We start from the raw sequence: 55,947 nt of genomic DNA, 5'->3' as shown, positions 1-55,947 counted from the left end.
CCCACACCGAACAGGCCCAGCGCGACCGGCGTCCAGCGCTCGCCCAGCTTCGAACCGTCGGTGACGAAGGGTCCGATGAAGGTATAGACAGCGAAGATGCTGGCCACCCCAAGAGCCGCCACCGCCACCATGGCCCACACAGCGGGCTGGTTCAACGCGCGAAGCTCCTGCAGCACGGGGCCGCCATCCAGCGCTCTGCTGCGTGGCACCCAGGTCCACAAAGCCAGCAGCGACAGAAGGCCGAGTGCAGCGACTGCCAAGTAGGCATTGCGCCAGCCCAGGGTCTGCCCCATCAGCGTGGCCAGCGGCGACCCGAAGATGGTGGCGACGGTCAGGCCCGCCATCACTGTCGCAAATGCCCGGCCGCCCTGGCCGGGGCCGACGATGTAGGACGCCACCACGGCACCGGCGCCGAAGTACGCTCCTTGCGGAATGCCGCTGATGAAGCGTGCCAGCATGAAGCTGCCCAGCCCGGCAGCCACGGCAGACAGCACGTTGCCCAACACGAACACCGCCATCAGGGCCAGCAGCAACTGCCTGCGGTTCAGCCTGGCGGCCAGGATCGTGACGGCGGGGCCGCCCAGCACCACACCCAGGGCGTAGGCCTCGATGGCGTGGGTGGCTTCCGCCAGGTCCAGCGACAGCCCGGCGGAAAACTGTTGCAGCAGACCCATGCTGGCGAATTCCGACGTGCCGATGGAAAAGGTGCCGAGGGCCAGCGCCAGCAACGTCAGATTCTTGCGGCGCGTCTGGTCGGCGGCCTTGAAATCCGCTTTCGTCGGGGTGCCCAGAGGTTCGTTGGCTTGCATGAGCATCACGGTTCTCCAAGTGTTCGTTGATGAGTAGCTTCAAACGCCGTTCGGCAGCGGCGCGTCCGCATGGACCAGGCCGGCTTGACGCAGTTCGCGCCAGACGTCCACCGGCACTGGCGCTTGCAGGGCGGCGCGGTCCTCGGCGATTCGCTCGGGGCGGCTGGCCCCCGGGATCACGGCAGCAACCGCCGGATGGGCCAGCGAGAACTGCAGACCCAGGGCCTTCATCGTCACGCCGTAGCGGTCGGCGATGGCCTTGATCGCCTGCACGCGGCTCAGGATCGCGGGCGTGACGGGCGCGTATTCGAAGTTCGGGCCACCGACCAGTGCGCCTGAGCTGTACGGCCCGCCGACCACGATGCCCAGGCCATCGGCGGCCACCCGCGGCATCACCCGCTGCAGAGCCCGCGTGTGATCCAGCAGCGTGTAGCGGCCGGCGAGCAAGAAGCCATCAGGCCGCGGGCCCTTCAGATCGAGCAGCAGTTCGATGGGTTCGACCCGGTTCACACCCAGGCCCCAGGCGCCGATCACGCCCTCGTCGCGCAGCCGGTCCAGCGCCTTGAACGCGCCCTTGCGTGCCGTCTCGAACACGCCCAGCCACTCGTCGCCGTAGAAGTCCTGCGCCACGTCGTGCACCCAGATGATGTCCAGCCGATCGGTCTTCAGGCGCTGCAGGCTGTCCTCGATGGAGCGCAGCGTGGCGTCTTCGGAGTAGTCGTTGACGATGCGATTGGCCCGGCCATGGCGGAACACGTCGCCCTTCTCGCCCAGGTCGCGGGCGTCGACGTCCTCGACCTCGTCCAGGATCAGTCGGCCGACCTTCGTGCCCAGCACATAACTGTCGCGGTTGCGGCCCTGCAGCGCTTCGCCCAGGCGGGCTTCGGCAAGGCCGGCGCCGTAGAAAGGCGCCGTGTCGAAGAAGCGGATGCCATCCTGCCAGGCGGCGTCCACGGTGGCTCGTGCTTCGGCTTCGGGAATGGCGCGGAACATGTTGCCCAGCGGGGCGGTGCCGAAGCCCAGGCGGCCGGGGATGAGGGTCTTGAGGGTCATATCGCTCTCCTGAGGTTGGGGGATGAGCGAATGGTGGTCGACGCGAATCAATTCATCCAGTTTATTTCCTGAACATCAGATTTAGCGTTGACAATAGATCTGCATGCGATACGACCTCAACCTGCTGCCGATCTTCGTGGCGCTCATGGAAGAGCGCAGCGTGACCCGCGCTGCGAGCCGCCTGGGGGTCACGCAGGCGGCGCTCTCGAATGCCCTGGCGCGGCTGCGCACCTTGCTGCAGGACCCTCTCTTCATCCGCGAGCGCTACGGCATGCGGCCGACCCCGAAGGCGGAGCTCTTGGCGCCAGCGCTGGCGCAGGCACTGGCCGCGGTGGATACGGTGGTTCTCGGTCAGCGTGCCTTCGACCCGTCGAAGGCCGACCAGGTCTTCACGATCGCGCCAAACAGCTACGTCGAACTCGTGCTGGTGCCCGCGCTGGTTGCCCGCCTGAGCACGGTGGCGCCTGGCATCCGGCTGCGCACGCTGCCTTTCGGGACCGACCTGACCGAGACGGGCGTCACATCGGGTACCACCGCGCTGGTCCTCGGCCGAATCGAGGATGCGCCCGACAACCTGGTGGTGCAGCACATCGCGGACGATGGGCTAGCCTGCGTGGTGCGCGCGGACCATCCGATGGTCGGGCAACGAATCAGCAAGGCGCAGTTCGAGCGCCTGAAGCACGTCAACGTGCTTCCGCCCGGCCGCCTGCGCTCGGGGCTTTTCCAGGCGATGGACAGGCAAGGCGTCAAGCGCGAGGTGGTGGCTTCGGTGACGCACTTCTCCGCCATTCCCGAGATCATTGCGACGACCGATTACTGCGCCACGCTGCCGCAGCTCATCTGCCAACGCCTGACCCGGGACGTGCGCCTCAAGGTGCTGCCCGCGCCGGTCGACCTCGGGCGCTTTCCGCTGCACATGGCATGGCATGTGCGCTATCGACAGGATCCGGCGCACGTCTGGCTGCGAGCCCTAGTCGCCGACGTGGCGAGTGCGCTGGGATCTTGAACGGCTGCGCTTGCACGCTCCGGCACAAGGACCCTATCAAGATTCGGGCGGGGACGGCAATGGGGCCGCCATATCGTCGAGGTCGAGCAGGCCTGCCAGGTGCGCGCCTAGTACGGCAAGGCCCTCATCGACACCCTGGCGGCCGATCTGGGCCTGCGCCACGGCTAGAGTTTCAGCCGCAGTGACCTCCTTCGCTTCCCCAGTTCCACTTGGCCTACCCTGGCCTGGGCGAGAAAGGTGCGACGCTGTCGCACCCATTGACCTGGTCGCACAGGTACCGCAGTGCCGATCCACGGGCTAAGTGGGACAACTGCCAGCGCGGCCACCCGAGCTGCAACCTAGATCAGTGCCACCACATCTCGCAGGTGCGCGGCAGTCTGAGGCAGGCCGCGCTTTTCAAAGAGGGCGATCAAGGCCGCGGCGTCGTACTGTGGCCTTGCCCAGCGCTCGCGCATGCGCTTGAGTGCGGCAAGCGCGGTCATTTTCTCGAGCATCAGTTGATTGAGCACGAATTCGTCTGGCGTCTGGACCTCAATGCCGAATGGGTCCAGGATTTCGTTGGGGAAGTCCTTCCCGTTCCACGTCACGATGGCGTCCGCGTGACCTGCAATCGCAGCCGCCAGCACATGGCGGTCGTCAGGGTCTGGAAGTTCGAGCCCCGCGATCAGGTGTTCGTAGCCCGAAACCAGGCAATCTGGAATGGCCTCCTCCATGGCGTGCGCCGCCGCCGCGACCTTGTGGTCCATGCCGGGCCGGTCCCGCAGCAAACTGCGCGTCCATTCGTCTCGGATGTGGGCAGACCACTTGGCACTGTAGAGATCGGCGTTGGCCAAGCTCAGGAGCACATCGCGCAGCAACGCCGGGTACAGCACGTTGGCGTCGAGTACCGCCGTGTACCGCGCGCTCCCTGCCACTCACAGCTCCTCGCCCATCTCTTGAGAGAGGTCGTTGAGTTGTTTGAGGGCGCCCGCGGACCGTTGCTTTTGCTCCTCCTTGTATCGCATCAACTCCTCGAACTCGATGCGGCGATGGCGGTTGATCAGCCGACACTTCAACCGGCCCGCTTCGATCTCCCGGATGACAAAGGGGCGGGACACATTGAGGAGCGCCGCGGCCTGCTGCGTCGTGAGCTCCAGCTTCTGTGGGACCAGCATCATCGGCTCACGCTTGGCCATCTGACGCAACACGTCGGCAAAGAAGCGCAGGGCGCGCGGAGGCACAAGCAAAACGGGCGCTTCGCCGCCTGTTTCCTCATCGATTTCGATCGTCACTTTGACGGCCTTCGACTTGGAATGATCCAAGGCCGCCACGAGACATGCTGTCGCAGCACCCGCCATTTCCGCCTCCATTTCAGTAGCGGGGTCGAGTATCTGAGTCATGGTGCATCCTTTCTACGAGCGACGTCGTCGAGTTTAAATCGAAATATACGCACCATTCGCACTATTCGAAACGGCTTGGGTGCTAGCGAGAGACCCAGGCGACAACCATCGAACGGCTGCTGCGATGGCTGGAGACAGCAGCGAGAAAGATCTGCTGGACCTCCCCGTTCCCGCGCGCCGATTCTTCGGTCACGCGCTGGAAGTCGCGAAGCGCGGTGAGCAGCACAACCCGGCCACGGTGCTCAAGGGCGTCTCGGCGGGGCCGGCGTGCTGGAGTTCGGGGATTACGGTGCGGACGGGACCTACCTTGCTACCCGTCGGCGGCAGAAAGTTCCGACCTATCGCTCGCACCCGAGGCGGCCTCTGCAAGGTGTGTGATCGGATGGCTTGCCAAGCCTGCGCGTGCAGGCAGTTCCTGCCGTCCGGCTTTGCGGGCTTCGCCCCGGGCCGACCAACGATGGCGCCCCGGCCTCCCGGCTTCGATCCTTCACGCCTCCCGCCACCGTGGTGCGATGGCCTGCGCGCTCCGCTTGCCCTTGGGCAAGAGGCGGTCGGGGGCTGGCTTGCTGGTTCCCCTCCTCCTTGCATACCGTTCTCTCGGTCAGAAGCCGAGCTTCGCGTTGGCCAACCTGTTTGCGCCGCAGAAGCTGGGTTTTGCCGAAAGCAATGCCCCATTCATCCTTGGCCGCACCTGTGGCCGGAGCGCTCATGCTATCGAGCAGCACGGCCTTGGCGAGATCCAGCGGGTTCCGGCAAGCTGTCGCGGAGCGCTTCCGGAAGAGCGCTCGCTTCCGCGAGCGCTGCGACGTGAACCGTGGGCACATGCCATGGCCGCTGTTAAGCTGCCCCACCATGACCACCCCGCGCATCCCCTCCATCATTCGCCCCATCCCAGGGTGGGTGGGTTAGCGCGCGGCCCAGGTCGCCATCCGCAACCCGCCCGGTGAGGCGGGTTTTTTTCTGTCTCCCGGGCCCCCGTCACAGGAGATCGAAATGAACCCGCCGCCAGTGCCTTCCCCTTCGGATGCACCTTCTTTCATCGCCACGCTGCACCTGGTCTGCGGCAAGATCGGCTCGGGCAAGTCGACGCTGACGCAGCGCCTGGCCGCGGCGCCCCACACCGTGCGCATCAGCGAGGACGACTGGCTGTCGCAGCTCTATCCCAACGAGATCCACGCGCTCGCCGACTATGTGCGCTGCGCGGGCCGCCTGCGCGATGCCATGAGCGGTCACATCGAAGCCCTGCTGCGCACCGGCGTGTCGGTGGTGCTCGACTTTCCCGCCAATACGGTCGCCACCCGGGCCTGGATGCGCGGCGTGTACGAGCGGGCGGGCGCCGCCCATGCCCTGCACCTTCTGGACGTGCCCGACGAGGTCTGCAAGGCACGTCTTCGCGCCCGCAATGCGGCCGGCGATCATCCCTTCGAAACGAGCGATGCCGAGTTCGAGCAGATCTCCCGCCATTTCGTGGCACCGACGGCGGACGAAGGCTTCGACGTCATCCGCCACAACTGAGCACGCCACGCATCCGGGCGTGCGGCCCTGCAGAGTGGGGCGCCTGGGCTCGATCCGGCGCGTTCAGTCCGGCCGCGCCCCCAGCACTTCCGGATTGACGATGTTGCGCGGCTGCCCCTGCGCAAAGGCCACGATGTTGTCGAAGGCCGTGCCGAAGTAGTGCTCGAAGTTGTCGCGCTCCACATAGCCGATGTGCGGGGTGCACAGGGCATTGGGCAGCGCCAGCAGCGGATGCCCACCCTGCAGTGGCTCCAGGTCCTGGTCGAAGACGTCCACGGCGGCAAAGCCCGGGCGGCCGGCGCGCAGGGCGTCGACCAGGGCGCCGTCCTCGATCAGCTCGGAGCGGCTGGTGTTGACCAGCACGGCACTGGGCTTCATGCGGGCCAGGTCGGCGCGCGTGACCAGGCCCTGCGTCTGCGGCACCAGCCGCACATGCAGGCAGATCGCATCGCTCTCGGCAAAGAAGGCCTCGCGCGATGGCGCCACGTCGAAGCCGTCGGCGCGTGCCGCCGCGGTGGAGGCCTCGCGGCCCCACACCCACACCTGCATGCCGAAGGCACGGCCGTAGCGGGCGACTTGGCTGCCGATGCGGCCATAGCTCCAGATGCCCAGCCGCTGGCCGAAGAGCTGCTGGCCCAGGTGGCCCTGCCACTGGCCGGCGCGCAGCCGGTTGGCCTCGTCCACCAGGTGCCGCCGGCTGGCCAGCAGCAGTGCCCAGGTCAGCTCGGCCGTCGCCGCGCCGGAGCCGCGGCCGTCGGCCACGGCCACGCCGTGCGCGGTGCAGGCCGCCAGGTCCACATGGGCGGCCACCTTGCCGGTCTGGCTGATCAGGCGCAGCCGCGGCAGCCGCGCGAGCACCTCCGCGCCGATGCGCGTGCGTTCGCGCGTGAGCACCACCGCGTCGAAGTCCTGCAGCCGTTCGGCCAGCGCCACGGGGTCGTGCAGGGTGTCGTGGAAGACGGTGACCTCGTGCCCCGCGAGCTTGCCAAAGCAGGCCAGCCCGCGCACGCAGTCCTGGTAGTCGTCGGGAATCGCAATCCGCATGGCGTCCTTCAGTCGAGCTTGATGCCGAGTTCGGCAATGGTCTTGCGCCATTGCACCAGGTCCTTGCGGATGACCTCGCCGTATTCGGCAGGCGGCATGCCGCCGGGCTCGATGCCCTGCGCGCGGAACATGGCCCGCAGCTCGGGGTCCGAGAGGGCGGCCTTCACCTCCCGGTACAGCGCATCGATCACCGGCGCCGGCGTGCCGGCCTTGAGCAGCAGCCCGTACCAGCCATGCACGTCGAAGCCGGGGTAGCCCTGCTCAGCCACCGTGGGCACCTGCGGCAGACCTTCGAAGCGCTTGGCCGGCGCCACGGCCAGCGCGCGCAGCTTGCCGGCCTGGATCTGCCCGAGGGCGGTGCTCATGTCCAGGAACATGAACTGCACGCGGCCGCCCAGCAGGTCCTGCACGGCTGGGCCGGCGCCGCGGTAGGGCACGTGCGTGGCCTGGATGCCTGCGCGCTGCGCGAACAGGGCGCCCGCCAGGTGGGCCGAGGTGCCGATGCCCGACGACGCGTACGAGAGGCTGTTGGGGTTCTGCTTGCCCATCTTCACCAGCGCCTGCAGGTCGGCGGCCGGAAAGTCGGGCTTGACGACCAGGGCATGGGGAATGAAGCCGACGATGGTGACGGGGCTGAAGTCCTTCAGGGTGTCGAAGGGGTAGTTCGGCATCAGCGCCGGGTTGGTCACCGCCAGGATCGAGGGCATCACCAGCGTGTAGCCGTCCGCGGGGTTACGCCCGATCTCGCTCATGCCGATCACGCCGCCGCCGCCGGGCTTGTTGTCGACGATGAAGGGCTGGCCCGTGGACTGGCCCATGGCCTTGGCGATGGCCCGGGCCATCAGGTCCGTGGGCCCGCCGGCCGCGAAGGGCACGACGATGCGCGCAGGCTTGTTCGGGAAGGCGCCCTGGGCCCAGGCGTTGGGCAACACGGCGCCGAGGGCGGCGGCCTGAAGAAGCGCGCGGCGGCGAAGCCGAAGGGAGGTGGCAGTGGGGGTCATCGAATGTCTCCGGGCCGAGCCGGTTGCATGACCGGCTCGTGAATGGGAGGCAGCTTAGGCCAGCCCACGCCCCCCGCAAAGACCGATGTTCCACCTGCTGGAACGGCGCCGGGGCAGGCCGCCACCGGCGCCCGGCGCTCAGAGCCCCAGCACCTGCTTGGCCACGATGTTGCGCTGGATCTCGTTGCTGCCGCCGTAGATCGACATGGCGCGTCGCCAGAAGTAGTTGGCCGGGGCGCCGCGCAGGCTGGCATCCAGGCCGGCCAGGTCGCCCCTGCCGTGGGCCAGGGCCGGGTCCAGCCGCTGCCCGAGCGGGCCGGCCGCCTCGAAGAGCAGTTCGGTCAGGCTCTGGCCGATCTCGGTGCCGCGGATCTTGAGGGCAGACGCCAGCCCGGCACCGGGCGAGCTGCCGCTGCCCATGCTCGACAGCGCCCGCAGCGTGGTCATCTCCAGCGCCTTGAGCTGGGCTTCGGTGCGCGCGAGCTTGGCGCGGAACAGCGGCTGCTCCACCAGCGGCCGCCCCCGGTCCTGCACCGCCGCGGCCATGCGCCGCAGGCGGCGCAGCGCAAAGGTCGAAAAGCCGATGTTCGAGTTCTCGACCCGCTCATGCTCGAGCAGGAACTTGGCATAGCGCCAGCCCTGGCCTTCCTCGCCCACCAGGTTGGCCTTGGGCACCCGCACGTCGGTGAAGAACACCGCATTGAAGGAATGGGTGCCTTCCAGCATCGGAATGGGCTGCACCTCGATGCCCGGCGTGCGCATGTCGATCAGCAGGAAGGAGATGCCCTCCTGCTTGCGGCTTTCGCGCCGCGTGCGCACCAGGCAGAACATCCAGTCGGCATGGTGCGCGTACGAGGTCCAGATCTTCTGGCCGTTGACCACGTAGTGGTCGCCGGCATCGTCGGCGCGCGTCGCCAGCGAGGCGAGGTCCGAGCCCGACGCAGGCTCGGAATAGCCCTGGCACCACCACACGGTCGAATCGCGGATGCCCGGCAGATGCTGCGCCTGTTGCTGCGCATTGCCGAAGTTGTAGATGACCGGTCCGACCATGCGCGGGCCGAAGGGCTGGATGGTGGGGCAGTTCATCTGCCCGCTGATGGTCTCGAACAGGTAGCGCTGGATCACGCTCCAGCCCGGCCCGCCCTGCGACTCGGGCCAGGTATAGGCATGCCAGCCGCGCCGGCCCAGGATCTGCTGCCAGCGCATGTAGTCGTCGCGCTCCAGGTGCAGGTCGTGCTCCACGCGCTGGGCGATGTCGGGCGGCAGGTGGCCGGCGATGAAGTCGCGCACTTCGTCGGCGAAGGCCCGCTCTTCGGGCGTGAATTCGAGTTCCATGGCATGTCTCCTTGTTGATCGGGGCGGCGGGCGGGCGTGCGGGCGTGCGGGCGTGTGGATCAGGCCGCCTGCAGATGGAACTGCACGCCGCCGACCGTGACCTGGCCTTCGCGGCAGGGCAGGCCGCGCGCGCGGGCGGCGGCCTCGATGGCCGCGGCATCGCGCGTGTGCAGCAGCAGGGCGGCCAGGCCTTCGCCACGGTCGTCGTCCTCCTGAACGAAGCGCAGCGTGGCGTTGTCCAGTGCCAGATGGTCCTGCGCCAGCGGCCGCTGGAGGATCTGCGACCAGCGGCGGGCCAGCGTCTGCGGCTCGGCCGACTGGAGCACGGCGCCGGCGATGCCGGTCACCCGCTGTGTGCGCACATGCGTCTGCCAGTGCGGCCCCGCCGGCCAATAGGGGCCGTCGAGCGCAGCGCCGCCCAGGGTGGTGTTGAGCTCCAGCAAGGCGCCGCCGGTGTCTCGCGGATGCAGCTGCATGCCTTCGTAGTCGCCCAGGGCCAGCGGCGCGGCCACGCGCACGCCGATGGCCGCCACATGGGTGCGCCAGCGCGGGAGGGCGTCGGTGTCCAGGATCACCATGTAGCCGCCATCGCCGCCCCGCCGATCCAGGTAGCGGCCGGCCGCCGTGTCGGCCCGGGTCGGCGCGACCACCTCGATGAACTGCTGGCCGAAGGGCATGAGCGCGTTGTGCAGCCCGAACTGGCCGACCTCGGGGTCGCGGTGGCAGACCTCCACGCCGAACACGGCGCACAGGTCTTCCACCACGGGATCGAGCGCATGGGCCACCAGGCAGATCTGGCGCAGCCGCAGGAAGGAGGTGGCCTGCGCCGAGGCGGGCAGGGCAGAGGGGGTGAAAGGATGGACGGTCATTCTTTGTCTCCGATAAATCTGTTATAACAGATAAAAAGCACGTCGCGGAACCGGGTGAAAGCCGGCGGCGCGCATCCACACGGAGACTTCCCCATGACCTCGCTGGCCGGCCTGCGCGTCCTCGATCTCTCGCGTTTCATCGCGGGGCCCTATTGCGCCATGATGCTGGGCGACATGGGGGCCGAGGTGGTCAAGATCGAGCCGCCGGGCGAAGGCGAGTACGCGCGGCAGGCCTTGCCCGCCGTGGAGGGCCAGAGCCTCTACACCTTCATCGTCAACCGCAACAAGAAGAGCCTGGCGCTGGACCTGCGCCACCCAGAGGGCCTGGCCACGCTGCGGGCGCTGATCGCCGAGGCCGACGTGCTGGTCGAGAACTTCCGCCCGGGCACCATGGAGAAGATGGGCCTCGGCTGGGAGGCGGTGCACGCCCTCAACCCGCGCCTGGTCATGGCGCGCATCTCCGGCTTCGGGCAGGACGGGCCGCTCGCGAACAAGCAGTGCTTCGACGGCGTGGCCCAGGCCATGAGCGGCCTGATGGACATGACCGGCCAGTCCGAGGGGCCGCCCACCATGATCGGCTCCTTCATCTGCGACTACACCACCGGCATGTATGCGGCCCTGGGCATCCTGGCGGCGCTCAATGCGCGCCATGCCACAGGCCGTGGGCAGCTGGTCGACGTGTCGCTGCTCGAAAGCGCGCTGTCGATGCTGATGACGGCCATCCCGCAGCAGCTGCTCTTCGGCACGACGATGACGCGCGTCGGCAGCCGCGACCGCTTCGTCGCGCCCTCCAACACCTTCGCCACCGGCGACGGGCGCCATGTGCTGCTGGTGGGCGGGGACGACAACATGTTCCCCCGTGTGCTGCGCGCCATGGAGCGCCCCGGCCTCATCGACGACCCGCGCTTCGCCACCATGGCCAGCCGCCTGGCCCACCGCGATGCGGTGGAGGGCCTGGTGGCCGACTGGATGGCCGGTCTGGAGGCCGACGAAATCGTGCGGCGCCTGGAGGCGCAGGGCGTGCCCTGCGCCAAGATCGCCCGCATCGACGAAGTGGTGCACAACCCGCAGCTCGCCCATCGCGACGCGATCGTGCGCCTGCCCTTTGGCGGCACCGAGGTGCCGATGCAGGGCGTGACCATCCACCTGTCCGACACCCCCCTGAGCGTGCGCAGCGCATTGCCGCAGGTGGGCGCGCACAACGACGAGGTCCTGCGCCAGTGGCTGGGCTGGACCCCCGCGCAGGTCGACGCCCTGCGCCAGGCCGAAGCCCTTTGACGACGAAGGAGACATGATGACCACCGAATTGATCGAGCAGCTGCACGGCGGCGTGCTCACCCTGACGCTGAACCGGCCCGAGCGGCTGAATGCGCTGACCCCCCGCATGACCGACGCGCTGCTGGCCGCCTTGCGCCGTGCGGCCATCGACCCGCTGGTGCGCGCGGTGCTGCTGAAGGGCGCCGGCCGCGGCTTCTGTGCCGGTGGCGACGTGCAGGCCATGGCCGCGTCGGAAGGCGCCGAGGCCACGCTCGAAGCCCGCACCCACCAGCTGCGCGAGCACATGGAATGCGCACGCCTGCTGCACGAGATGCCCAAGCCCACGCTGGCCGTGGTGCGCGGCGCCTGCGCCGGGGCCGGCCTGTCGCTCGCCCTGGCCTGCGACCTGCTGGTGGCCGGCTCCACGCTCAAGATGACCTCGGCCTTTGCCAAGGTCGGCCTGTCGGGCGACTTCGGCAGCACCTACTTCCTCACGCAGCTGCTCGGCCCGCGGGCGCGGGCCTTCGCGCTGCTCTCGCCCGTCGTGCAGGCCGACGAGGCCCTGCGCCTGGGCCTGGTCACCCAGGTGGTGCCCGACGACGCGCTCGATGACGAGGGCCAGCGGCTGGCCCGCCAGCTGGCGGCGGGGCCGACCCTCACGCTCGGCCACATCAAGGCCAACCTGAACGTGGCGGAGCAGGGCGCCACCCTTGCGCAGGCGCTGGACCACGAGGCCATCCGCCACATCCGCTGCGCCATGACCGAGGACCACCTGGAGGCCGCCCGGGCCTTCATGGACAAACGCACCCCCGTCTTCCACAACCGCTGATGCGCCCGCTGGCGCCGGAGAAACCCATGGACAGCTTCTCGCTCAAGGACAAGACCGCCATCGTCACCGGCTCGTCGCGCGGCATCGGCCGTGCCATCGCGCTGGCCTTCGCCCGGGCCGGTGCACGGGTCGTCATCACCAGCCGCAAGGCCGATGCCTGTGCCGCCGTGGTCGACCAGATCCGCACCGAAGGCGGCGAGGCCACGGCCATCGCCTGCAACATCTCGCGCAAGGACGAGGTGCTCGCGCTGGTGGACCAGACCGAAGCGCACTACGGCAGCGTCGACGTGCTGGTGTGCAACGCGGCGGTCAACCCGTACTACGGGCCGATGTCCGGCATCACGGACGAGGCCTTCTCCAAGGTCATGGACGTGAACATCCGCTCCAACCTGTGGCTGGTCAACCGCGTGGCACCGGGCATGGCGGCCAAGGGCGGTGGCAGCGTGGTGATCATCAGCTCCATCGCCGGCTTGACCGGCTCGCGGGTGCTGGGCGCCTATGCCATCTCGAAGGCGGCGGACATGCAGCTGGCGCGCAACCTGGCGCTGGAGTGGGGCAAGCAGGGCATCCGCACCAACTGCATCGCGCCCGGGCTCATCAAGACCGACTTCGCCAAGGCGCTCTGGGACAACCCCGACACGCTGGCGGCCGCGCTCGCCTCCAGCCCGCTGCACCGCATCGGCGAGCCCGAGGACATCGCCGGTGCCGCCCTGCTGCTGGCTTCGGAGGCCGGCCGCTTCATCACCGGCACCACGCTGGTCATCGACGGTGGTGCCACCGTCGGCGGCGAGGCCTGAACGCGGCTTGCCCGACCCTCCCCCCACGGAAACCCCATGCCTTCTTACGACGACTTCCAGCAGATCACCACCGCGGTGGACGACGGCGTCATGACCCTGACGCTCAACCGGCCCGAGCGGCTCAACGCCTGGACCGAGGCCATGGAGGCCGAGTTCCGCCGCGCCATCAAGGCCGCCGAGGCCGACCCGGCGGTGCGGGCCATCGTGGTGACGGGGGCCGGCCGCGGCTTCTGCGCCGGCGCCGACATGGACATCCTCGAAGCCGGCACCCGCGGCACCGCGGCGGGCGATGCCACGGCCGCCGCACCCGCGGGCGGTGCGCAGGTGGCCGCGCCCGAGGGACTCGACCGCAACTACGCCTGGCGCTTCAGCTACCTGCTGAAGGTGCCCAAGCCCATCTTCGCGGCCATCAACGGGCCGGTGGCGGGCATCGGGCTGTGCATGGCGCTGTTCTGCGACTTCCGCTACATGGCCGAGGGGCAGAAGCTCACCACCGCCTTTGCCAAGCGCGGGCTGATCGCGGAGCACGGCGCCTCTTGGATGCTGCCGCGCATCGTCGGCCTGACGAATGCGCTCGATCTGCTGATGTCGGCCCGCACCCTGATGACGGAAGAGGCCGAGCGGCTGGGCCTGGTGCGTGCGCGACCCGCCGACGGCTTCCTTGCCGCGGTGCAGGGCCTGGCGCGGGAGTGGACCCATGCGGCATCGCCGCGCTCCATCGGCGTGATCAAGCGGCAGGTGTACGACGGGCTGTTCCAGGACCTGGACGCTGCCTGGCGGCGTGCCGACGCCGACATGGTGGCCTCGTTCGACAGCGAGGACTTCCAGGAGGGCGTCGCGCATTTCCTGGAGAAGCGCGCCCCACGCTTCACCGGCCGCTGAGGCAGCGGACTTGTACGATATAACTTATTGCAAATGACTTTCGGCCCAGCCGCTGCAGCCATGGACGACGCGCCCCTGACCCGTGAGAGCCTCAACGGCCTGGCCTATGGCCGCCTGTGCCGCGACCTGAAGGCGGGGCGCTTCGCCCCGGGCGAGAAGCTCAAACTGCGCGACCTCGCGGCCGAGATGGGCATCAGCCCGACGCCGGTGCGCGAGGCCTTTGCCCGGTTGATCTCCGAACAGGCGCTGGAGCAGGTCGGCCACCATTCGGTGCGCGTGCCGGTCATGTCGGCCATGCGCTTCGCCGAGGTGTGCGAGCTGCGGCTGATGCTCGAAGGGCGTGCGGCCGCGCATGCGGCGGCCCTGGCCGGCCCGGAGGACATCGCCCGCCTGGAGCAGCTGCACCGCGACATGGCCGCCCGCCATGAGGCGGCGGACTTTGCCGGCGAGCTGCTCGCCTCCGAGCGCTTCCACCTGGCGGTGTATGCGCTGGCGGGCAAGCCCGTGCTGCTGCGCATGATCGAAGGCCTGTGGCTGCAATGCGGGCCGCTGATGCGGGCACTGCAGACGCGGCCCATGGCCGAGCCGCGGCGCCAGCACCCGCACCAGCGCGTACTGCGCGGCCTGCGCAAGGCGGATGCGGACACCGCGCGTGCCGGCATCGAGGAAGAGATCGAACGCACCATGGCGCCCATCCTGGCCTACCTGCACGAGCAGCAGTCCGCCACGGCGGGCGCCACGGCCACGGCCGGCGCCTGATCGGCCGACGCGCCGCTGCGCGGCGCAGCGGGGGGCTGCAGGCAACGGGCCGTGGTTTGCTGCGCCGCGCCATGCAGCCCCGGCATGCTTGCCCATGCCCAACATTCATCCGGCGCGCCTTGCGGTGGCGCTCTGCGCGGGTCATCATCCGGGAAGAAGCCGGAACCGCCCCGCGGTATCCGGTCGCATCGAATGATCCGGAGACACGCCAGGATGATCGACTTTCGCCACGGCGAGCGGCCGCTGCATGACTATCTGCGCCTGCATGCGCACGCCACGCCCGACAAGACAGCCATCGTCTGGTATGGGCGGCGCATCAGCTACGCCGAACTCGATGACCTGAGCGACCGTTTCGCCCAGAGCCTGCGCCAGCGCGGGCTGTCGCAAGGCGACGTGCTGGTGCTGGTGCTGCACAACTGCCCGCAGTTCGTGATCGCGCACCTGGGTGCGCAGAAGCTGGGGGTGGTCGTCAGCGCCTGCAGTCCCCATGCCCGGCGCTACGAGCTTGCGCACCAGTTCGCTGAACTCGACGTGCGGGCCGTGGTCGCCGGCGAGGAGGACCTGCCCACGGTGCACGAGGCCCGGCCGAGCGGGCGCGACTGCCCCGTGTACGGTGTGCGCGCGGGCGACATGCTGCCGGGCGTGCTGGCCATGGACGTGCCCGCCTGCATCCGCCTGCCGGGCGAGCCCGCCAAGCCCTGGCCCGACGGCGTGGTCGATCTCATGGACGAGCTCGACGCCATGCCGCCCTTCGAGCCCCTGGCCGACCTGGCCATGGACGAGGTGGCGCTCATGGCCTGCACCTCGGGCACGACGGGCCTGCCCAAGGCGGCCATGCTGGGCCATGACGTCGCGCTCTACAAGTCGGCCGCCACGTCGAGCTGCTGGGGGCTGACGGCCGACGACGTGCTGCTGGCCGACGTGCCGCTGCACCACATCTCGGGCCTGGTGGCGGGCCTGGACGTGGTGCTCTACGTGGGCGCCACGGTGGTGCTGCTGGCCCGCTTCGATGCCACGGCCGTGCTGCAGGCCATCGAGGCCTGCCGCGTGACGTGGTGGTACACCATGGCGCCTTCGCTGGAGCTGGTCATGGGCGCGGAAGACGCGCACACCTATGACGTGTCGTCCTTGCGCGGCACGGCCAGCACCAGCTTCGGCACCATCCTGACCCGTGCACTGGCCGACCGCTGGCACCGCTTCACCGGGGGTGCCCAGGTGTTCGAGGCAGGCTACGGCCTGAGCGAGACCCACAGCTCCGACGTGATGATGCCTGCCGACGCCGTGCGCTGGGGCACCAATGGGCGGCCGGTGCCCGGCACCGAGGTGCGCATCGTCGACCCCGACACCGGCCAGCCCCGGCCCTGCGGCGTCGTGGGCGAGATTCTGCTGCGCGGCCCCCAGCCCTTCAGGGGCTACTGGATGCGGCCCGAGGCCACGGCGGCCATGGTGCGCGACGGCTGGGTGCGCACCGGCGACATCGGCCGCCTCGACGAGGAGGGCTACCTCACCTTCGTGGGACGGCGCAAGGAGATGATCAAGGTCTGGAGCTACAGCGTCTTCCCCGAAGAGGTGGAGGCCATCCTGGCGACGCATCCCGACGTGCGGCAGGCCGCGGTGGTCGGCCTGCCCGACCCGGACCGCGGCGAGGCGCTGCAGGCCTACGTGGTGCTCAAGGACCCGGCGGCGCGGCAGATCCGGGTGGACGGCTTCGGGCGTCGGCGCGACCGCACGGACCAGGTGCTCATCGAGTGGTGCCAGGCCCACATGTCGCACTACAAGGTGCCGCGCACCATCGTCTTTCGCGACGGCCTGCCCGCGGCCGACAACGGCAAGCTGCTGCGGCGCATGCTGCGCGAGCCCGGCTTCACCGCGCCGCGCGCCAGCGGCGCCTGAATCGCCGCCGCGGGCCGGCGTCGCAGGGCGCCGGCCCGCGGCGTCCGGGTTCAGGCCACCTTGGCGCGGTAGACGCCCAGCTCCTGCTTGGCGACGGCGTTGATGTGCACCTCGTCCGGGCCGTCGGCCACGCGCAGGTGGCGCGCATAGGCCCAGAAGTTCACCAGCAGCGTGTCCTGGCTCAGGCCCATCGCGCCGAAGGCCTGCATGGCGTCGTCGATGACCTGGATGCAGTTGTTGGGCGCGATCACCTTGATCATGGCGATCTCCTTAGCCGCCACCTTGTTGCCCACCGTGTCCATGCGCCAGGCGGCGTGCAGCACCATCCAGCGCGTCTGGTCGATCAGCATGCGGCCCCGGGCGATGCGCTCGCGCCAGACGCCCTGGTCCGACAGCGGCTTGCCGAAGGCCACGCGCGAGACGGCGCGCTCGCACATCATCTCCAGCGCCGACTCGGCCATGCCGATCATGCGCATGCAGTGGTGGATGCGGCCCGGCCCGAGCCGGCCCTGGGCGATCTCGAAGCCGCGGCCCTCGCCCAGCAGCAGGTTGGAGGCCGGCACCCGCACGTTGTCGAAGATCACCTCCGGATGGCCGAAGGGCGCGTCGTAGTGGTTCACCAGCGCCATGTCGCGCACCACCGTGATGCCGGGTGTGTCGCGCGGCACGATGATCATCGACTGCTGGCGATGCCGGTCCGGGTTGTCGGGGTCGGTCTTGCCCATCAGGATGAACAGCTTGCAGCGCTCGTTCATCGCGCCGGTGATGTACCACTTGCGGCCGTCGATGACGTAGTCGTCGCCGTCGCGGCGGATGCGCGTCTCGATGTTGGTGGCGTCCGACGAGGCCACGGCCGGCTCGGTCATGGCGAAGGAGGAGCGGATCTCGCCGTCGAGCAGCGGCTGCAGCCAGCGGGCCTTCTGCGCCTCGTTTCCATAGCGCGCGATCACCTCGGTGTTGCCGGTGTCGGGCGCGCTGCAGTTGAAGGCCTCGGCGCTCCAGTAGCGGCGGCCCATGATCTCGCACAGGGGTGCGTATTCCAGGTTGGTGAGGCCCGCGCCATGCTCGTCCTCGGGCAGGAACAGGTTCCACAGGCCCGCGGCGCGCGCCTTGCGCTTGAGTTCCTCCATCAACGGCAGGCCGGTGTAGGGGCCGCCCGTGCGCTCGGCATTCATGAAGGAGGCATGCGCCTCCTGCGCATGGCGCTTCTCGTTCGGATAGATGTGCTCGTCCATGAAGGCGAGCAGGCGGCGGCGCAGGTCCTGCACCTTGGGGCTGTGTTCGAAGTCCATGTGTGTCTCTCGGTTGGATCGGATGGAAGCGTGGGGGACGCGGGCGCGTTCAGTCCCAGGAGAACAGGCCCAGGCTCACCGCCACCAGCGCTGGCTTGTCCTGGCCTTCGATCTCCATGGTGTTCTCGCAGCGCAGCAGCGTCCAGCCGTCGTCGCGCGCCTCGGCGGCCAGCAGGCGCATGTGGTTGCGCACCCGGGCGCCGGCCTTGACGGGCGACATGAAGCGCAGCTTGTCGAGCCCGTAGTTGACCGACTTCGTGGGCGCCAGTCCTTCCAGCAGCTCGTAGCTGGTGATGGGCAGCAGCGACAGCGTGAGGAAGCCGTGGGCGATGGGCGCGCCGAACGGGCTTTCGCGCGTGGCGCGCGCCACGTCGATGTGGATCCATTGCCGGTCGCCGGTGCAGTCGGCAAAGGCGTCGATGCGCGACTGGAGCACGTCGACCCATGAGGAGGTGCCGATGGACTGGCCGACGAAGTCGTGGAGGTTGGCGCGGGTGAGGACGGTCATGCGGTTGCGGAGGAAGCCGGAGGGAGTGCGCCGATGGTGCCGTGCCGGCGCGCGCCGCGCGGCCCAGGGGCATGCAGTGTTTTCATCGGGACGATTCAAAGTGCTGATGCGCGCCGTCGCACGGGCGACTGAACATCGGCCCGCCGGCCCCGATGGGCACGGCGCCTGCCCGACCCCGACACCCGACCAGGAGACAGCCCATGAGCGGCAGCTACGAGATTCAGGACGGCATCGCCGTCATCACCATGGACACGCCACCGGTCAACAGCCTGGGCCTGCAGAACCGGCGCTTCATCGCGGAATCGGTCGCCCGCGCCGGCAGCGATCCGCAGGTGCAGGCCATGGTGCTCACCGGTCGTGGCCGGGCCTTCTGCGGCGGCGCGGACATCCGCGAGTTCAACCGGCCCGAGGCGACCATGGCGCCCGACCTGATCGACGTCATCGACCTCATCGAGCGCAGCGACAAGCCCATCGTCGCGGCCGTGCACCGCGTGGCCATGGGCGGCGGGCTGGAGCTGGCCATGGGCTGCCACTACCGCCTCGTGCAGCGGGGCACGCAGGTCTCGCTGCCCGAGGTGCGCATCGGCATCCTGCCCGGCGCGAGCGGCACGCAGCGGCTGCCGCGCCTCATCGGGCTGGAGCCGGCCCTGAACATGATCGTGACCGGTGAGACGGTGATGAGCGAGGACCTGGCCCGCCTGCCCGGCCAGCGCCTGATCGACGAGCTGGTGGACGACGACGTGGTGGCCGCCGCGGTGGCCTTCGCGCGCCGGCATGCGGCCGTGCGGCCGCTGCCGCGCGTGCGCGAGCTGCAGGTGGTGCATCCTGCGCCCGAGGCCTATCTGCAGTTCGCGCGGACCCAGGTGGCCGCGGCGTCGCGCCACTTTCCGGCGCCGCTGCTGTGCCTGGATTGCGTGGCCCAGTCGGTGCGCCTGCCCTTCGACCAGGCGCTGGCCTTCGAGCGCCGCGGCGTGACCGAGCTGGTGTGGACGGCCGAGTCGGCGGCGCTGCGCAACATCTTTTTCGGCGAGCGGGCGGCCGCCAAGATCGCCGACGTGCCGGACGACACCCCCCAGCGCGCCATCAAGACGGTGGGCGTGATCGGCGCCGGCACCATGGGCGGCGGCATCAGCATGAACTTCCTGAACGCCGGCATCCCGGTGACCCTCCTCGAGATGAAGCAGGAGGCGCTGGACCGCGGCGTCGCCACCATCCGCAAGAACTACGAGGCGCAGGTCAAGAAGGGCAAGCTCAAGGCCGAGAAGTACGAGGAGCGCATGGCGCTGCTCAAGACCACGCTGAGCTACGACGACCTGAAGGACTGCGACCTCATCATCGAGGCCGTGTTCGAGGAACTGGGCGTCAAGGAAAAGGTGTTCACCCAGCTGGACGCCGTGGCCAAGCAGGGCGCCATCCTGGCCTCCAACACCTCCACGCTCGACGTCGACAAGATCGCGGCCTTCACCAAGCGCCCGCAGGACGTGATCGGCATGCACTTCTTCAGTCCGGCCAACGTGATGAAGCTGCTGGAAGTGGTGCGCGGCGCCAGGACGGGCAAGGACGTGCTGGCCACGGTGATGAGCCTGGCCAAGAAGATCAGGAAGACGGCCGTGGTCTCGGGCGTGTGCGACGGCTTCATCGGCAACCGGATGATCGAGCAGTACAGCCGCCAGGCCGGCTTCCTGCTGGACGAAGGCGCCACGCCGGCGCAGGTGGACAAGGCCATCGAGAAGTTCGGCTTTGCCATGGGCCCCTTCCGCATGGGCGACCTGGCGGGCAACGACATCGGCTGGGCGATCCGCAAGCGCCGCTCGGTCGAGCAGCCCGACATGAAGTACAGCCGCACGGCCGACAAGCTGTGCGAGCTGGGCCGCTTCGGCCAGAAGACGGGTGCGGGCTGGTACGACTACCAGGCCGGCAAGCGCGACGCGATCCCGTCCAAGCTGGTGGAGGACCTGATCGTCGCGCACCGCAAGGAACTGGGCATCACGCCGCGCAAGATCAGCGACGAGGAGATCGTGCAGCGCCTGGTGTATTCGCTGGTGAACGAGGGTGCGCACATCCTGGAAGACGGCATTGCCAGCAAGGCCAGCGACATCGACATGGTCTACATCACCGGCTATGGCTTCCCGATCTTCCGCGGTGGCCCGATGCACTACGCCAGCCAGCAGGGGCTGTTCAACGTGGTGCAGGCGATGCAGCGCTTCGGTCGCAATCCCAACGACGACGCCAAGTTCTGGGAGCCGGCGGGGCTGATCCGCCAGCTCGTCGCCGAAGGTCGGGGATTCGCCTGAATGTGACGGCCGGCCGCGCCGCGGCGCCGGCTCAGTCGCAGCGCAGCCTCAGGCCGCCGGCCATCCAGTGGCCGGCCGGCAGGCGTCCCAGCGCGCGCTGACGGCTCCAGCGTGACAACAGGCCCGCCTCGGCGGGCCGCATGCGCAGGCCGTCGATGCCGGCGTCGGCCTGCTCCTGCGCCGGCAGGAAGCACAGCGCGCCACAGGCGGTGGCCACGGCGGGCAGGCCGTCCTGACGCATGATCGGCAGGCCGAGCAGGCGGCCCCAATGCGCGGCCACCCGTTCCGGCGCCCGCACGCGCAGCTCGATGGCGGCGAGCGAGTGCGGACCCGGCCCGGGCCGGCCCTCGGACGGGAGGGTCGGCGGGGCGCACCGGCCCTCCATCCGCTCGCTGAACTCCAGCGTGCAGCCCCCCGTCTCCCCCGCGGCCAGTTGCAGGGCGCTGCCGGGGCCGAGCAGGCCGCCGTCCGTGACGCTGAGGCCCTGGCGATGGCAGTGCCGCTGCCAGTCGAGCAGGTCAGGCACCTGCCAGCCCAGAAGGTCGGGGGCGCCCGTCGTGCCGGGGGGATCGGCGGGTGTCGACACCTCCACGCTGAGCCCGGGTCCATGGAAGGCCAGGCGGTCCGGCGCATGGGCCGGGGCCCAGCCCAGCAGGTCGGTGAACAGTGCGCGGGCCACGTCGGGATCGGTCATCCGCAGCCGCGCGAATCGAAGCCGGGGCAGGCGGCGGGCGGCGTCCATGCGTGGTGGGTGGCTCAGGCGCCCTGGCCGACGCCGTGCCAGCCAAGCTCGGCCAGCTGCCGGGCCTGGCGGCCGGCCTGCAGGGCTTCGCTGCTGGCCGCGTTGCCGGCCAGGGCCCGGCCCATGATGCCCTGGGCGATGGCGGCGGCGCGGAAGAGGTTGAAGGCCTCGTAGAAGCGCCAGGTCTGCGCGTCGACGCGGGGCAGGGCGCGGCGCTCGCAGTAGCGCGCCAGGTAGGCCGCCACGGTCGGGATGGCGGCCGCCTGCAGCTGCGCCGCGTCCAGGTCGCCGAGCCCCCGCACCGAGGGCGGCAGCCGCCAGGCCATGCAGTGGTAGGCGAAGTCGACCATGGGGTCGCCCAGCGTCGACAGCTCCCAGTCCAGCACCGCCACGACGCGTGGCGCGTCCTGCGCGAAGACCAGGTTGTCGAGCCGGAAGTCGCCATGGACCAGGCGCGTGCCCGTGTCGGCGGGCTGATGGCGCGGCAGCCAGGCGATCAACTGCTCCATCGCCTCGATCGGCTCGGTCTCGCTGGCGCGGTACTGGCGGGTCCAGCGGTCCAGCTGCCGGGCGATGTAGCCGCCGGTGCGTCCGTAGTCGGCGAGGCCGACCGCCGCGACGTCCACCTCGTGCAGGGCGGCGAGGGTGCGGTTCATGTCGTCATAGAGCGCGGTGCGCTCGCTGCTGGCCATGCCGGGCAGGTGCGGGTCCCAGAGGATGCGGCCGGGCACGCAGTCCATCACGTAGAACATGGTGCCGATCACCGCCACGTCGGTGCACAGCGCATGCACCCGCGGCACGGGCACCCCGCTGCCGGCCAGCGCCTGCATGACGCGGAACTCGCGGTCCACGGCGTGGGCCGAGGGCAGCAGCGTGCCGGCGGGCTTGCGCCGCAGCACGTAGCGACCGCCGGGCGTCTCCACCAGGAAGGTGGGGTTGGACTGGCCACCCTTGAATTGGGCCAGGCCGAAGCGCTGGCGGGCGCTGCTGTCGACATGGTCGATCCACCAGGCGCGCAGGGCCTCCTCGTCCAGCTGGTGGCCGGCACGCACGGCGGTGGTGTCGGCAAGGGTGTCGTTCAGGGGCAAGTGCTGTCTCCGGTGGGCATGCAGGGCGCCCCGCTTGCGGGCATCATCGGGGGCCGCCAAGGCTAAGCGCCCCGGCCCGTGCTGCCCAATGAAAGCGCGGCATGCCCGCCGATACAGTCCATGCATATTTCGAGGGTCGATCTCAACCTGCTGGTCGTGCTGGACACGATCTACACCGAAGGCGGCATCACCAAGGCTGCCGACAAGCTGCATCTGACGCAGCCGGCGATCAGCCATGCCCTGGCGCGGTTGCGCGACCTGTTCAACGACCCGCTGTTCGAACGCCAGGGCCACCGCATGGTGCCCACGGCACTGACCAAGCGCATCATCGATCCACTGCGCGGCTCGCTGCAGTCGCTGGGCTCGCTGCTGAACGACACCCAGAGCTTCGATGCGGCCACCAGCACCAAGCGCTTCGTGATCGGGCTGCGCGACTTCATGGAGTCGACCGTGATGCCGCCGCTGATGCGCACGCTGGCCGGTGAGGCGCCAGGCGTCGAGGTGGCCAGCGTGCGTGCCAGCCGTCGCAGCCTCGAGGGTGAGCTGGCGGCCGGCACGCTCGACCTCGCCGTCGACGTGCTGCTGCCCGTGTCGGACGCCGTCAAGTTCACCCGCATCACGGTCGACGGCGCGGCCGTGGTCGCGCGGCAGGGTCACCCGGCCATTCAGGGCAGCGTGGACATCGACACCTACCTGGCCCAGCGGCATGTGCTGGTCACCACGCGGCGCCAGGGGCCGGGTTTCGAGGACATCGAGCTGCGCCGCCTGGGCATGCAGCGGCAGGTGGCCTTGCGCTGCCAGTACTACTTCGCGGCCTGCCGTACGGTGTCGCAGACCGACCTGGTGCTCACCATGCCCGAGAGCTACGCCCACATGGTCAACAAGACCTTCGGCAACCAGGTGCTGCCCATGCCGGCGCCCTTGTCCTCCATGGACGCCTACCTGTACTGGCACGCCAGCACCGACAACGACGCGGCCAACCGCTGGCTGCGCTCGGTGATGCTGAGCTGCTACGCCCGCTGAGGGCGCGCTCGCGCGCCTGCGCTCCCCCTTCATACCTGCGCGGCCGATGGCCGCCGCCTTGCTTCGCCCGCTGCCGCCGACCCTTAGGGGTTAATGCCGGTGACAGCGCAGCCGCGCCTGCTCACCATCGCAAATCTGTTATAACAAATCTCGCCGATCACCAGGCGGAACAGGAGACATGCGATGAAGACCGATCGACGTCATTTTCTTCAGGCGACTGCGGCCGCTGCCGTCCTCGGCAGCGTCGGCGTCCGTCCCGCGCGGGCCCAGGGCGGACCCCTCCGCATCGGGCTGATGCTGCCGATGAGCGGCATCGGCGCCGAGGCGGGCGCCGCCTGGCTCGCCGGGGCCCGCGTGGCCGTGGCGCAGTGGAACGCCAAGGGCGGGGTGCTCAAGCGCCAGGTGGAACTGGTGGTGCGCGACGACAAGTTCAGCAGTGCCGGCGCCGTGGCTGCGGCGCGCGAGCTGGCCGGCAGCGGCGTCAACCTGCTCATCGGCGGCTCGCAGTCGCCGATGGCGCTGGCGACCGCGCCGATCCTGCCCGAGCTCAAGGCGCTGATGGTGGCGCCGTGCCCCACCGTCATGTCGCTCACGCACGAGGGCTTCCAGCGCAACTTCTTCCGGCTGTCGTGGAACGCCTACATCGCCTTCGCCGGCATCGGCAACATGCTGACCGACCGCTTCAAGGAAGTGCAGACCTGGTCGTGCATCGTGCCCGACAGCGAGAACGGCCGCGACATGGCCCGCTTCTTCAGCGTCGGTGTGCAGCGCGCCGCGCAGAAGGCCGGCCGCACGGTCAAGGTGCTCGACCCCGTCTTTGCCAGCCTCAACAAGGCCGACTACAAGGTGGAGATCAACAGCCTGATGAACGCGCCCTCGCAGGGGCTGTTCGTCGGCCTCACCGCGGCGCCCTGCATCAGCCTGCTGCAGCAGGGCCGGGCGGTGGGCATGGACCGCAAGTTCAAGGTGATCGGCGATGCGGGCACCGAGCTGATGATCGCCAAGGCGATGCAGAAGTCCACGCCGGCCAACCTCTGGAGCATCAGCTACTGGGTGCCCGGCACCGAGGCCGGCCGCCGCCATGCGATGAGCAACGCGCTGTACGAGGACTACGTCAAGCTCACGGGCGACCGCAATCCGCCCAGCATCGTGCAGTCCAGCCACCGCTGTGCGCTGGCGCTGTTCAACGGCATCGAGAAGGCCGGCGGCACCGACACCGACGCCGTCATCGCCGCGCTCGAAGGCCTGGAGTTCGACACCGCGGTGGGCCGCTACCACATCCGCAAGGAAGACCACCAGGGCCTGGGCGAGGCCTACATCGCCCAGGTGGGCGCCCGCGAGGCCGACCCCGGCTACGGCATCGTCGATGCCATCGCCTACCGCGAGGCCGACGTGGCCGAGCCGCCGAGCCCCGGCAAGCCGCTGTCGATGTGAGGCGCAGCACCATGTCCTTGCAACGCAGAACCCTGATCCAGGCCACCGGCGCAGGCGCCGTGCTGGCCGCGATGGCGGCGCCCTGGGTGCGCGCCCAGCCCGGGCCGGTGCGCATCGGTGCCATGCTGCCGATGAGCGGCATCGGCGCCGAGGCCGGCGCCAACTGGCTGGCCGGCATCCGCGCCGCCCAGATGCAATGGAACGATCAGGGCGGCCTCCTGGGTCGCCAGATCGAGATCGTGGTGCGCGACGACAAGTTCACCAGCGCGGGCGCGGTGGCCGCCGTGCGCGAGCTGGCGGGCGAGGGCGTCAACCTGTCGGTGGGCGCCGGCCAGTCGCCGATGGCGCTGGCCATCGCGCCGATCCTGGCCGAGCTCAAGGCCGTGGTGGCGGCGCCTGCGCCGACGGTGATGTCGGTCACGCACGAGAACTTCAGCCGCCATTTCTTCCGCGTGGCGTCCAACGCGCTGATGCTCTTCGGCGGCATCGGCAACATGCTGGCCACCAAGTTCCCGCAGGTGGGCAGCTGGGCGCTGATCCTGCCCGACAGCGAGAACGGCCGCGACATGGCGCGCTACTTCCGCCTGGGCGTGGAGCGGGCCGCCAAGGCCGGCGGCACGGCGCCCAAGGTGCTGGAGCCGGTGTATGCCTCGCTCAACAAGGCCGACTACAAGGTCGAGATCAACAGCCTGATGAACTCCGGCGCCGAGGGGCTGTTCGTGGGCCTGACGGCGGCGCCCTGCGTGAGCCTGCTGCAGCAGGGCCGCGCCGTGGGCATGGACCGGCGCTTCAAGGTGATCGGCGAGGCCGGCACCGAGCTGATGATCGCCAAGGCCATGGGCCGCTCCACGCCGCAGAACCTCTGGGGCGTGAGCTTCTGGGCGCCCGAGCTGGAGCCCTTCAAGAGCCAGTACCCGCTCAGCCGCCAGCTGTCCGAGTACATCGTCAAGGTCACTGGCACGCCCCATGTGCCGGGCATCGTGCAGGCCTCGCACCGCTCGGCGCTGGCGCTGTTCAACGCGGTGAAGAAGGCCGGCAGCACCGAGACCGAGGCCGTGATCCCGGCGCTGGAGGGCCTGGCCTTCGACACGGCGGCGGGCCCCTACCGCATCCGCAAGGAGGACCACCAGGGCATCGGCTATGCCTACTTCGCGAAGATCGGCGCGCGCGAGGCGGCGCCCGGCTATGGCCTGGAGCAGGTGATCCGCCTGGACGAATCCGAGATCGTCGAGCCGCCGTCGCCCGGCCGCAAGTACGAGGCCTGACGCGATGGCCAACGAGATCCTCTTCGCCTTCTTCAACGCCGCCGCCTTCGGCATGGCCATCTTCCTGGTGGCGGCCGGGCTGACGCTCATCTTCGGGCTGCTGCGGCTGCTCAACATGGCGCAGGGCGGCTTCTTCATGATCGGTGCCTACACAGCCTATTCGGTCATGGGCCGCGACGTGCAGTCGCTGGGCATGTTCCTGCTGGCCGCCCTGGCGGGCGGCGTGGTGGTGGCGGTGCTGGGGCTGGTCACCGACCGGCTGGTGCTGCGGCGGCTGCGCCATGTCGATCCGCACTATGTGCTGATCGCCACCTTCGCGCTCATGATGGTGTGCACCGGCGTCACCAAGCTGGTGTGGGGGGTGGACTTCTTCTCCGTCAACCCGCCGCCGGGGCTGGATCAGCCGCTCAATCCCTTCGGGCTGTTCTTCTCGGCTTACCAGATCTTCGTGATCGCGGCCGGCCTGGTGATCTACGTGCTGCTCGAGATCGCCATCCACCGCCTGTGGTTCGGCAAGCTCATGCAGGCGCTGGCGGCCGATCCGTGGATGTCGGGCGTGCTGGGGCTGAATGTGTCCTTCGGCGTCGCGCTCAGCGTGATGGCCAGCTTCATGCTCGCCGGCCTGGCGGGCGGGTTGCTGCTGCCCAACCAGAGCCTGTCGACGGGCCTGGGCGACTCCTACCTCATGTATGCCTTCTTCGCCGTCATCATCGGCGGGCTCGGCAACATCCGCGGCGCCTTCATCGGCTCGCTGGTGCTGGGGCTGGTGCAGAGCCTGAACACCGTGCTGCTGCCGCAGGTGCCGGGCCTGGCGGTGTACGTGGTGCTGGCGATCTTCCTGCTGTGCAAGCCCAGCGGCCTGTTCCCGGCGGTGGGCAGCCAGGACGCCGGCCACCACGAGGCCGGCACTGGCGGCAGCCTGCACCGTCCGCGCGTGCCGCGCCCGGTCTGGCAGGGGCTGGGCACGGCGCTGGTGCTGCTGCTGGCGACGCTGCCCTGGTGGGTGGGCGCCGGCCCGCTGTATGTGGTGGGCACGGTGCTGATCCAGGTGGTGTTCGCGCTGTCGTGGAACATCCTCTTCGGCTACACCGGCCTGGTCTCCTTCGGCCATGCGGGCTTCTTCGCCATCGGCGCCTACCTGACGGCGCTGGCGCTGCGGCACGTGGCCGGCGTGCCCTTCCTGCTCGTGATGGGCGGTGCCGCGCTGCTGGGTGCAGCGGCGGCCTGGCTGATCGGCGTGCTGGCCCTGCGCCGCATGAGCGGGGTGTTCCTGGCGGTGCTGACCGTGGCGCTGGCCGAGGCTCTGCGGCTGGTCATCGGCTTCAGCGCCTTCCTGGGGCGCGAGGACGGCATCACCGACATCCCGCGGCCGGTGCTCGACCTGTTGCTGCTGCGCGTGGACCTCGGCAGCTCCAACGCCTACTACCTGTTCCTGCTGGCGACCTGCGTGCTGATCACCGGCGCCTTGTGGTGGCTGCTGCACAGCCGCTTCGGCCGCACGCTGCAGACCATCCGCCAGGACCCGGAGCGCGCCGCCTTCATGGGCACACCGGTGGCCAGCTACCGGCTGGCCGCCTTCGTCATCTCCGGCGCCGTGGCCGCGGTGGCCGGCTGCCTGTACGCGCCCTGGTCGCGCATCGTGACGGTGGAGGAGGTGCACTGGCTGGCCTCGGCCCAGCCGATGCTCAACACGCTGCTCGGCGGCGTCAGCTCCTTCTGGGGACCGGTGGTGGGGGCGGGGCTGTTCGCCGCCATCGCCTATGCCACGCGCACCCTGGTCGGGCTGTCGGAGCTGATCGTGGGCTGCGGCCTGCTGGCGATCATCCTGCTGGCGCCGAACGGGGCGGTGGGCCTGTGGCGCAGCCTGGAAGCCCGGCTGTGGGGCGAGCGCGCCCGCACCCCCGCGCCGCCCGAGCCGCATTCACAGGCCGCGCCCCGGGCCGCCGGTCAGCCGCTGCGCGCGGGAGGCACGCCATGAGCGGCGCCTTGCTGGAAGTGAGCCAGGTGCGCAAGAACTACGGCCCCATCGAGGTGCTGCGCGGCGTCAGCCTGGCGGTCGAGCCCGGGCAGGTGTTCGCCATCATCGGCCCCAACGGGGCGGGCAAGACGACCATGTTCCGGGTGATGACGGGCGAGGTCGCCTGCAACGGCGGCAGCATCCGCTTCAAGGGCGAGGACGTCACCCGCCTGCCGTCGCACGAGCGGGTGCGCCGCGGCTTCGGCCGCACCTTCCAGGTGGCGCGGGTGTTCGCCGACTTCGATGTGCTGGACAACGTCGTGGTCGCCATCGAGGCGCGGCGGCGCCACACCGGCGAGCCGCTCGGCGCGTGGCGGCGCTGCGCGCCGTCGCCCGACATCCGGGACGAGGCGATGGCGCTGCTGGCCGACCTGCGCCTCGCCGGGCATGCGCAGCAGGGCGCGCGCTTCCTGTCGCATGGCGACAAGAAGCGGCTGGAGTTCGCCATCGCCCTGGCGGGCCGGCCCGCCATCCTGATGCTGGACGAGCCCACGGCGGGCATGTCCCCCAGCGACCGGGCGGACGTGGCCGCGCTCATCGCCCGCATGCAGCGCGAGCGCGGCATCACCGTGGTGATGACCGAGCACGACATGGACGTGGTCTTCGGCCTGGCCGACCGGATCATGGTGATGAACTACGGCGAGGTGGTGTCCACGGGCAGCGTCGAGGCCGTGCGGGCCGATCCGCGGGTGCGCGAGGTCTACCTCGGCAAGGAGATGGTCCATGCTTGATCTGCGCGACCTGGACGCCTTCTATGGCGACAGCCACATCCTCTTCGGCCTGCGGCTGTCGGTGGCGGCCGGCCAGCGCGTGGCGCTGCTGGGCCGCAATGGCGCAGGCAAGTCGACGCTGCTCAAGAGCGTCATGAATGCCGGGCCGCGCGTGCGCGGCACCGTGCGCTTCGACGGCCAGGACCTGGCCGCGCTGCCCACGCACCGGCGCACCCGGCTGGGCCTGTCGCTGGTGCCGGAGGACCGCCGCATCTTCACCCACCTGACCGTGGCCGAGAACATCGCCATGGCCCGCTACGGCGCCGGCCCGGGACGGCCCGCCGTGCCGGTGGACGAGATCGTGCAGCGCTTTCCCATGCTGGCCAGCCTGCTGCAGCGCCACGGCGGGCAGCTCAGCGGCGGGCAGCAGCAGCTGCTGGCCGTGGCGCGGGCCATGGCCGCCCATCCGCGTCTGCTGCTGCTGGACGAACCCACCGAGGGCCTGGCGCCCATCATCGTGGAGGAGATGGCCCACGACCTGGTGCGCAGCTGCACCGACAACGGCGTGGCCCTGCTGCTGTGCGAGCAGAACATCTGGTTCGCCCGCCGCTGCACCGACCACGTCTACGTCATCGACACCGGCCGCCTCGTCTTCGAGGGCGACTGGGCCGCCTTCGACCGCCACCCCGAGATCCAGCAGCGCTACCTGGCGCTGTGACTGCCGAGCGACACCGACCATGGACCTGCAATACACCCCCGAACAACACCAGCTGCGCGAGAGCGTGGAGCGCTTCGTGCGCGAGGCCTACGACTTCAGCCACCGGCGGCGCGTGGCCGCCAGCGAGCTCGGCCATGCCGCCGACTGCTGGCGCCGCTATGCCGACTTCGGCTGGCTGGCCATCCCCTTCTCCGAGGCCGAGGGCGGCATCGGCGGCGATGCGGTGGACACCGGCATCGTCATGGAGGGCGTGGGCCGCGGCCTGCTGCTCGAGCCCTACCTGGCCAGCGTGGTGCTGGGCGGCGGCCTGCTCAGCCTGATCGGCAGCGAGGCGCAGAAGGCCGAATGGCTGCAGCCCATGATGGCCGGCGAGCTGCGCCTGGCCCTGGCCTATGCCGAGCCGGGCTCGCGCTACGACCCCTTCCACATCGCCGCGACGGCACGCCAGGAAGGCGGCGTCTGGCGCCTGGACGGCACGAAGGCGCTGGTCTACGGCGGCGACTGCGCCGAAGCCCTGGTGGTGATCGCCCGCAGCGCCGGCGCGCCCGGAGAGCGCGCCGGGTTGCAGGCCTTCGTGGTCGATGCGGATGCGCCGGGCCTGTCGCGCACGGCCTATGCCATGCACGATGGGCAGCGCGCGGCCGACCTGCGCCTGGACGGCGTGACGGTGGATGCGTCGCGCCGGCTGGTGCCGGCCGACGGGACGGAGGTGGGCGATGCGCTGGAGCGGGTGGTCGACCACGGCATCGCCGCGCTCGCCGCCGAGGCGGTCGGCGCCATGGCGGTGCTGGTGGACACCACGCTCGACTACCTCAAGACCCGGCAGCAGTTCGGCCGGCCCATCGGCACCAACCAGGCGCTGCAGCACCGCATGGTCGACATGACCATCGCGCTGGACGAGGCGCGGTCCATGGCGCTGTACGCGGCGCTGATGCTGCGCGAGGCCGACGCCCCGGCGCGCCGCCGCGCGCTGTCGGCCGCCAAGATGGAGATCGACCGCACGGCCCGCCTGGTCGGGCAGGAGGCGGTGCAGATGCACGGCGCCATGGGCGTGACCGAGGAACTGGCCGTGGGCCACTACTTCAAGCGCCTGTCGATGATCCGCCTGGGCTTCGGCGACGCCGACTGGCACGCCGAGCGCTACATGGCGCAGTGAGGCCCGCACGATGGACCTCCGCCTGAGCGACCAGGACCGCGCCTTCGAAGCCGAGGTGCGGGCCTTCATCGCCGCCGAACTGCCGGCGGACATCCGCGAGAAGGTGCGGCTGGACCGCACCCTGGCGCGCGACGACTTCATGCGCTGGCAGCAGATCCTGGCCCGGCGCGGCTGGTTCACCGGCGCCTGGCCGCGGGCCCAGGGCGGCCTGGACTGGAGCGCCCTGCACACGCTGATCTTCAACCGCGTGGCCGGCGAGATGCACTGCCCCGAGCTGCAGGTCTTCGGCCCCGCGATGGTCGGGCCGGTGATCTACACCTTCGGCACCGAGGCGCAGAAGGCGCAGCACCTGCCCGCCATCCGCGACTCGTCCGTGTGGTGGTGCCAGGGCTATTCGGAGCCGGGTGCCGGTTCGGACCTGGCCGCGCTCAAGACGCAGGCGCTGGACCGGGGCGATCACTTCCTCGTCAACGGCCAGAAGATCTGGACCTCGTACGCGCACTTCGCCGACTGGATGTTCTGCCTCGTGCGCACCAGCACCGAAGGGCCGAAGCAGGCGGGCATCTCCTTCCTGCTGATCGACATGAAGACACCGGGGGTGCAGGTGCAGCCGATCCGCATGATGGACGGCCGGCACTACCTCAACGCGGTCTTCTTCGACGACGTGCGCGTGCCGCGCGAGAACCTCATCGGCGAAGTCGACCGCGGCTGGACCTACGCCAAGTTCCTGCTCGCGCATGAGCGGGTGGAGAACGCGAACCTGCGCTTCATCACCCAGGAGCTCGCGCGGCTGCGCGAGGTGGCGGCCGAGGGGGGCAGTGGCGGCCGCCGGCTGATCGACGACCCCGCCTTCGCGCGCGAACTGGCGCAGGTGGAGGCGCAGTTCAAGGCGCTGGAGATCGGGCTGCTGCGCCTGCTCTCCGACGCGCAGGCGGGCCAGGCGGCGGCGCCGGGCACCTCGTCCTTCATCAAGATCCGGGGCACCGAGATCGCCCAGCGCATCACCGAGCTGCGGGTCATGGCCAGCGGACCCGATGCGCAGCGCTTCCAGCCCGACTGGCTGTTCGGCGACGGCGAGACACCGCTGCTGGGGCCCGCGCATGCGCTGGGGCCGGTGGCGAGCTACCAGTTCTGCCGGGCCATGACCATCTACGGCGGCAGTACTGAAGTGCAGAAGAACATCATGGCCAAGCATGTGCTGGGCCTGTGAGAAGGTATCCATGAGCCAGACCCTCATCGACTATCCGCTCGGCGAACAGCCGCTGCATGAATACCTGCGTGCCCATGCGCGGCACCAGCCCGACAAGGCGGCCATCGTCTGGTACGGCCGGGCGCTGAGCTATGCCGAACTCGACCGCATGAGCGACGCCTTCGCGCAGACGCTGCACCGGGCGGGCGTGGGCCCGGGCGACCGGGTCGCGCTCTTCCTGCAGAACTGCCCCCAATACCTGGTGGCGCATTTCGGGATCCAGAAGCTGGGGGCCATCGTGAGCCCCTGCAGCCCCATGTTCAAGGCGCACGAGTTCGCCTACCAGGTGGGTGATCTGGGCGCCAAGGCCCTCGTGGCGGCGGACCATCTGCTGCCCATCGTGATGTCGGTGCGCGACCGGGTGGCGGTGCCGCATGTGTATGCGGTGCGCTATGCCGACCTGCTGCCGTCCGAGCCGCAGGTCGAGGTGCCGCCGGAGCTGCTGGCGCGCACGCCGCTGCCCGAGGGCGTGATCGACTTCAGCGAAGCCACCGCCGAACCGCATCCCCAGCCGCCGCGGCCCGCGCTCGGCATGGACGACGTGGCCCTCATGACCTACACCTCGGGCACCACCGGCATGCCCAAGGGCGCGATGCTGAGCTACCGCAACGCGCTCTACAAGACAGCCGTGGGCGCGCAGATGTTCGGCATCCGTGCCGAGGACACGATGCTGGCGGTCGCGCCGGTCTACCACATCGCCGGCATGATCTGCGGCGTCACGCTGCTGGCCTACACCGGCGCCACCATCGTGCTGCTCAACCGCATGGACCCGCTCGCGGTGCTGCAGAGCATCGAGCGCTTCCGCGTCACCTGGTGGTACGCGATGGCGCCCATGCTCGAGGCCACGATGAAGGCGCCCGGCGCGGCCGGGTTCGACCTGTCGAGCCTGAAGACCACCATGGCCACCAGCTTCGGCATCAAGCTGACGCAGGCGCTGGCCGAACGCTGGAGCGCCTTCGCCAACGACTGCCTGGTGTACGAGGCGGGCTATGGCCTGTCGGAGACCCACACCAACGATGTGCTGATGCCGCGCGATGCCGTGCGCTGGGGCACCAACGGCGTGCCGGGCCCGGGCGTGGAGTTGCGCATCCTCGACGAGGCCGGCGAGCCGGTGCCGGTGGGCGAGAGCGGACAGATCGTGGTGCGCAGCCAGGGCGTGTTCCATGGCTACTGGAACCGGCCCGAGGCCACCGCCGAGGTGCTCCGGGACGGCTGGGTGCACACGGGCGACATCGGCCGGCTGGACGCGCAGGGCTACCTGAGCTTCATCGGCCGGGTCAAGGAGATGATCAAGGTGTCGGGCTACAGCGTCTTTCCGGAAGAGGTGGAGTCGATCCTGATCCTGCATCCGGATGTGGCCCAGGTGGCCGTGATCGGCGTGCCCGATGCCGACAAGGGCGAGGTGGTGAAGGCCTTCGTCGTGCCCTCGGCGGGCGCCGGGTCCTTCGACCGGGACGCGCTGCTGGCCTGGGCGCGCGAGAACATGTCCCACTACAAGGTGCCGCGGCAGCTGGAGCTGCTGGACGCCCTGCCCGCCACGGGCACCGGCAAGCTGCTGCGGCGCCTGCTGCGCGGCTGAGGCTGACGGATGGGGCGCTGCTCAGCGCCCCCAGCGCAGCACCAGCGGAGCCAGCGGCCGCGCGATGTCGATCAGCTCGCGGCGGGTGGCCGGGTGCATGGGCGGCAGCGGATGGGTGCAGGGTGCGGCGCTCAGGTCTATGCTCGCGCCGACAGCCTCGTCCAGCGGCAGATCGCCGCCGAATCCACCCCGGTTCCTCACGATGGACAACATCACGATTGCCACGGCCACCCCGGAAGAAGTGCACTCCGGCGAGCTCGGCCGCCGATTGCGTCAGTACAACTACGGCTTCGTCGGTGAGTATCCTGACCAGCAGTACATCCGGCTCAACGCGCGAGACCGCTACGGGCGGCTGCTGGGTGGGCTGCGCAGCGTCGTCTTCCTCCATTGGCTCACCATCGACGTGCTCTTCGTCGAGGCCGATGCGCGTGGCGCTGGTCTCGGGAGCCGCCTGCTTGCCGAGGCCGAGCGGCAGGCCATTGAACTGGGCGCCCGGCATGCCAAGCTGGAAACCTTCGAGTGGCAGGCGCCGGCGTTCTATCGCAAGCATGGCTATGAGGAATACGCCCGCATCGATGACTATGCGCCGGGCTTCTATCTCTGTTGCATGAAGAAATCGCTGTCGACGCCGCGCTGCTGAACTGACTGCTTGGCGAGAAGGCGGGCGTCACGCGGGCGTCGGTGCGCGAGAAGATGCCTGCAGAGTCGACCACCACTGGGTGCGAGACCTGTGGGCTCCGGCCACAGGCGCTCATCCCGCTGCCGCCACGATCCTCTCCACCACCGTCATCACCGCGCTGTTCTGTGCCGCCAGCTCGCGGACGGGCGGATTCGTCGCGGTCGTGGTCACGGCGAGTCGCAGAGAGGGCACTACCAGCGCAAACTGCGCGCCGTAGCCCCAGGCCCAGAAGACCGGGCGGCCGGTCAGGCTGCCTGAGAACCACAGGTAGCCGTAGCTCGTGTTCTTCACGGGCCCGGCCTGCCATGTGGTGGGCACACGAGGGCGCGTGCTGGCGTCCACCCATTCCTTCGGCACCACCTGCCGCCCCTTCCAGCGGCCGTCGTCGGCCATGGTCCAGGCAATCTTGGCGAGGTCCCGTGCGCGCAGGCGCAGACCGCCGAAGCTCATGAAGCGACCCGCCTTGTCGCGGACCGCCGCGACGCGCTCGATGCCCAGTGGACCGAACAGGTCGCGCTGGGCGAACTGATCTACAGGCATGCCCTGCGCCTGGGTGAGTATGGGCGACAGCAACGACACCGCCGCGTCGTTGTAGCCCCATCGTCCGACCTGCGCCGGATCGACGGGGAGGCTCAGTGCGTAGGCGACCGGATCTTCAGCCGCCTGCAGCGCTGCCATGCCGGTCCGGAAGTCGTAGACCAGCCCCGACGTGCCACTCAGAATCTGTTCGAGTGTGACCGCCAGGACGGGCGAGCCCGGCGCGTTGGCCGCCGCCGACGGCAGGAGGGTAGCGACCGTCTCCGACAGACCCTTGATCCTGCCCTGGTCGATGGCCATGCCCACGAGCATCGATGCGACGCTCTTGGTCACCGAGTTCACCCCTTGCAGCGCCGAGGCCGTCGCGCCACCGTAGTACTGTTCGGCGACGAGGTCCCCGTTCCTGACCACCAGGACGCTTCGGAGTGCGGCCACCGACTGCGCTTCGTCCAGAACCCTTCGGATCGCGACATCCTGGGCGCTGGCGTCTGCCTTCGGCGCGGCCCAGTCCGCCGGGCTTTCCGCCGCCATGGCGGCAGGAAGGGGCAGCAGCGTCCCGGCTGTGAGCGCCAATCCGCGGGAGATGAGCGTTCGGCGCGATGGCGTCTCGTTCTGCATGTTGGGCCTTGGTCGGTGCGCCGCATCTTGCGGGAATGCGACGACGCGAGCAAGCGCTGGATACGGCGACGGGCTGCAGGATGGGGCCGCGAGGGTGGTGTCCCGGCGGGCTGTCGACTCGGAATGCGGCGCCGTGTCGATGCACACACTTGAAGCACAATTTTCGGATGAAGTCAGCCATCCTTCCTGAGGTAGGCGTCGAGCCAGAGCTTCGCGCCGAGCTGGAGTCCCTGCTTCGCGACGGCGAGTCGTTGGCCGGGTTCATCGAAGACAGCGTGCGCAGCGCAGTGGCGTACCGGCGCGCCGAGGCGGAGTTTCATGCCCGGGGCGAGGCGGCGTGGCAGGCGTATTCGCGCACGGGTGTGGCGCATCCTGCCGGTGAGGTCATCGGCGAAATGCGCCAGCGTCTGGAGAGCCGGCGCAAGCAGCTGGGGGTTGCGCAAGCCAAGGCGCGATGACCTTTGCCGTGATGTTCGCGCCGCAGGCCCGCGCGGAGTTGTTCAGACTTTTCCCGTATCGGATCGATCAGGCCAAGACGGCGGCGGACGTCGATCTGGCTTCGATGGCCGGGCACTCCCGCAACGCCCCGCCCCTTCACCGCCCCCAGCGCAGCACCAGCGGATCCAGCCGCCGTGCGATGTCGATCAGCTCGCGGCGCGTGGCCGGGTGCATGGGCGGCAGCGGGTGTCGCGGCGCCTCGCAGGCGATCACGCCGCCTTCCTTCATCAGCGCCTTGGCCGCCAACATGCCGGCCTGGCGGTTCTCGTGGTTGATCAGGGGCAGCCAGCGCTGGTAGTGCGCGAAGGCGCCGTCCATGTCCCCGCGGCGGTGTGCCTCCAGGATGGGGCGGATGCCGTCCGGGAAGCCGCCGCCGGTCATGGCGCCCGTGGCGCCGGCATGCAGGTCGGCCAGCAGGGTGATGGCTTCTTCGCCGTCCCAGGGCCCTTCGATGGCGTCGCCGCCCAGCTGGATCAGCTCGCGCAGCTTGTTGGCGGCGCCGGCGGTCTCCATCTTGAAGTACGACACATGTTCGATCTCGCGCGCCATGCGGGCCAGGAAGCCGGGCGCGAGCACCGTGCCGCTGGCGGGCGCGTCCTGGACCATGATGGGAATGTCGATGGCGTCCGACACCTGCTGGTAGAAGGCCTGGATCTGCGCCTCGGGCACGCGGAAGGTGGCGCCGTGGTAGGGCGGCATCACCATCACCATGGCGGCGCCCATGTCCTGCGCGCGGCGGCTGCGCTCGGCGCAGATGCGCGTGGCGTAGTGCGAGGTGGTGACGATCACCGGCACGCGACCGGCCACATGTTCCAGCGCGGTGCGGGTGAGCACCTCGCGCTCCTGGTCCGACAGCGAGAACTGCTCCGAGAAGTTGGCGAGGATGGCCAGGCCGTCCACCCCCGCGTCGATCATGAAGTCGAGCGCGCGCTTCTGGCTGGGCAGGTCGAGCTCGCCGCTCTCGGTGAAGGTGGTGGGCACCACCGGGAAGATGCCGCGGTACGGGGTGGCGGGATGGGCCATGGGCGGGTCGCGTGTGGGCTGGTTTGAAGGGGAAGACTCAGTGCGAATGGCGCGGCACCGCGGCGCCGCGGCAGCCCACCAGAAAGTCCAGGTCGCAGCCCTCGTCGGCCTGCAGCACATGCTCCACGTACAGCTTGCGGTAGCCGCCGCCGGGGGGCGTCAGGCTCTTCTGCACGTCGGCCATGCGGCTCGCGTATTCCTCGTCGGAGATGTCCAGGTGCAGGCGGCCGGCGTCGCTGTCCAGCTCGATCCAGTCGCCGTCGCGCACCATGGCCAGCGGCCCGCCGGCCGCCGCCTCGGGCGCGACGTGCAGCACCACGGTGCCGTAGGCGGTGCCGCTCATGCGGGCGTCGGAGATGCGGACCATGTCCTTGATGCCCTGGCGCAGCAGCTTGGGCGGCAGGCCCATGTTGCCCACCTCGGCCATGCCGGGGTAGCCGCGCGGGCCGCAGTTCTTGAGCACCAGCACCGAGTCGGCATCGACGTCGAGGGCCTCGTCGACGATGCGCTCCTTGTAGTGCTCCAGGTTCTCGAACACCACGGCCCGGCCCCGGTGCTTGAGCAGGGCCGGCGTGGCGGCGGAAGGCTTGAGCACGGCGCCGCGCGGCGACAGGTTGCCGCGCAGCACGCGGATGCTGCCGTCGGCGATGAGCGGCTTGTCCAGCGGGCGGATGACCTCGGGGTCGTGGATGGGCGCTTCGCGCACGTTGTCCCACAGGCTGTGGCCGTTCACGGTCAGGGCCTCGGGATGCGGCAGCAGCCCCGCCTCGCCCATGCGGCGCAGCACGCCCGGCAGGCCGCCGGCGTAATAGAACTCCTCCATCAGGAAGCGGCCCGAGGGCATCAGGTCCACCAGCGTGGGCATGCCCTGGCCGACGCGCGTCCAGTCCTCCAGCTCCAGGTCCACGCCGATGCGCCCGGCAATGGCCTTGAGGTGGATCACCGCGTTGGTCGAGCCGCCGATGGCCGCGTTGGTGCGGATGGCGTTCTCGAAGGCCTGGCGGGTGAGGATCTTCGACAGCGTGAGGTCGTCCTTGGCCATCTGCACGATGCGCTGGCCCGACAGGTGCGCCAGCACATAGCGCCGCGCGTCCACCGCCGGAATGGCGGCGTTGTGCGGCAGCGTGACGCCCAGCGACTCGGCCATGCAGGCCATGGTCGAGGCCGTGCCCATGGTGTTGCAGGTGCCGGCCGAGCGCGACATGCCGCCTTCGGCCGAGAGGAACTTGTGCAGGTCGATCTCGCCGGCCTTGAGCGACTCGTGCAGCTGCCACACCGAGGTGCCCGAGCCGATGTTCTTGCCGTCGAGCTTGCCGTTGAGCATGGGCCCACCCGAGACCACGATGGCCGGCACGTCGCAGCTGGCGGCGCCCATCAGCAGCGCGGGCGTGGTCTTGTCGCAACCGGCCAGCAGCACCACGGCGTCGATGGGGTTGCCGCGGATGGCCTCCTCCACGTCCATGGCCGCCAGGTTGCGGGTGAGCATGGCGGTGGGCCGCAGGTTGGACTCGCCGTTGGAGAACACCGGGAACTCCACCGGAAAGCCACCCGCCTCGTACACGCCGCGCCGCACATGCTCGGCGATCTTGCGGAAGTGGGCATTGCAGGGCGTCAGCTCCGACCAGGTGTTGCAGATGCCGATCACCGGGCGGCCGTCGAACTCATGGTCGGGGAAGCCCTGGTTCTTCATCCAGCTGCGGTACATGAAGCCGTTCTTGTCGTTGTGGCCGAACCACTCGGTGGAGCGCAGCTTTTTCTTGGGGGTTGTGTCGGACATGGTGGCTTTCAGGAGGTCGGAGGCAACGGTCTTTGAAGGGGGCGGGAGGCAGGGTCAGCGACGCGCCGTGCGCAGCGACACCACGCGCTGCAGCAGGCAGAAGGCGAAGAGCAGCAGGCCGACGACGATGCGCGTCCACCACGAGCTCAGGGTGCCGTCGAAGGCGATGAGAGTCTGGATCACGCCCAGCATCAGCACGCCGAACAGCGTGCCGGCCACGTAGCCCACGCCGCCGCTGAGCAGCGCGCCGCCGATCACCACGGCGGCGATGGCGTCCAGCTCCATGCCCACGGCATGCAGGCCGTAGCCCGAGAGCATGTAGAAGGTGAAGAGCACGCCGGCCAGGGCCGAGCACAGGCCCGACAGGGCATACACGCCCACAAGCGTGCGGCGCACCGGCAGGCCCATGAGATGGGCCGAATGCTCGTTGCCGCCGATGGCGTACACCGTGCGGCCGAAGGGCGTGCAGTGGGCCACGTACATCGCGACCAGCAGCACCGCCACGCCGATCACGGCGCCCAGCGACAGCGAGGTCTCGGCGAAGAAGGGCAGGCGCAGCTGGGCCAGCTCGGTGTAGGCCTCGCTGGTGATGCTGATGGAGTCGATGCTGATCAGATAGCACAGCCCCCGCGCCAGGAACATGCCGGCCAGCGTGACGATGAAGGGCTGCAGCCGGAAGCGCTCGATCAGGAGGCCCATGAAAGCACCGAAGGCCGTGCCCATCACCAGCACCACGGCGATGGCCGGTGCGGGGCTCCAGCCGTGTTGCTCCACCAGCGTGGCGAGCACCATGGTCGAGAAGGCGATCACCGAGCCCACCGACAGGTCGATGCCGCCGGTGAGGATGACGAAGGTCATGCCCACCGCCACCACCAGCAGGAAGCTGTTGTCGATCAGCAGGTTGAGGAAGACCTGCAGCGAGAAGAAGCCGTCGTAGCGCAGCGAGCCGGCCAGCACCACGGCCGCGAAGAGCGAGATGGTGGCGGCCAGGGGCAGGTACTTGGGGTCGAGGCGGCGGCGCGGTCGTGCCGGCGTCATGGACCTTGCCTTGTCGGCGGCGCGGGCGGTGGGCAATACGGCGCTCATCGCAGCTGCTCCCGCGGGGCGGGCCGCACGGCCAGGGTGCGCAGCATGGCGCGGAATTCGGCGGACTGGAGCAGCATCACGACGAACACCACGGCCGCCTTGACCACCAGGTTGATCTCGGGCGGCACGCCCAGCGAATAGATGGCATAGGTCAGCGTCTGGATGATGAGCGCACCGATGGCGCTGCCCACCAGGCTGAAGCGTCCGCCGGTGAGCAGTGTGCCGCCCAGTGTCACGGCCAGGATGGCGTCCAGCTCCATCAACTGGCCGGCGTTGTTGCCGTCCGCACTCTTGACGTTCGAGCTGATCAGCAGCCCGGCGATGCCGGCGCACAGCCCGCACACCGCATAGCAGCCGACGATGAGTCGCCGCGCCTTCACGCCCGCCACCCGCGCCGCCGTCGGATTGATGCCCACGGCCTGGATGAACAGGCCTAGGGCGGTGCGGGTGCAGGCCAGGCCCAGCAGCGCGAGCACGGCCGCCGCCACGTACACCGAGAAGGGCAGGCCAACCAGGTAGCCGCCACCGATGAAGAAGAAGGGCTTGTAGTAGATGGTCAGGATCTGCCCGTCGGTGATCAGCTGCGCCAGGCCGCGGCCGGCCACCATCAGGATCAGCGTCGCGATGATGGGCTGCATGCCGATGGCGCCCACCAGCAGGCCGTTCCACAGCCCGCACAGCAGGGCCACGCCCAGGGCACCGGCCACCGCCAGCGGCAGGCCGAAGCGGGCGCTCTGGCCATCGACCGCGCCGCCGATCAGCCAGGCCGCCACGGCCGCGCAGATGGCGACCACCGCGCCCACCGAGATGTCGATGCCGCGCGTGGCGATCACCAGCGTCATGCCCAGCGACACCACCACCAGCGGCGCCGCGCGGTTGAGGATGTCGACCAGGCTGCCGTAGAGGTGGCCGTCGCGCCACTCCAGGTGCAGGAAGCCCGGGTTGAAGCCGGCGTTGACCGCCAGCAGCAGCGCCAGCGTGAGCAGCGGCCAGGCAAGGCGGTGCTGCATCAGTCGTGAGAGGAGGGAAGGAGGCATGTCAGTGCGCCGGCTCCGCGGCGATGAGTTCGTACACGTCGTCCTCGCTGCTGCCGGCGGGCAGCTCGCCCACCTTCGCGCGGTCGCGCAGCACGACGATGCGGTGGGCCACGCGCACCACCTCGCTGATCTCGGACGAGATGAACAGCACCGCCATGCCCGCCTTCGCGAGCTGGAGAATCTGTTCCATGATTTCCTGCTTGGCCGCCACGTCGATGCCGCGCGTGGGCTCGTCCAGGATCAAGAGGCGCGGCGCCGTGGCCAGCCAGCGGGCGATGACGGCCTTCTGCTGGTTGCCGCCAGAGAGCAGCCCGATGGGCGTGTCGATGCTGGCGGTCTTGATGCCCAGCGCGGCGACGTAGTGCTCGGCCATGCGCACCTGCTCGGCATGGGGAATGAAGTGCAGTGCGCCGCGCCGGGCCTGCAGGGCCAGCGCGATGTTCTCGCGCACCGACAGCTCGGCCACGATGCCGTCGGTCTTGCGCTCTTCCGGGCACAGCGCCAGGCCGGCGGCGATGGCCTCGGTGGGGCTGCCGAAGCGCTGCGCCTGGCCATCGATCCACAGTGTGCCGCTGTCGGCCGCCTCCAGCCCGAAGAGCAGGCGGGCCAGCTCGGTGCGGCCCGCGCCCAGCAGCCCGGCCAGGCCGACCACCTCGCCGGCGCGCACCTGCAGGTCGATGGGGTGCAGCTGTGCCTTCTGGCCCAGGCCCTCGGCCTTGAGCAGCGGCGTCTCACCGACAGCAGCCGCTGGCAGCGCGGCCGACTGGCCCTGCGCCGCGGCCAGCTCGCGGCCCACCATGGCCGAGATCAGCGCCGGCGCCGGCAGCTCGGCCGTCGGCCATTCGCCCACGAAGCGGCCGTTGCGCAGCACGGTGATGCGGTCCGACACGGCATACACCTGGTTCATGAAGTGGGTGACGAAGACGATGGCCAGACCCTCGTCCCGCAGCCGGCGCATCACCTCGAAGAGCTTGCGCACCTCGTCGTCGTCCAGGCTGGAGGTGGGCTCGTCCAGGATCAGCACCCGCGCATCCACGCCCAGCGCGCGGGCGATGGAGACCAGCTGCTGCACCGCCACCGGGTAGCTGGCCAGCAGCCGCGTCACGTCGATGTCCAGCCCCACGCGCGCCAGCAGCGTGCGGGCGCCTTCGTTGACCGCGGCCCAGTCGATGCGCCGGCCCTGCATCAGGCCGCGGCGCGGGTAGCGGCCGGCGAACACGTTCTCGGCCACCGACAGGTTGGGGCAGAGGTTCACTTCCTGGTAGACGGTGCTGATGCCCAGCGCCTGCGCATGCGCGGGCGAGGTCGGCACGATGGGCGCGCCGGCCAGCACCATTCGGCCCTCGTTGGCCGGGAAGACGCCGGTGAGCACCTTGATCAGCGTGGACTTGCCCGCGCCGTTCTGGCCCATCAGCGCATGGATCTCGCCGGGGTACAGGCGCAGCTGCACGTCCTGCAGCACGGGCACGGTGCCGAAGCGCTTGCCGATGCCGGTGAGTTCGAGCACCGGCGCGGCGGTTGGGGAAGAGGGGACGGCAGCCATGGCTTCAGCGGTTCTTGTGCCAGACGTCGATGAACACGGCGGCCAGAAGCACCAGCCCCTTGATCACCTGCTGGTAGTCGATGCCGATGCCCATGATCGACATGCCGTTGTTCATCACGCCCATGACGAAGGCGCCGATCACCGCACCGGTGACCTTGCCCACGCCACCCGAGGCCGAGGCCCCGCCGATGAAGCAGGCCGCGATCACGTCCAGCTCGAAGCCCAGGCCGGCCTTGGGCGTGGCGGTGTTGAGCCGCGCCGCGAACACCAGGCCCGCCAGCGCCGCCAGCACGCCCATGTTGACGAAGGCATAGAAGCTCAGCCGCCGCGTGTCGATGCCCGACAGCCGTGCCGCCTTCTCGTTGCCGCCGAGGGCGTACACGCGTCGGCCCAGCACCGTGCGGCGGGTGACGAAGTCGAACAGCACGATCAGCACCGCCATCACCACCAGCACATTGGGCAGGCCGCGGTACGAGGCCATCATCCAGGCGAAGCCGATCAGCAGGCCTGCGAAGACCAGCGTCTTGGCCGCGAAGAACCCGGCCGGCTCGTCCACGATGCCATGCGCCTGCTGGCGTTGCCGCGATCGCCACCCGGCGACGGCGAAGACGGTGGCCATGGCCACGCCGATCAGCAGCGAGGTCAGCCGCAGGCCCTGGGTGCCGAAGGCATCGGGGATGAAGCCGGAACTCAGCCGCTGGAAGCTGTCGGGAAAGGGCCCCACCGATTGCCCCTGCAGCAGCGCCAGTGCCAGGCCCTTGAACACCAGCATGCCCGCCAGGGTGACGATGAAGGAGGGGATGCGCGCATAGGCGACGAACCAGCCCTGCGCCGCGCCGATGAGCGCGCCGCCCACCAGGCAGGCCAGCGCGGCCGGGATCACCGGCCAGTCGTGGTTGACCATCAGTACCGCCGCCAGCGCGCCGATGAAGCCGCTGACCGAGCCCACCGACAGGTCGATGTGGCCCGCCACGATCACCAGCAGCATGCCCAGCGCCATGATGACGATGTAGCTGTTCTGCAGCACCAGGTTGGTGAGGTTGAGCGGCTGCATCAGCGTGCCGTCGGTCAGCACCTGGAAGAGCACCATGATCGCGACCAGGCACACCAGCATGCCGTACTCGCGGAAGTTGTGACGCAGGAAGGCGGCGGTGGAAGGCGCCGGCGCGGCCGCCGGTGCGGCGGCGCGGGGGAGGGAGGCGGCGTTGTCGGTCATGCAAGGGCTTCCGTCTTGGCCACGGGCCCGCGCGCGGCGCCATGGCCGCGCACGATGGCGCCCATGATCCGCTCCTGCGTGGCCTCGGCCGTGGGCATCTCGGCGACGAAGCGGCCTTCGTTCATCACGTAGATGCGGTCGGTGATGCCCAGCAGCTCGGGCATCTCGGAGGAAATGACGATCACGCAGCGGCCCTGGGCCGCCAGCTCGGCGATGAGCGCGTAGATCTCGTACTTGGCGCCGACGTCGATGCCGCGCGTCGGCTCGTCGAGGATCAGCACCTTGGGCTCGGTGAACAGCCACTTGCCCAGCACCACCTTCTGCTGGTTGCCGCCCGAGAGGTTCAGCGTCTTCTGCAGCACGTCGGGCGTGCGGATGCGCATGGCGCGGCGAAAGCGCTCGGCCACGGCCGTGTCCTGCAGCGGATCGATCACGCCGGCGCGCGACACGCCCTTCAGGTGGGCGAGCGAGGTGTTGAAGCGGATGCTCTCGTCCAGCACCAGGCCGGCGCCCTTGCGGTCCTCGGTCACGTAGGCCAGGCCCTGGGCGATGGCCCTGCCCACCGTGCTCACATCGACTTCGCGGCCATCGATGCGCACCGTGCCGGCCACGCGCTGGCCCCAGCTGCGGCCGAACACGCTCATGGCGAACTCGGTGCGGCCAGCCCCCATCAAGCCGGCGATGCCCACCACCTCGCCGCGGCGCACGGTCAGGTTCAGGTCCTGCAGGAAGGGCCGCTCGGGCCGCTGCGGATGGTGCGCCTGCCAGCCGCTCACCTCGAATCCGACGGCGCCGATCTTCGGCATGCGCGGCGGGTAGCGGTCGGCCATGGCGCGGCCGACCATGGCGCGGATGACCTCGTTCTCATCCACTGGGCCGGCGCTGCAGTCGATCGTCTGCACGCTGCTGCCGTCGCGCAGCACCGTCACGGTGTCGGCCACGCGAGCGATCTCGTTGAGCTTGTGCGAGATCAGGATGCAGGTGATGCCCTGCGTGCGCAGCTCCATCAGCAGCTCGAGCAGGGCGGCGCTGTCGTTCTCATTGAGGCTGGCGGTGGGCTCGTCCAGGATCAGCAGGCGCACCTGCTTGGCCAGGGCCTTGGCGATCTCCACCAACTGCTGCTGGCCGATGCCCAGGTCGCCCACCGGCGTCTCGGGCGACATGCGCAGGCCCACCTTGGCCAGCAGCGCGCGGGTGCGGCGGTGCGCCTCGGTCCAGTCGATGACGCCGCCGCGCGCCACCTCGTTGCCCAGGAACAGGTTCTCGGCGATGGAGAGCATGGGCACCAGCGCCAGCTCCTGGTGGATGATGATGATGCCGGCGCGCTCGCTGTCGTGGATGCCGCCGAAGCGCTGCACCTGGCCGTCGTAGACGATCTCGCCCTCGTACTCGCCGTGCGGGTAGACGCCGCTCAGCACCTTCATCAGCGTGGACTTGCCCGCGCCGTTCTCGCCCACCAGGGCGTGGATCTTTCCGGCTTCGACACCCAGCTCCACCCGGTCCAGGGCCACGACCCCGGGAAAGGTCTTGCGGATGTGGCGCATCTCCAGCAGCAAGGTCATGGCAGGGTTGCCGGCGCTTTGCCCGGGGGGCGCAGCGCCGGCCTGGCTGTTACTTGAACTGCGCGGCCTTGTAGTAGCCGCTGCCCACGAGCACCTGTTCCCAGTTGCTCTTGTCCACGCTCACCGGCTTGAGCAGGTACGACGGCACCACCTTCACGCCGTTGTTGTAGGTCTTGGTGTCGTTGACCTGGGGCTGCTTGCCCGAGACCACGGCGTCGACCATGTCGGCCGTGACCTTGGCCAGCTCGCGCGTGTCCTTGAACACGGTGGAGGACTGCTCGCCGCGCAGGATCGACTTGACCGAAGGCACCTCGGCGTCCTGCCCGCTCACCACGGGGCAGGGCTGCTGCGCGGTGCAGTAGCCCACGCCCTTGAGCGACGAAAGGATGCCGATGGACAGCCCGTCGTACGGCGAGAGCACTGCATCGACGCGCGCGTTGCCGTAGAAGGCCGACAGCAGGTTGTCCATGCGGGCCTGTGCCACCGCGCCGTCCCAGCGCAGCGTGCCCACCTTGTCCATGCCCATCTGCTTGCTGCGCACCACCAGCTTGCCGCTGTCGATGTAGGGCTTGAGCACGCTCATCGCCCCGTCGTAGAAGAAGAAGGCGTTGTTGTCGTCGGGCGAGCCGCCGAACAGCTCGATGTTGAAGGGGCCTTTGCCCTGCTTGAGGCCCAGCTTGTCCACGATGGAGTTGGCCTGCAGCACGCCGACCTGGAAGTTGTCGAAGGTGGCGTAGTAGTCGACGTTTTTGCTGTTGCGAATCAGCCGGTCGTAGGCGATGACCTTGATGCCGCGGTCGGCCGCGTTCTGCAGCGCCTTGCCGAGCGTGGTGCCGTCGATGGAGGCCACCACCAGCACCTTGGCGCCGCGGGTGATCATGTTCTCGATCTGCGCCAGCTGGTTGGGAATGTCGTCCTCGGCGTACTGCAGGTCGGTCTTGTAGCCCCGGTCCTTCAGCACCTTGACCATGTTGTCGCCATCGGCGATCCAGCGTGCCGAGGACTTGGTCGGCATGGCGATGCCGATGAGGCCCTTGTCCTGGGCTTGCGCGAGTGGTGGCAGCAGGCTGGTGGCGGCCAGCGCTGCGCCGGCCACGAGGGTCTTGAGGAAGGTGCGCTTCATGTTGTTGTGCTCCCTCGAAGATCAGTACTTGCGCTTCGGGAACTCGGCAGCGGCCGTCTCCATGGGGAAGATGCCTTCCTCGGTGACGATGCGCTTGGCCACCGGCTTGCCCGCCACGATGTCCTTCACCGCCGTCATCAACTGCGGCCCCAGCAGCGGCGAGCATTCGACGGAGACGTTGAGCTTGCCGGCCATCATGGCCTCGAAGGCGCCCTTGACCGCGTCCACCGAGATGATGGTGATGTCCTTGGCGGGCTTCAGGCCCGCTTCCTCGATGGCCTGGATGGCGCCGATGGCCATGTCGTCGTTGTGCGCGTAGAGCACATTGATGCCGTTCTTGCCCTCGGCCTTCAGGAAGGCTTCCATCACCTCCTTGCCCTTGGCGCGGGTGAAGTCGCCGGTCTGCGAGCGCACGATCTTGAACTTGGGATCGGCCTTGATGATTTCCTCGAAGCCCTTCTTGCGGTCGATGGCGGGGGCCGAGCCCACGGTGCCCTGCAGCTCGACGATGCGGACTTCGCCCTTCTGGTCCTTCATCTTGTCCACCAGCCAGCGGCCGGCCTTGCGGCCCTCTTCGACGAAGTCAGAGCCCATGAAGGTGACGTAGAGCGAGGTGTCCTTGGTGTTGACGGCGCGGTCCGTCAGCACCACCGGGATCTTGGCGGCCTTGGCCTCGCGCAGCACGTTGTCCCAGCCGGTCTCGACCACCGGCGAGAAGGCGATCACGTCCACCTTCTGGGCGATGAAGGCGCGGATGGCCTTGATCTGGTTTTCCTGCTTCTGCTGCGCGTCGGAGAACTTGAGCTCGATGCCCCCCTCCTTGGCGGCCGACTTGATCGATTCCGTATTGGCGGTGCGCCATTCGCTTTCGGCGCCCACCTGGCTGAAGCCGAGCACGATCTTCTTCTGCGCCCAGGCGGCACTGGGCAGGGCCATGGCGAGGGGCAGGCCGGCGGCCAGGGCGACGAGCTGACGACGGGAGGGGCGCATGGGTTGTCTCCTGATGAAGGAATCGATGGTGTTGTGGGCGCCGTGCGGCGCACCCGCACCGCATCGAACGTGAAGGCAGTGTATGAAGCAAAAAAATATCCATCCAATGGTTTTTTGAAGAGAATGGATATCAATCGGAGCATTCGCACAAACCCTCGGCGCCGGCAGGCGACGCCGGCCACCTATCGATGAGCAACCCTTCCCCCTCCAACCCGCACTGGTTCCTGCGCGCCCGCCTCAAGACGCGGCAGCTGCTGCTGCTCACGGCCCTGGCCGACGAGGGCAACATCCACGCCGCCGCCCGCGCGCTCAACATCACGCAGCCGGCGGCCAGCAAGCTGCTCAAGGACCTGGAAGACGTGCTGGAGGTGCCGCTCTTCGAGCGCCTGCCGCGGGGCATGCGGCCCACCTGGTATGGCGAGACCATGATCCGCCACGCCCGCCAGGCGCTGGCCAGCCTCAACCAGGCACACGAGGAGCTCATGTCGCTCAAGGCCGGCCGCTACGGCCAGGTGGGCGTGGGCGCCATCACCTCGCCCGGCCTCGCGCTGCTGCCGCAGGCGGTGGCGGCGGTCAAGCGCGAGCAGCCCAGCCTGCGCGTGGTGCTGGAGATCGAGACCAGCCCGGTGCTGGTCGACTACCTGCGCCAGGGCCGGCTGGACATCCTGGTGGCGCGCATCTTTGCCGACGACGACAAGTCGAACCTGCGCTACGAGCCGCTGACGGGCGAGCCGGTGTGCGCGGTGGCGCGGCCGGGGCATCCGCTGTCGAGCGCGGCGGGGCTGACGCTGGGCGACGTGGCCACCCGGCCGTGGATCGTGCCGCCCGCAGGCAGCGTGCTGCGGCACCGCTTCGACCTGATGTTCCAGGAGGCCGGCCTGGCGCCGCCCTTCGACGTGGTGGAGACGGCGGCGCTGCTCTTCATCACCCGCATGCTGCAGCAGAGCGACATGCTGTGCGTCATGGCCACCGAGGTCGCGCGCTACTACGCCGGTCACGGCATCCTGAGCATCCTGCCGCTGGACATGCCCTGCCACATGGACGACTTCGGCCTCATCACCCGCACCGACCGGCAGCTGTCCCCGGGCGCCACGCTGCTGATGCAGGCGCTGCGCACCGCCTGCCGGCCCGTCTACGGCCTCAGCCCGTGACCCTGACTTGCGCCTCTCCCCTCTGGGGAGAGGTTGGGCGAGGGGCCGCGGGCGCTCGATCCGTCACGCGGTAGTCTCCGCTGACCATGCTCAAACCCAGCCTGCGTCCACCGTGAACTCCTGCGCCGTGCACATGCGCCCCGCGTCGCTGGCCAGGAAGGCCACCATGTGCGCGATGTCCTGTGGCGCCAGGCGGTCGGGCAGGCACTGGTTGCGGGCCAGTTCCTTCTCGCCCTCGGCATCGAGCCACAGCGCGATCTGCCGCTCGGTCATCACCCAGCCGGGCGAGACGGTGTTGATGCGGATGCGGTCCTGCCCCAGCGTGCGGGCCAGGCCGCGCGTCAGGCCGTTCACCGACGACTTGGCGATGGCATAGCAGGGATAGCCGCTGCCCTTGCCCTGCCAGCCGGTGGAGCCCAGGTTGACCACCGATCCGCCGCCCAGCCGGCGCATGCCGGGCACCACGGACTGGATCGCGAAGAAGGCCGGCCGCTCGTTGATGGCCATGCGCTCGTCGTAGTACTGCGGCGTCACCGATTCGAGCGTGTGCCGGTCGTCGCTGGCCACGTTGTTGACCAGCACATGGAAGTCGCCCAGTGCCGTGGCCGCGTCGGCGATGGCGGCCTGCAGCGCGGGCACGTCGCGCACGTCGCAGCGCCGCCACCAGGGCGCCGGCAGGCCTTCGGCCGCCAGCGATTCCGCCAGCGCCCGGCTGGGCGCCTCGGCGATGTCGATGAAGGCGACCTGCATGCCCTGGCGGGCCAGCTCGCCCACGATGGCGGCGCCGATGCCGCTGCCGCCCCCGGTGACGAAGGCGCGGCGGCCCTGAAGGCCCGGGTAGCGGGCCGAGCCGGCTTCGGCAGTGTTCGAAGATGGGATATTCATTTGTGTATCGAATGAGGCAAAGAAATCATGCAATGATCATCAATATGCCCGGCTAGCATCGATGGCGTCAAGACGAGACAAACGACGAGACAGACGCGACACCGCGTGATGAGGCTTCCTGCATGACTTCTTCCTTCTTGCCTGCCGCCAGCGGCGCGCCGCTGCATGCCGGCCGGGCGCAGTGCGTGCTCGATGCCCGCGCCCAGTTGGGCGAGGGCGCCCTGTGGTCGCCGCGCCGCCGGGCGTTGTGGTGGGTGGACATCCTGTCGCACCGCCTCTTCCGCTGGCGCCCGGCCGACGGCGAGGCCCTGTGCTGGCAGTTCGACGAAGAGGTCTCGGCCGTGGCCGAGCGGCGCGACGGCACCGGCCTGATGCTGGCGCTGCGCCGGGGCATGGCGCACTTCGATCCCGACGCACCGGGCTCGCGGCCGGTCTACCTGCACCGGCCCGAGGGCGAGCCGGCCAGCAACCGCTTCAACGACGGCCGCTGCGACCACCACGGCCGCTTCTGGGCCGGCAGCATGGACTTCGACGCCCGCCAGCCCACCGGCCACCTGTACTGCTATGACGAGGCGGGCCGCTGCGAGCGCCTGCTGCTCGGCCTGCGCGTGACCAACGGCCCCGCCTGGTCGCTGGACGGGCGGCGCATGTACGTGAACGACACGGTGGGCCGGCATGTGCTGGCCTGCGAGGTGGACCCGGCCAGTGGCCCGCGTGTGCCGCTGCGTCCCTGGCTGACCTTCTCTGCCGGTGACGGCCATCCCGACGGCATGACGGTCGACGCCGACGGCCGGCTGTGGATCGCACACTGGGGTGGCGGCTGCGTCAGCGCCCACGACCCCGACACGGGCGAGGAGCTGGACCGCATCGCCGTGCCCGCCAGCCAGGTCACGCACTGCGCCTTCGGCGGCGAGGACCTGCGCACGCTCTACATCACGACCGCCCGCGTGGGTCTGGACGATGTGGCCCTGCGCGGCGAGCCGCTGGCTGGTGGGCTTTTTGCCGTGCCGATGAACGTGGCCGGCCTGCCGGCCCATGCCTTTGGAGTTGCCGCATGAACGTCTCCGACATCGCCGGCTCGCCGGCATCGTCCCCCGATCCGGTCCAGGGTGCCGACAGCATGGCGCCCATGGCCGACGCCCAGGGCCGCCACTGGCTGCAGCATGCCGGCCAGCGGCTGGCGGTCGTGCCCTCGCGCGGCGGCGCCGTGGCCGCCTGGCAGTGGCTGCCGCCACAAGGGGCGCCGATGGACCTGTGGCGCCCCTGGGATGGCAGCGACGACCTCTACCGCCAGGCCTCCTTCGCGATGGTGCCGTGGTCCAACCGCATCGCGCAGGGCGGCTTCGAGGCGGCGGGCCGCTTCCATGCCATGCAGCCCAATCGCGTGGGCGAGCCCTATCCGATCCATGGCGATGGCTGGCTGCAGCCCTGGCAGCTGCGGCAGACGGGCCCAGGCGAGATCGAGATGACGCTGCAGTCCGACGGTTTCGGCGGCAGCCCCTACCGCTTCTTCGCACGGCAGGTGCTTCGGCTGCGCGAGCATGGCCTGGACCAACGGGTCGAGGTGCGCCACGAAGGCGACGAGCCGCTGCCCTACGGCCTGGGCCTGCATCCATGGTTCGTGCGCGCGACCGATACGCGCATCCATGCGGCGGTGCAGGGCGTGTGGCTGAGCGGGGCCGATCCCATCCCCACCGGCCGCAGCACCACGCTGCCGGCCGACTGGAACCTGCCAACCGGCATGCCGGCCCATGGCAGCTTCATCGACAACGCCTTCTTCGGCTGGGACGGCGTCGCCACGGTGCGCTGGCCCGCGTGGGGGCTGCAGGTGCAGCTGCGGCAGATCGAGCCGGCCGTGCACGGCGACGGCCACTGTCTGGTCTACCGGCTGCCGCACGGCGAGGCCTTCTGCCTGGAGCCGATCACCCATCCCATCGACGCTTTCCACCTGCCGGGACAGGAGGGCCTGCGGCTGTTGCGCAAGGGCGAGTCCATGCGCTTGTCGGTCGCGTGGAACGTGCTGCCGGACGGGGCCTGACCGAAAGAGCCGGCCCGCGCGCAGCCGCGCCTGGCGGCCCTGTGCCTTGTCGGCGCCGCGCAGCTGCTGAGGTGGCTGCCGTCGTCCCGTTGTCCGATGCGGGCGGTTGAACTTTGCCGACTTGCGCGCGGCAAGGGGGCGGCTAGGCTCCGCTGCGCAAGAAGTCGTCCACCCGTCACCATCCGTCCGCCATGACAACCACAAGAACGCGCCTGTTCGCCGGCCTCGCCGGCGCCCTGCTCATCGCTCCCACGCTTGCCTTGGCCGATCCGCCCCACGGTCGCGGCCATGGCAAGGGCCATGGTCCCGGCCACAAGGAGACCTACTGGGACGGCCCCTGCAAGATCGAGCGCAAGTGGAAGAAGAACGGCGACTTCGACGAGAAGCGCAAATGCAAGGACGGCGGACCTGTGGGTTACCGCCCGGCGCCCGCGCCGGCCTATGTGCCCGTGCCGGTGCCCGTCTACCCGGCGCCGCGCGAGCCCGGAGTGGTCATCCAGGGCACCGTACGGCTGCCCTGAGCGCCATCGTTCTTCCGGAAGGCGCGGCCCCTGCTCAGGCGGCGCCGGCGCCGCGCGGCAGCCTCGCCTTGCCGTAGCTGCGGTAGCGGTCGCGCACCGTCGCCATCTCCGCCGCGTCCAGCACCACGGGGGCGCCCAGTTGGGCGCTCATCCAGTACTGGCGCGCCAGCGTCTCCAGCTTGGCCGCATTGGCGACGGCCTTCTCGATGGAGACCGCATGGCAGATCATTCCGTGGTTGGCCAGCAGGCAGGCCGTGTGGCCGGCCAGCGCGTCGACCGCCGATTGCGCCAGGGCGTCGGTGCCGAAGGTGGCGTACTTGGCACAAGGCACCCCGTCGCCGCCGAAGCCCGCCAGCATGTAGTGGAAGGCGGGGAGCGGCCGGCGCTGGGCCGACAGGGCCACGCAGGCGTCCGAATGGGTATGCACCACCGCCAGGGCCTGCGGATAGTGCCGGTAGATGGCGGTGTGCATGGACCATTCGCTGGACGGAATGCCCGGCGAGCGGTTCTCGCCATCCATGGTGATCGAGACGATGGCCTGCGCGTCGATGCTGTGGGCATCCGCGCCGGAAGGGCTGATCAGCGCGCCGCCGTCGAAGCGGCAGCTGATGTTGCCGGCGCTGCCCGTGTTGAGGCCGAGTTCGGCCAGACGGCGGTAGCCGTCGGCCAGGGCCTGGCGAAGGGCGTCTTCGGAGATCGGGGTGTCGAGGGGAGTCGTCATCGGATCGGCTTTCTTCTGAAGGGGTGGAGGTCGGTACGGGACGGCGGATGGCATGGGGCCTATCCGCCGGAGGCCATGCCCTGGAGCATGGGCAGCAGCATGTCGACGGGCCCCAGCTTGCCGGACTTGAGGCACAGCGCGAGCCGGCCCTCGCCGGGGTCGTCGGTCACCGCGCGGGCCACGCCGGGGCCCTCGTAGGCGCCCACGGTGAGGCGGGTGACGGCCAGGTGCCGGAGCACGGCGCCGGAGGTCTCGCCGCCGGAGATGACGAAGCGCCGCACGCCCGCATCGCGCAGGCGCAGCGCCAGGCGGCCCAGCACCTCCTCGGCCAGTGCGGCGGCGCCCAGCTTGCCCGCGCGGGCCTGCACACGTTCGACTTCGGCCGCCTCGGCCGAAGTGGCAATGGCCACCGGGCCCGCCGCGAGCAGGGGCAGCGCCCAGGCAAGGGCCTCGCCCACCACGTCGGCGCCTTCCAGCGCGCGGACCATGTCGATCCAGAGCACCGGGCGTTGCTGGCCGAAGGCGCGCAGCTGCTCGATGGAGCGGCCGGCGCAACTGCCGGCCAGGACGACCGCGGGGCCTTCCACGGCCGGCAGCGCCGGGTCGGCCGGGGCGGACGTCAGCCAGCCGTTGCGGCGCCAGTGCGCGGGGTAGTAGGCGCCGATCGACGAATTGCCCGTCATCAGCGGCCAGTCCCAGGTCAGGGCCGCGAGCGCTGCCAGGTCGTCCGGCTCGGCGGCATCGGCGATGGCGAAGCCCACGCCCGCGGCCTGCAGCTGCGCCACATGCGCGCGCATCGCCGCCAGCCCGGCATGCACCACCTGCTGGGGCAGCAGCCCCACCTTCGTTGCCGTCTGGCGCTGCAGCGTGCGCACGAGGCTGGGGTCGAGCATGGGCGTGAGCGGATCGAAGCGCTTGGGCGACTCCGAGATCAGCATGTCGTCCGCGAACAGGTGGCCCTGGAACACGCGGCGGCCCGCCTCCGGAAAGGAGGGGCAGAAGGCCGTGAAGCGCGCCCCCGTCATCTCGCGCAGCAGGTCGGCGCAGGGGCCGATGTTGCCGGCGTCGGTGGAGTCGAAGGTGGCGCAGTACTTGAAGAAGAGCTGCCGGGCGCCGCGCGCCTGCAGCGCCCGGGCGCCGTCGGCAAAGGCCCGCACCGCGTCCTGCGCCGGCACCACGCGCGTCTTGCCGGCGATGACGGCCGCCTCGATGTCGGCGGGCAGCGCGTCCAGTTCGGCCGGATGCGTCACGAAGCCGCAGCGCACCCCTTGGGCCACGAGCATGGCGGCGAGCTCCATGCCGCCGGTCAGGTCATCGGCGAGGGCGCCGAACAGAAGGGCCATTCAAGTCTCCTTGCGTTGGAAAAAAGCGCCCGCGGCGTCCAGGGGCTATCGCGTTACATGAAACATGATATATCCTACGGCCGAAATCGACGACCACCCAAGGCTTCTTTCCATGTCTTCCGAAACCTCCAGCGCCACCGTCGGCGAGCGCGACCAACTTCTGCGCCAGCGCGCCCTCAAGGTGGTGCCGGGCGGCATGACCGGGCACCTGAACGCGGCCCAGCTGCCCGCGGGCTATCCGCAGTACTTCGCCCGCGGCCAGGGGTGCCGGCTGTGGGACGTCGATGGCCGCGAGTACATTGACTTCATGTGCAGCTGGGGCCCCAACCTGCTGGGCCATGCCCATCCGCAGGTGGACGAGGCGGCCCGCCGCCAGCAGGCGCTGGGCGACTGCTTCAACGGCCCGACGGAGCGCTTCGTCGAGCTGGCCGAGCGCTTCGTGGCCCGCACCGCGCATGCGGACTGGGCGCTGTTCCAGAAGAACGGCACCGACGCCACCACCATCTGCCTGATGGTGGCGCGCGCCGCCACCGGCAAGCGCAAGGTGCTGGTGGCCACCAAGGCCTACCACGGCGCCGACCCGTGGTGCACGCCGGTGCCGGTGGGCATCACGGCCGAGGACCGGGCGCACCTCATCCACTACACCTACAACGACACGGCGAGCCTGGACGCGGCTGTGGCCAAGGCCGGCGACGACCTGGCCGCCATCGTGTGCGCCGCCTTCAAGCATGACCTGGGCGTCGACCAGGAGCTGCCCACCCCCACATTCGCACGCCATGCCCGCCAGCTGTGCGACAAGGCCGGGGCGGCCCTGATCGTGGACGAGGTGCGGGCCGGGATGCGCGTGCATGCGGGCGGCAGCTGGGAGACGGTGGGCGTGCGGCCCGACCTGTGCGCCTGGAGCAAGTCCATCGCCAACGGCTACGCCCTCGCTGCCGTCACCGGCGTGGACAGCCTGCGCGATGCGGCCACCCGCATCTATGCGACGGGCTCCTTCTGGTCGGGCGGCGTGGCCATGGCGGCCAGCCTGGCCACGCTGGACGTGGCCGATGCGCAGGATGTGGTCGGCCACGTGCAGGCCATGGGCCAGCGCCTGCGCGACGGCATCGCGGCCCAGGCCGCCAGCCACGGCATGCCGGTGCGCCAGTCCGGCCCCGCCGCGCTGCCGCTGATCCTGTTCGAGGACGATCCGGCCTTCGAGAAGGGCTCGGCCTTCACCGTCGAGGCCCTGCGCCGCGGGGTCTACCTGCATCCCCGCCACAACATGTTCCTCTCGCTCGCGCACACCGAGGCCGACATCGACCAGGCACTCGAGGCCACCGACGCCGCCTTCGCCGCCGTGTCCCGGCGCTTCGGGTCCCGATGACGCGGCCGAGCGCGCCGCCCCCCTCCACGATTGCAGGAGAGATGCAGATGGCATCCGCCCCCCGTCCCACGCCCGCCGGCACGGCCGACTACGTCGGCGGCGCCTCCATCGAGATCACGCGGCTGGCCAAGCGCTTCGGCGCCGTCCGTGCCGTGGACGATGTCTCGCTGCATGTCCGGCCGGGTGAGTTCCTGGCGCTGCTGGGCCCCAGCGGCTCCGGCAAGACCTCGATCCTGATGAGCATCGCCGGCTTCGAGCTGCCCGACGCCGGCCAGATCGCCATCGACGGCCGCGACGTGACCTACCTGCCGGCCAACCACCGCAACCTGGGCATGGTGTTCCAGAAGTACACGCTGTTCCCGCACCTGACGGTGCTGGACAACGTGGCCTTCGGCCTCAAGATGCGCGGTGTGGCCAAGCCCGAGCGCCACCGGCTCGCCGAGCAGGCGCTGGCCACCGTGCGGCTCGCGGGCCTGGGCGACCGCATGCCCGCGCAACTGTCGGGCGGCCAGCAGCAACGCGTGGCCCTGGCCCGCGCCATCGTCTACCGGCCCAAGGTGCTGCTGATGGACGAGCCGCTCAGCGCGCTCGACAAGAACCTGCGCGAGGAGATGCAGCTGGAGATCAAGCGCCTGCAGTCGCAGTTGGGCATCACCGTGGTCTTCGTGACGCACGACCAGGGCGAGGCGCTGACCATGGCCGACCGCGTCGCCATACTCAACCAGGGCCG

At 69.8% G+C, this 55,947-nt stretch carries 52 protein-coding genes (2 of these 52 running past the window's edge); 26 read left to right on the top strand and 26 right to left on the bottom strand.

What is annotated here, in order from left to right:
- A protein-coding gene (locus L0984_RS19155) for an MFS transporter (RefSeq protein ID WP_234195435.1) crosses the window boundary here: on the bottom strand, positions 1-815 show its 5' portion. 433 nt of this gene lie to the left of the window's left edge; only the first 815 of its 1,248 coding nucleotides appear in the window; it begins with the start codon at positions 813-815; its stop codon lies off the left edge, out of view.
- 33 nt (positions 816-848) lie between these two features.
- On the bottom strand, positions 849-1,862 hold the full coding sequence (locus tag L0984_RS19150) for an aldo/keto reductase (RefSeq protein WP_234195433.1): 1,014 nt from the start codon (positions 1,860-1,862) through the stop codon (positions 849-851).
- Between the two features lie 103 nt (positions 1,863-1,965).
- Between L0984_RS19150 and L0984_RS19145 the strand changes: the two genes are divergently transcribed.
- Positions 1,966-2,868, top strand: a complete 903-nt coding sequence (locus L0984_RS19145; protein ID WP_234195430.1) for a LysR family transcriptional regulator — start codon at positions 1,966-1,968, stop codon at positions 2,866-2,868.
- Positions 2,869-3,206: 338 nt separating this feature from the next.
- Here L0984_RS19145 and L0984_RS19140 read toward each other — a convergent pair whose 3' ends face one another.
- Positions 3,207-3,782, bottom strand: coding sequence for a PIN domain-containing protein (locus L0984_RS19140; RefSeq protein WP_234195429.1), 576 nt, complete (start codon positions 3,780-3,782; stop codon positions 3,207-3,209).
- Entirely contained in the window at positions 3,783-4,247 is a 465-nt protein-coding gene (locus L0984_RS19135; protein WP_234195428.1) for a helix-turn-helix domain-containing protein, read from the bottom strand. It lies immediately after the preceding gene.
- Positions 4,248-5,240: 993 nt separating this feature from the next.
- On the opposite strand from L0984_RS19135, the gene L0984_RS19130 reads away from it, so the two are divergent.
- A complete protein-coding gene (locus L0984_RS19130; protein ID WP_234195427.1) occupies positions 5,241-5,762 on the top strand; it encodes an AAA family ATPase in 522 nt (173 codons plus the stop codon).
- Positions 5,763-5,825: 63 nt separating this feature from the next.
- Here L0984_RS19130 and L0984_RS19125 read toward each other — a convergent pair whose 3' ends face one another.
- The 4 genes from L0984_RS19125 to L0984_RS19110 all read right to left on the bottom strand — a co-directional run bounded on the left by L0984_RS19125 (position 5,826) and on the right by L0984_RS19110 (position 10,011).
- Complete coding sequence (locus L0984_RS19125) at positions 5,826-6,806, bottom strand: D-2-hydroxyacid dehydrogenase family protein (RefSeq protein WP_234195426.1); 981 nt, start codon at positions 6,804-6,806, stop codon at positions 5,826-5,828.
- A gap of 8 nt (positions 6,807-6,814) precedes the next feature.
- Positions 6,815-7,807 (bottom strand): Bug family tripartite tricarboxylate transporter substrate binding protein, encoded by a 993-nt coding sequence (locus L0984_RS19120; RefSeq protein WP_234195424.1) that lies wholly within the window; start codon positions 7,805-7,807, stop codon positions 6,815-6,817.
- Between the two features lie 138 nt (positions 7,808-7,945).
- A complete protein-coding gene (locus L0984_RS19115) occupies positions 7,946-9,142 on the bottom strand; it encodes an acyl-CoA dehydrogenase family protein (RefSeq protein WP_234195422.1) in 1,197 nt (398 codons plus the stop codon).
- 59 nt (positions 9,143-9,201) lie between these two features.
- Positions 9,202-10,011 (bottom strand): VOC family protein, encoded by an 810-nt coding sequence (locus L0984_RS19110; RefSeq protein WP_234195420.1) that lies wholly within the window; start codon positions 10,009-10,011, stop codon positions 9,202-9,204.
- Between the two features lie 93 nt (positions 10,012-10,104).
- Between L0984_RS19110 and L0984_RS19105 the strand changes: the two genes are divergently transcribed.
- The 6 genes from L0984_RS19105 to L0984_RS19080 all read left to right on the top strand — a co-directional run bounded on the left by L0984_RS19105 (position 10,105) and on the right by L0984_RS19080 (position 16,428).
- Positions 10,105-11,289, top strand: a complete 1,185-nt coding sequence (locus tag L0984_RS19105) for a CaiB/BaiF CoA transferase family protein (protein WP_234195418.1) — start codon at positions 10,105-10,107, stop codon at positions 11,287-11,289.
- A gap of 16 nt (positions 11,290-11,305) precedes the next feature.
- The gene (locus tag L0984_RS19100; protein WP_234195416.1) at positions 11,306-12,097 is read left to right on the top strand and encodes an enoyl-CoA hydratase; all 792 of its coding nucleotides are present in this window, start codon (positions 11,306-11,308) and stop codon (positions 12,095-12,097) included.
- A gap of 26 nt (positions 12,098-12,123) precedes the next feature.
- Complete coding sequence (locus L0984_RS19095; RefSeq protein ID WP_234195414.1) at positions 12,124-12,894, top strand: SDR family NAD(P)-dependent oxidoreductase; 771 nt, start codon at positions 12,124-12,126, stop codon at positions 12,892-12,894.
- Between the two features lie 36 nt (positions 12,895-12,930).
- A complete protein-coding gene (locus L0984_RS19090; protein ID WP_234195412.1) occupies positions 12,931-13,776 on the top strand; it encodes an enoyl-CoA hydratase-related protein in 846 nt (281 codons plus the stop codon).
- A 60-nt stretch (positions 13,777-13,836) separates the two neighbouring features.
- On the top strand, positions 13,837-14,535 hold the full coding sequence (locus L0984_RS19085; protein WP_234195411.1) for a GntR family transcriptional regulator: 699 nt from the start codon (positions 13,837-13,839) through the stop codon (positions 14,533-14,535).
- Positions 14,536-14,748: 213 nt separating this feature from the next.
- Complete coding sequence (locus tag L0984_RS19080) at positions 14,749-16,428, top strand: AMP-binding protein (protein ID WP_234195410.1); 1,680 nt, start codon at positions 14,749-14,751, stop codon at positions 16,426-16,428.
- Between the two features lie 50 nt (positions 16,429-16,478).
- Here L0984_RS19080 and L0984_RS19075 read toward each other — a convergent pair whose 3' ends face one another.
- Both L0984_RS19075 and L0984_RS19070 read right to left on the bottom strand, forming a co-directional pair.
- Complete coding sequence (locus L0984_RS19075; protein ID WP_234195409.1) at positions 16,479-17,720, bottom strand: acyl-CoA dehydrogenase family protein; 1,242 nt, start codon at positions 17,718-17,720, stop codon at positions 16,479-16,481.
- Positions 17,721-17,769: 49 nt separating this feature from the next.
- Complete coding sequence (locus tag L0984_RS19070) at positions 17,770-18,228, bottom strand: MaoC family dehydratase (protein WP_234195408.1); 459 nt, start codon at positions 18,226-18,228, stop codon at positions 17,770-17,772.
- Between the two features lie 200 nt (positions 18,229-18,428).
- On the opposite strand from L0984_RS19070, the gene L0984_RS19065 reads away from it, so the two are divergent.
- A complete protein-coding gene (locus tag L0984_RS19065; protein ID WP_234195407.1) occupies positions 18,429-20,522 on the top strand; it encodes a 3-hydroxyacyl-CoA dehydrogenase NAD-binding domain-containing protein in 2,094 nt (697 codons plus the stop codon).
- 31 nt (positions 20,523-20,553) lie between these two features.
- Here the strand turns inward: L0984_RS19065 and L0984_RS19060 are convergent, their stop codons facing one another.
- On the bottom strand, positions 20,554-21,264 hold the full coding sequence (locus L0984_RS19060; protein ID WP_234195406.1) for a VOC family protein: 711 nt from the start codon (positions 21,262-21,264) through the stop codon (positions 20,554-20,556).
- A 14-nt stretch (positions 21,265-21,278) separates the two neighbouring features.
- The gene (locus L0984_RS19055; RefSeq protein WP_234195404.1) at positions 21,279-22,352 is read right to left on the bottom strand and encodes a phosphotransferase; all 1,074 of its coding nucleotides are present in this window, start codon (positions 22,350-22,352) and stop codon (positions 21,279-21,281) included.
- Positions 22,353-22,472: 120 nt separating this feature from the next.
- Between L0984_RS19055 and L0984_RS19050 the strand changes: the two genes are divergently transcribed.
- From L0984_RS19050 to L0984_RS19010, 9 genes are all read left to right on the top strand, one after another.
- Positions 22,473-23,375, top strand: coding sequence for a LysR family transcriptional regulator (locus L0984_RS19050; protein WP_076505839.1), 903 nt, complete (start codon positions 22,473-22,475; stop codon positions 23,373-23,375).
- Between the two features lie 183 nt (positions 23,376-23,558).
- Positions 23,559-24,809, top strand: a complete 1,251-nt coding sequence (locus L0984_RS19045; RefSeq protein ID WP_234195402.1) for an ABC transporter substrate-binding protein — start codon at positions 23,559-23,561, stop codon at positions 24,807-24,809.
- A gap of 11 nt (positions 24,810-24,820) precedes the next feature.
- Complete coding sequence (locus L0984_RS19040) at positions 24,821-26,074, top strand: ABC transporter substrate-binding protein (protein WP_234195400.1); 1,254 nt, start codon at positions 24,821-24,823, stop codon at positions 26,072-26,074.
- A gap of 4 nt (positions 26,075-26,078) precedes the next feature.
- Positions 26,079-28,052, top strand: a complete 1,974-nt coding sequence (locus L0984_RS19035) for an ABC transporter permease (protein WP_234195399.1) — start codon at positions 26,079-26,081, stop codon at positions 28,050-28,052.
- Entirely contained in the window at positions 28,049-28,822 is a 774-nt protein-coding gene (locus tag L0984_RS19030; protein ID WP_234195397.1) for an ABC transporter ATP-binding protein, read from the top strand. The genes L0984_RS19035 and L0984_RS19030 overlap by 4 nt, the downstream gene beginning before the upstream one ends.
- Entirely contained in the window at positions 28,815-29,519 is a 705-nt protein-coding gene (locus tag L0984_RS19025) for an ABC transporter ATP-binding protein (protein ID WP_076505847.1), read from the top strand. The genes L0984_RS19030 and L0984_RS19025 overlap by 8 nt, the downstream gene beginning before the upstream one ends.
- Positions 29,520-29,538: 19 nt before the next feature.
- Positions 29,539-30,675 carry an acyl-CoA dehydrogenase family protein gene (locus L0984_RS19020; RefSeq protein WP_234195394.1) on the top strand — a complete coding sequence of 379 codons (1,137 nt, stop codon included), beginning with the start codon at positions 29,539-29,541 and terminating at the stop codon, positions 30,673-30,675.
- Positions 30,676-30,685: 10 nt separating this feature from the next.
- Positions 30,686-31,885, top strand: coding sequence for an acyl-CoA dehydrogenase family protein (locus tag L0984_RS19015; RefSeq protein WP_234195392.1), 1,200 nt, complete (start codon positions 30,686-30,688; stop codon positions 31,883-31,885).
- 10 nt (positions 31,886-31,895) lie between these two features.
- Complete coding sequence (locus L0984_RS19010; protein ID WP_234195390.1) at positions 31,896-33,503, top strand: AMP-binding protein; 1,608 nt, start codon at positions 31,896-31,898, stop codon at positions 33,501-33,503.
- A 21-nt stretch (positions 33,504-33,524) separates the two neighbouring features.
- Here L0984_RS19010 and L0984_RS19005 read toward each other — a convergent pair whose 3' ends face one another.
- Positions 33,525-33,716: a hypothetical protein gene (locus L0984_RS19005; RefSeq protein WP_234195858.1), complete on the bottom strand. Its 192-nt coding sequence runs from the start codon at positions 33,714-33,716 to the stop codon at positions 33,525-33,527.
- Here L0984_RS19005 and L0984_RS19000 point away from each other — a divergent pair.
- Complete coding sequence (locus L0984_RS19000; protein WP_234195388.1) at positions 33,706-34,143, top strand: GNAT family N-acetyltransferase; 438 nt, start codon at positions 33,706-33,708, stop codon at positions 34,141-34,143. The genes L0984_RS19005 and L0984_RS19000 overlap by 11 nt on opposite strands.
- A gap of 111 nt (positions 34,144-34,254) precedes the next feature.
- Here L0984_RS19000 and L0984_RS18995 read toward each other — a convergent pair whose 3' ends face one another.
- Positions 34,255-35,337, bottom strand: coding sequence for a serine hydrolase domain-containing protein (locus L0984_RS18995; protein WP_234195386.1), 1,083 nt, complete (start codon positions 35,335-35,337; stop codon positions 34,255-34,257).
- Positions 35,338-35,504: 167 nt separating this feature from the next.
- On the opposite strand from L0984_RS18995, the gene L0984_RS18990 reads away from it, so the two are divergent.
- Positions 35,505-35,795: a YlcI/YnfO family protein gene (locus tag L0984_RS18990; protein ID WP_234195384.1), complete on the top strand. Its 291-nt coding sequence runs from the start codon at positions 35,505-35,507 to the stop codon at positions 35,793-35,795.
- Positions 35,796-35,931: 136 nt separating this feature from the next.
- On the opposite strand, the gene L0984_RS18985 is transcribed toward L0984_RS18990, so the two are convergent.
- Genes L0984_RS18985 through L0984_RS18945 form a run of 9 tightly spaced genes read right to left on the bottom strand, consistent with a single transcriptional unit; the run spans position 35,932 to position 47,192 of the window.
- Complete coding sequence (locus L0984_RS18985) at positions 35,932-36,858, bottom strand: dihydrodipicolinate synthase family protein (protein WP_234195382.1); 927 nt, start codon at positions 36,856-36,858, stop codon at positions 35,932-35,934.
- 37 nt (positions 36,859-36,895) lie between these two features.
- Positions 36,896-38,635 (bottom strand): IlvD/Edd family dehydratase, encoded by a 1,740-nt coding sequence (locus L0984_RS18980; protein WP_234195380.1) that lies wholly within the window; start codon positions 38,633-38,635, stop codon positions 36,896-36,898.
- Between the two features lie 54 nt (positions 38,636-38,689).
- Positions 38,690-39,721, bottom strand: a complete 1,032-nt coding sequence (yjfF, locus tag L0984_RS18975; protein WP_370646079.1) for a galactofuranose ABC transporter, permease protein YjfF — start codon at positions 39,719-39,721, stop codon at positions 38,690-38,692.
- Positions 39,718-40,758 (bottom strand): ABC transporter permease, encoded by a 1,041-nt coding sequence (locus tag L0984_RS18970; protein WP_234195378.1) that lies wholly within the window; start codon positions 40,756-40,758, stop codon positions 39,718-39,720. Before L0984_RS18970 ends, yjfF begins: the two co-directional genes overlap by 4 nt.
- A gap of 1 nt (position 40,759) precedes the next feature.
- Positions 40,760-42,301, bottom strand: coding sequence for a sugar ABC transporter ATP-binding protein (locus L0984_RS18965; protein WP_234195376.1), 1,542 nt, complete (start codon positions 42,299-42,301; stop codon positions 40,760-40,762).
- A gap of 4 nt (positions 42,302-42,305) precedes the next feature.
- Positions 42,306-43,517 (bottom strand): multiple monosaccharide ABC transporter permease, encoded by a 1,212-nt coding sequence (gene mmsB, locus L0984_RS18960; protein ID WP_234195374.1) that lies wholly within the window; start codon positions 43,515-43,517, stop codon positions 42,306-42,308.
- Positions 43,514-45,073 carry a multiple monosaccharide ABC transporter ATP-binding protein gene (mmsA, locus tag L0984_RS18955; RefSeq protein ID WP_305079918.1) on the bottom strand — a complete coding sequence of 520 codons (1,560 nt, stop codon included), beginning with the start codon at positions 45,071-45,073 and terminating at the stop codon, positions 43,514-43,516. The genes mmsB and mmsA overlap by 4 nt, the downstream gene beginning before the upstream one ends.
- A gap of 55 nt (positions 45,074-45,128) precedes the next feature.
- The gene (gene chvE, locus L0984_RS18950; protein WP_234195370.1) at positions 45,129-46,202 is read right to left on the bottom strand and encodes a multiple monosaccharide ABC transporter substrate-binding protein; all 1,074 of its coding nucleotides are present in this window, start codon (positions 46,200-46,202) and stop codon (positions 45,129-45,131) included.
- A 21-nt stretch (positions 46,203-46,223) separates the two neighbouring features.
- A complete protein-coding gene (locus L0984_RS18945; RefSeq protein ID WP_234195368.1) occupies positions 46,224-47,192 on the bottom strand; it encodes an ABC transporter substrate-binding protein in 969 nt (322 codons plus the stop codon).
- A gap of 188 nt (positions 47,193-47,380) precedes the next feature.
- Here L0984_RS18945 and L0984_RS18940 point away from each other — a divergent pair, with 188 nt between their 5' ends.
- Positions 47,381-48,343: a LysR family transcriptional regulator gene (locus L0984_RS18940; protein ID WP_234195366.1), complete on the top strand. Its 963-nt coding sequence runs from the start codon at positions 47,381-47,383 to the stop codon at positions 48,341-48,343.
- Between the two features lie 90 nt (positions 48,344-48,433).
- Here the strand turns inward: L0984_RS18940 and L0984_RS18935 are convergent, their stop codons facing one another.
- The gene (locus L0984_RS18935; RefSeq protein ID WP_234195364.1) at positions 48,434-49,228 is read right to left on the bottom strand and encodes an SDR family NAD(P)-dependent oxidoreductase; all 795 of its coding nucleotides are present in this window, start codon (positions 49,226-49,228) and stop codon (positions 48,434-48,436) included.
- 122 nt (positions 49,229-49,350) lie between these two features.
- Between L0984_RS18935 and L0984_RS18930 the strand changes: the two genes are divergently transcribed.
- From L0984_RS18930 to L0984_RS18920, 3 genes are all read left to right on the top strand, one after another.
- Positions 49,351-50,286 (top strand): SMP-30/gluconolactonase/LRE family protein, encoded by a 936-nt coding sequence (locus tag L0984_RS18930; protein ID WP_234195363.1) that lies wholly within the window; start codon positions 49,351-49,353, stop codon positions 50,284-50,286.
- Positions 50,283-51,266 carry an aldose 1-epimerase gene (locus L0984_RS18925; RefSeq protein WP_370646077.1) on the top strand — a complete coding sequence of 328 codons (984 nt, stop codon included), beginning with the start codon at positions 50,283-50,285 and terminating at the stop codon, positions 51,264-51,266. The genes L0984_RS18930 and L0984_RS18925 overlap by 4 nt, the downstream gene beginning before the upstream one ends.
- 191 nt (positions 51,267-51,457) lie before the next feature.
- Positions 51,458-51,787, top strand: a complete 330-nt coding sequence (locus L0984_RS18920; protein WP_234195361.1) for a hypothetical protein — start codon at positions 51,458-51,460, stop codon at positions 51,785-51,787.
- A 34-nt stretch (positions 51,788-51,821) separates the two neighbouring features.
- Here L0984_RS18920 and L0984_RS18915 read toward each other — a convergent pair whose 3' ends face one another.
- Positions 51,822-52,508 carry a class II aldolase/adducin family protein gene (locus L0984_RS18915; RefSeq protein WP_234195359.1) on the bottom strand — a complete coding sequence of 229 codons (687 nt, stop codon included), beginning with the start codon at positions 52,506-52,508 and terminating at the stop codon, positions 51,822-51,824.
- 59 nt (positions 52,509-52,567) lie between these two features.
- Positions 52,568-53,851, bottom strand: coding sequence for a 3-oxo-tetronate kinase (otnK, locus tag L0984_RS18910; RefSeq protein ID WP_234195356.1), 1,284 nt, complete (start codon positions 53,849-53,851; stop codon positions 52,568-52,570).
- 112 nt (positions 53,852-53,963) lie between these two features.
- On the opposite strand from otnK, the gene L0984_RS18905 reads away from it, so the two are divergent.
- Together L0984_RS18905 and L0984_RS18900 are read left to right on the top strand one after the other, a co-directional pair.
- Complete coding sequence (locus L0984_RS18905; protein WP_234195354.1) at positions 53,964-55,217, top strand: aminotransferase class III-fold pyridoxal phosphate-dependent enzyme; 1,254 nt, start codon at positions 53,964-53,966, stop codon at positions 55,215-55,217.
- A gap of 47 nt (positions 55,218-55,264) precedes the next feature.
- On the top strand, positions 55,265-55,947 hold the 5' portion of the coding sequence (locus tag L0984_RS18900) for an ABC transporter ATP-binding protein (RefSeq protein WP_234195353.1). It continues 460 nt past the right edge of the window; 683 of the gene's 1,143 nt are visible here — the first part of the coding sequence; its start codon is at positions 55,265-55,267; its stop codon lies off the right edge, out of view.

Source organism: Pseudacidovorax sp. NFM-22 (assembly GCF_021401245.1).
In the GTDB taxonomy this organism is placed as follows: Bacteria; Pseudomonadota; Gammaproteobacteria; order Burkholderiales; family Burkholderiaceae_C; genus Xenophilus.
This window is presented reverse-complemented; position numbering and strand designations above follow the sequence as displayed.

What these genes read in the sequence shown, in the direction of transcription:
- L0984_RS18940 (WP_234195366.1), top strand. Translation starts at nt 47,381, where the DNA reads ATGAGCAACCCTTCCCCCTCCAACCCGCACTGGTTCCTGCGCGCCCGC.
- L0984_RS19085 (WP_234195411.1), top strand. Translation starts at nt 13,837, where the DNA reads ATGGACGACGCGCCCCTGACCCGTGAGAGCCTCAACGGCCTGGCCTAT.
- chvE (WP_234195370.1), bottom strand. Translation starts at nt 46,202, where the DNA reads ATGAAGCGCACCTTCCTCAAGACCCTCGTGGCCGGCGCAGCGCTGGCC.
- L0984_RS19005 (WP_234195858.1), bottom strand. Translation starts at nt 33,716, where the DNA reads ATGTTGTCCATCGTGAGGAACCGGGGTGGATTCGGCGGCGATCTGCCG.
- L0984_RS18915 (WP_234195359.1), bottom strand. Translation starts at nt 52,508, where the DNA reads ATGACGACTCCCCTCGACACCCCGATCTCCGAAGACGCCCTTCGCCAG.
- mmsB (WP_234195374.1), bottom strand. Translation starts at nt 43,517, where the DNA reads ATGACCGACAACGCCGCCTCCCTCCCCCGCGCCGCCGCACCGGCGGCC.
- L0984_RS19045 (WP_234195402.1), top strand. Translation starts at nt 23,559, where the DNA reads ATGAAGACCGATCGACGTCATTTTCTTCAGGCGACTGCGGCCGCTGCC.
- L0984_RS18935 (WP_234195364.1), bottom strand. Translation starts at nt 49,228, where the DNA reads ATGAATATCCCATCTTCGAACACTGCCGAAGCCGGCTCGGCCCGCTAC.
- L0984_RS18930 (WP_234195363.1), top strand. Translation starts at nt 49,351, where the DNA reads ATGACTTCTTCCTTCTTGCCTGCCGCCAGCGGCGCGCCGCTGCATGCC.
- L0984_RS18965 (WP_234195376.1), bottom strand. Translation starts at nt 42,301, where the DNA reads ATGGCTGCCGTCCCCTCTTCCCCAACCGCCGCGCCGGTGCTCGAACTC.
- L0984_RS19025 (WP_076505847.1), top strand. Translation starts at nt 28,815, where the DNA reads ATGCTTGATCTGCGCGACCTGGACGCCTTCTATGGCGACAGCCACATC.
- L0984_RS19100 (WP_234195416.1), top strand. Translation starts at nt 11,306, where the DNA reads ATGACCACCGAATTGATCGAGCAGCTGCACGGCGGCGTGCTCACCCTG.
- L0984_RS18905 (WP_234195354.1), top strand. Translation starts at nt 53,964, where the DNA reads ATGTCTTCCGAAACCTCCAGCGCCACCGTCGGCGAGCGCGACCAACTT.
- L0984_RS19000 (WP_234195388.1), top strand. Translation starts at nt 33,706, where the DNA reads ATGGACAACATCACGATTGCCACGGCCACCCCGGAAGAAGTGCACTCC.
- yjfF (WP_370646079.1), bottom strand. Translation starts at nt 39,721, where the DNA reads ATGAGCGCCGTATTGCCCACCGCCCGCGCCGCCGACAAGGCAAGGTCC.
- L0984_RS19110 (WP_234195420.1), bottom strand. Translation starts at nt 10,011, where the DNA reads ATGACCGTCCATCCTTTCACCCCCTCTGCCCTGCCCGCCTCGGCGCAG.
- L0984_RS18985 (WP_234195382.1), bottom strand. Translation starts at nt 36,858, where the DNA reads ATGGCCCATCCCGCCACCCCGTACCGCGGCATCTTCCCGGTGGTGCCC.
- L0984_RS19040 (WP_234195400.1), top strand. Translation starts at nt 24,821, where the DNA reads ATGTCCTTGCAACGCAGAACCCTGATCCAGGCCACCGGCGCAGGCGCC.
- L0984_RS19070 (WP_234195408.1), bottom strand. Translation starts at nt 18,228, where the DNA reads ATGACCGTCCTCACCCGCGCCAACCTCCACGACTTCGTCGGCCAGTCC.
- otnK (WP_234195356.1), bottom strand. Translation starts at nt 53,851, where the DNA reads ATGGCCCTTCTGTTCGGCGCCCTCGCCGATGACCTGACCGGCGGCATG.
- L0984_RS18990 (WP_234195384.1), top strand. Translation starts at nt 35,505, where the DNA reads ATGAAGTCAGCCATCCTTCCTGAGGTAGGCGTCGAGCCAGAGCTTCGC.
- L0984_RS19105 (WP_234195418.1), top strand. Translation starts at nt 10,105, where the DNA reads ATGACCTCGCTGGCCGGCCTGCGCGTCCTCGATCTCTCGCGTTTCATC.
- L0984_RS19020 (WP_234195394.1), top strand. Translation starts at nt 29,539, where the DNA reads ATGGACCTGCAATACACCCCCGAACAACACCAGCTGCGCGAGAGCGTG.
- L0984_RS18945 (WP_234195368.1), bottom strand. Translation starts at nt 47,192, where the DNA reads ATGCGCCCCTCCCGTCGTCAGCTCGTCGCCCTGGCCGCCGGCCTGCCC.
- L0984_RS19080 (WP_234195410.1), top strand. Translation starts at nt 14,749, where the DNA reads ATGATCGACTTTCGCCACGGCGAGCGGCCGCTGCATGACTATCTGCGC.
- L0984_RS19010 (WP_234195390.1), top strand. Translation starts at nt 31,896, where the DNA reads ATGAGCCAGACCCTCATCGACTATCCGCTCGGCGAACAGCCGCTGCAT.
- L0984_RS19135 (WP_234195428.1), bottom strand. Translation starts at nt 4,247, where the DNA reads ATGACTCAGATACTCGACCCCGCTACTGAAATGGAGGCGGAAATGGCG.
- L0984_RS19130 (WP_234195427.1), top strand. Translation starts at nt 5,241, where the DNA reads ATGAACCCGCCGCCAGTGCCTTCCCCTTCGGATGCACCTTCTTTCATC.
- L0984_RS19145 (WP_234195430.1), top strand. Translation starts at nt 1,966, where the DNA reads ATGCGATACGACCTCAACCTGCTGCCGATCTTCGTGGCGCTCATGGAA.
- L0984_RS19065 (WP_234195407.1), top strand. Translation starts at nt 18,429, where the DNA reads ATGAGCGGCAGCTACGAGATTCAGGACGGCATCGCCGTCATCACCATG.
- L0984_RS18920 (WP_234195361.1), top strand. Translation starts at nt 51,458, where the DNA reads ATGACAACCACAAGAACGCGCCTGTTCGCCGGCCTCGCCGGCGCCCTG.
- L0984_RS19120 (WP_234195424.1), bottom strand. Translation starts at nt 7,807, where the DNA reads ATGACCCCCACTGCCACCTCCCTTCGGCTTCGCCGCCGCGCGCTTCTT.
- L0984_RS19075 (WP_234195409.1), bottom strand. Translation starts at nt 17,720, where the DNA reads ATGGACTTCGAACACAGCCCCAAGGTGCAGGACCTGCGCCGCCGCCTG.
- L0984_RS19015 (WP_234195392.1), top strand. Translation starts at nt 30,686, where the DNA reads ATGGACCTCCGCCTGAGCGACCAGGACCGCGCCTTCGAAGCCGAGGTG.
- L0984_RS19150 (WP_234195433.1), bottom strand. Translation starts at nt 1,862, where the DNA reads ATGACCCTCAAGACCCTCATCCCCGGCCGCCTGGGCTTCGGCACCGCC.
- L0984_RS19050 (WP_076505839.1), top strand. Translation starts at nt 22,473, where the DNA reads ATGCATATTTCGAGGGTCGATCTCAACCTGCTGGTCGTGCTGGACACG.
- L0984_RS18980 (WP_234195380.1), bottom strand. Translation starts at nt 38,635, where the DNA reads ATGTCCGACACAACCCCCAAGAAAAAGCTGCGCTCCACCGAGTGGTTC.
- L0984_RS19060 (WP_234195406.1), bottom strand. Translation starts at nt 21,264, where the DNA reads ATGGACGCCGCCCGCCGCCTGCCCCGGCTTCGATTCGCGCGGCTGCGG.
- L0984_RS19095 (WP_234195414.1), top strand. Translation starts at nt 12,124, where the DNA reads ATGGACAGCTTCTCGCTCAAGGACAAGACCGCCATCGTCACCGGCTCG.
- L0984_RS19035 (WP_234195399.1), top strand. Translation starts at nt 26,079, where the DNA reads ATGGCCAACGAGATCCTCTTCGCCTTCTTCAACGCCGCCGCCTTCGGC.
- L0984_RS18925 (WP_370646077.1), top strand. Translation starts at nt 50,283, where the DNA reads ATGAACGTCTCCGACATCGCCGGCTCGCCGGCATCGTCCCCCGATCCG.
- L0984_RS19125 (WP_234195426.1), bottom strand. Translation starts at nt 6,806, where the DNA reads ATGCGGATTGCGATTCCCGACGACTACCAGGACTGCGTGCGCGGGCTG.
- L0984_RS19115 (WP_234195422.1), bottom strand. Translation starts at nt 9,142, where the DNA reads ATGGAACTCGAATTCACGCCCGAAGAGCGGGCCTTCGCCGACGAAGTG.
- L0984_RS18970 (WP_234195378.1), bottom strand. Translation starts at nt 40,758, where the DNA reads ATGCCTCCTTCCCTCCTCTCACGACTGATGCAGCACCGCCTTGCCTGG.
- L0984_RS19030 (WP_234195397.1), top strand. Translation starts at nt 28,049, where the DNA reads ATGAGCGGCGCCTTGCTGGAAGTGAGCCAGGTGCGCAAGAACTACGGC.
- L0984_RS19090 (WP_234195412.1), top strand. Translation starts at nt 12,931, where the DNA reads ATGCCTTCTTACGACGACTTCCAGCAGATCACCACCGCGGTGGACGAC.
- L0984_RS18995 (WP_234195386.1), bottom strand. Translation starts at nt 35,337, where the DNA reads ATGCAGAACGAGACGCCATCGCGCCGAACGCTCATCTCCCGCGGATTG.